54 protein-coding genes (2 of these 54 running past the window's edge) are annotated in these 56,076 nt (G+C 66.1%); 25 read left to right on the forward strand and 29 right to left on the reverse strand.

From position 1 onward, the window contains the following. Positions 1 to 34: the 3' end of an Hsp20 family protein gene (locus tag B2585_RS14645; protein ID WP_292024599.1), read on the forward strand. The gene continues 422 nt to the left of window position 1, outside the view; the window shows 34 of its 456 coding nt (coding positions 423–456); its start codon lies beyond the left edge, outside the window; the stop codon is at positions 32 to 34. 157 nt (positions 35 to 191) lie between these two features. Further along, positions 192 to 713, forward strand: coding sequence for a globin domain-containing protein (locus B2585_RS14650; protein WP_292024601.1), 522 nt, complete (start codon positions 192 to 194; stop codon positions 711 to 713). 101 nt (positions 714 to 814) lie between these two features. On the opposite strand, the gene B2585_RS14655 is transcribed toward B2585_RS14650, so the two are convergent. The 19 genes from B2585_RS14655 to B2585_RS14745 all read right to left on the reverse strand — a co-directional run bounded on the left by B2585_RS14655 (position 815) and on the right by B2585_RS14745 (position 20,291). Continuing rightward, entirely contained in the window at positions 815 to 2,293 is a 1,479-nt protein-coding gene (locus tag B2585_RS14655; protein WP_292024602.1) for an NAD-dependent succinate-semialdehyde dehydrogenase, read from the reverse strand. An 88-nt stretch (positions 2,294 to 2,381) separates the two neighbouring features. After that, positions 2,382 to 2,936, reverse strand: coding sequence for a hypothetical protein (locus B2585_RS14660; RefSeq protein WP_292024604.1), 555 nt, complete (start codon positions 2,934 to 2,936; stop codon positions 2,382 to 2,384). A gap of 59 nt (positions 2,937 to 2,995) precedes the next feature. Continuing rightward, a complete protein-coding gene (locus B2585_RS14665; protein ID WP_292024606.1) occupies positions 2,996 to 3,988 on the reverse strand; it encodes a P1 family peptidase in 993 nt (330 codons plus the stop codon). Positions 3,989 to 4,055: 67 nt separating this feature from the next. Beyond that, positions 4,056 to 4,796 (reverse strand): glucose 1-dehydrogenase, encoded by a 741-nt coding sequence (locus B2585_RS14670; protein ID WP_292024608.1) that lies wholly within the window; start codon positions 4,794 to 4,796, stop codon positions 4,056 to 4,058. A 67-nt stretch (positions 4,797 to 4,863) separates the two neighbouring features. Then, entirely contained in the window at positions 4,864 to 6,030 is a 1,167-nt protein-coding gene (locus B2585_RS14675) for a winged helix-turn-helix domain-containing protein (RefSeq protein ID WP_292024610.1), read from the reverse strand. 114 nt (positions 6,031 to 6,144) lie between these two features. After that, entirely contained in the window at positions 6,145 to 7,596 is a 1,452-nt protein-coding gene (locus tag B2585_RS14680) for an aldehyde dehydrogenase family protein (RefSeq protein ID WP_292024612.1), read from the reverse strand. Continuing rightward, positions 7,589 to 9,175: an ABC transporter ATP-binding protein gene (locus B2585_RS14685; protein WP_292024614.1), complete on the reverse strand. Its 1,587-nt coding sequence runs from the start codon at positions 9,173 to 9,175 to the stop codon at positions 7,589 to 7,591. The genes B2585_RS14680 and B2585_RS14685 overlap by 8 nt, the downstream gene beginning before the upstream one ends. Further along, positions 9,172 to 9,993: an ABC transporter permease gene (locus B2585_RS14690; protein ID WP_414674059.1), complete on the reverse strand. Its 822-nt coding sequence runs from the start codon at positions 9,991 to 9,993 to the stop codon at positions 9,172 to 9,174. The genes B2585_RS14685 and B2585_RS14690 overlap by 4 nt, the downstream gene beginning before the upstream one ends. Beyond that, positions 9,990 to 10,937, reverse strand: coding sequence for an ABC transporter permease (locus B2585_RS14695; protein ID WP_292024616.1), 948 nt, complete (start codon positions 10,935 to 10,937; stop codon positions 9,990 to 9,992). The genes B2585_RS14690 and B2585_RS14695 overlap by 4 nt, the downstream gene beginning before the upstream one ends. 274 nt (positions 10,938 to 11,211) lie before the next feature. Beyond that, positions 11,212 to 12,681: an ABC transporter substrate-binding protein gene (locus B2585_RS14700; RefSeq protein ID WP_292024618.1), complete on the reverse strand. Its 1,470-nt coding sequence runs from the start codon at positions 12,679 to 12,681 to the stop codon at positions 11,212 to 11,214. A 121-nt stretch (positions 12,682 to 12,802) separates the two neighbouring features. Continuing rightward, complete coding sequence (locus B2585_RS14705; protein WP_292024620.1) at positions 12,803 to 13,480, reverse strand: DUF1523 family protein; 678 nt, start codon at positions 13,478 to 13,480, stop codon at positions 12,803 to 12,805. A gap of 7 nt (positions 13,481 to 13,487) precedes the next feature. Beyond that, positions 13,488 to 13,763, reverse strand: a complete 276-nt coding sequence (locus tag B2585_RS14710; RefSeq protein ID WP_292024622.1) for a hypothetical protein — start codon at positions 13,761 to 13,763, stop codon at positions 13,488 to 13,490. A gap of 2 nt (positions 13,764 to 13,765) precedes the next feature. Beyond that, positions 13,766 to 15,115, reverse strand: a complete 1,350-nt coding sequence (locus B2585_RS14715; protein WP_292024623.1) for a DUF6638 family protein — start codon at positions 15,113 to 15,115, stop codon at positions 13,766 to 13,768. 139 nt (positions 15,116 to 15,254) lie between these two features. Continuing rightward, entirely contained in the window at positions 15,255 to 15,590 is a 336-nt protein-coding gene (locus tag B2585_RS14720; protein WP_292024625.1) for a hypothetical protein, read from the reverse strand. Beyond that, positions 15,587 to 17,521, reverse strand: coding sequence for an AAA family ATPase (locus B2585_RS14725; RefSeq protein WP_292024627.1), 1,935 nt, complete (start codon positions 17,519 to 17,521; stop codon positions 15,587 to 15,589). The genes B2585_RS14720 and B2585_RS14725 overlap by 4 nt, the downstream gene beginning before the upstream one ends. Before the next feature lie 111 nt (positions 17,522 to 17,632). Next, positions 17,633 to 18,775, reverse strand: a complete 1,143-nt coding sequence (locus B2585_RS14730; protein ID WP_292024629.1) for a hypothetical protein — start codon at positions 18,773 to 18,775, stop codon at positions 17,633 to 17,635. Beyond that, entirely contained in the window at positions 18,768 to 19,001 is a 234-nt protein-coding gene (locus B2585_RS14735; RefSeq protein ID WP_292024630.1) for a hypothetical protein, read from the reverse strand. The genes B2585_RS14730 and B2585_RS14735 overlap by 8 nt, the downstream gene beginning before the upstream one ends. Next, positions 18,994 to 19,209, reverse strand: coding sequence for a hypothetical protein (locus tag B2585_RS14740; RefSeq protein WP_292024632.1), 216 nt, complete (start codon positions 19,207 to 19,209; stop codon positions 18,994 to 18,996). Before B2585_RS14740 ends, B2585_RS14735 begins: the two co-directional genes overlap by 8 nt. A 2-nt stretch (positions 19,210 to 19,211) precedes the next feature. After that, complete coding sequence (locus B2585_RS14745; RefSeq protein ID WP_292024634.1) at positions 19,212 to 20,291, reverse strand: hypothetical protein; 1,080 nt, start codon at positions 20,289 to 20,291, stop codon at positions 19,212 to 19,214. Between the two features lie 156 nt (positions 20,292 to 20,447). Between B2585_RS14745 and B2585_RS14750 the strand changes: the two genes are divergently transcribed. Then, positions 20,448 to 21,728, forward strand: coding sequence for an acetylornithine deacetylase/succinyl-diaminopimelate desuccinylase family protein (locus B2585_RS14750; RefSeq protein WP_292024636.1), 1,281 nt, complete (start codon positions 20,448 to 20,450; stop codon positions 21,726 to 21,728). Between the two features lie 91 nt (positions 21,729 to 21,819). On the opposite strand, the gene B2585_RS14755 is transcribed toward B2585_RS14750, so the two are convergent. From B2585_RS14755 to B2585_RS14770, 4 genes are all read right to left on the reverse strand, one after another. After that, on the reverse strand, positions 21,820 to 23,298 hold the full coding sequence (locus B2585_RS14755) for an inorganic phosphate transporter (protein ID WP_292024638.1): 1,479 nt from the start codon (positions 23,296 to 23,298) through the stop codon (positions 21,820 to 21,822). Positions 23,299 to 23,381: 83 nt separating this feature from the next. After that, positions 23,382 to 23,840: an NUDIX hydrolase gene (locus B2585_RS14760; RefSeq protein ID WP_292024640.1), complete on the reverse strand. Its 459-nt coding sequence runs from the start codon at positions 23,838 to 23,840 to the stop codon at positions 23,382 to 23,384. A gap of 104 nt (positions 23,841 to 23,944) precedes the next feature. Further along, positions 23,945 to 26,359, reverse strand: coding sequence for an ATP-dependent helicase HrpB (hrpB, locus tag B2585_RS14765; RefSeq protein ID WP_292024642.1), 2,415 nt, complete (start codon positions 26,357 to 26,359; stop codon positions 23,945 to 23,947). 40 nt (positions 26,360 to 26,399) lie between these two features. Beyond that, complete coding sequence (locus tag B2585_RS14770) at positions 26,400 to 27,029, reverse strand: DUF3108 domain-containing protein (protein ID WP_292024644.1); 630 nt, start codon at positions 27,027 to 27,029, stop codon at positions 26,400 to 26,402. Between the two features lie 153 nt (positions 27,030 to 27,182). On the opposite strand from B2585_RS14770, the gene meaB reads away from it, so the two are divergent. The 3 genes from meaB (at position 27,183) to B2585_RS14785 (ending at position 32,199) form a co-directional block, all read left to right on the forward strand. Beyond that, positions 27,183 to 28,160 carry a methylmalonyl Co-A mutase-associated GTPase MeaB gene (gene meaB / locus B2585_RS14775; protein WP_292024646.1) on the forward strand — a complete coding sequence of 326 codons (978 nt, stop codon included), beginning with the start codon at positions 27,183 to 27,185 and terminating at the stop codon, positions 28,158 to 28,160. Positions 28,161 to 28,492: 332 nt separating this feature from the next. Continuing rightward, positions 28,493 to 30,319, forward strand: coding sequence for an ABC transporter ATP-binding protein (locus tag B2585_RS14780; protein WP_292024648.1), 1,827 nt, complete (start codon positions 28,493 to 28,495; stop codon positions 30,317 to 30,319). Positions 30,320 to 30,366: 47 nt separating this feature from the next. After that, on the forward strand, positions 30,367 to 32,199 hold the full coding sequence (locus B2585_RS14785; RefSeq protein WP_292024650.1) for an ABC transporter ATP-binding protein: 1,833 nt from the start codon (positions 30,367 to 30,369) through the stop codon (positions 32,197 to 32,199). A gap of 1 nt (position 32,200) precedes the next feature. Here the strand turns inward: B2585_RS14785 and B2585_RS14790 are convergent, their stop codons facing one another. Beyond that, complete coding sequence (locus B2585_RS14790; protein ID WP_292024651.1) at positions 32,201 to 33,421, reverse strand: MFS transporter; 1,221 nt, start codon at positions 33,419 to 33,421, stop codon at positions 32,201 to 32,203. A gap of 283 nt (positions 33,422 to 33,704) precedes the next feature. Between B2585_RS14790 and B2585_RS14795 the strand changes: the two genes are divergently transcribed. From B2585_RS14795 to B2585_RS14805, 3 genes are all read left to right on the forward strand, one after another. Next, complete coding sequence (locus tag B2585_RS14795) at positions 33,705 to 34,352, forward strand: DUF1236 domain-containing protein (protein ID WP_292024653.1); 648 nt, start codon at positions 33,705 to 33,707, stop codon at positions 34,350 to 34,352. Between the two features lie 143 nt (positions 34,353 to 34,495). Further along, positions 34,496 to 35,248 (forward strand): hypothetical protein, encoded by a 753-nt coding sequence (locus tag B2585_RS14800; protein ID WP_292024655.1) that lies wholly within the window; start codon positions 34,496 to 34,498, stop codon positions 35,246 to 35,248. 54 nt (positions 35,249 to 35,302) lie between these two features. Further along, positions 35,303 to 35,515, forward strand: coding sequence for a DUF2945 domain-containing protein (locus tag B2585_RS14805; protein ID WP_292024656.1), 213 nt, complete (start codon positions 35,303 to 35,305; stop codon positions 35,513 to 35,515). 34 nt (positions 35,516 to 35,549) lie between these two features. On the opposite strand, the gene B2585_RS14810 is transcribed toward B2585_RS14805, so the two are convergent. Beyond that, the gene (locus B2585_RS14810; protein ID WP_292024658.1) at positions 35,550 to 37,220 is read right to left on the reverse strand and encodes a B12-binding domain-containing radical SAM protein; all 1,671 of its coding nucleotides are present in this window, start codon (positions 37,218 to 37,220) and stop codon (positions 35,550 to 35,552) included. Between the two features lie 385 nt (positions 37,221 to 37,605). On the opposite strand from B2585_RS14810, the gene rpmB reads away from it, so the two are divergent. Beyond that, on the forward strand, positions 37,606 to 37,893 hold the full coding sequence (gene rpmB, locus B2585_RS14815; protein WP_292024659.1) for a 50S ribosomal protein L28: 288 nt from the start codon (positions 37,606 to 37,608) through the stop codon (positions 37,891 to 37,893). Between the two features lie 193 nt (positions 37,894 to 38,086). On the opposite strand, the gene B2585_RS14820 is transcribed toward rpmB, so the two are convergent. Next, positions 38,087 to 39,100 (reverse strand): methyltransferase, encoded by a 1,014-nt coding sequence (locus B2585_RS14820; protein WP_292024662.1) that lies wholly within the window; start codon positions 39,098 to 39,100, stop codon positions 38,087 to 38,089. 117 nt (positions 39,101 to 39,217) lie between these two features. On the opposite strand from B2585_RS14820, the gene B2585_RS14825 reads away from it, so the two are divergent. Together B2585_RS14825 and B2585_RS14830 are read left to right on the forward strand one after the other, a co-directional pair. Further along, a complete protein-coding gene (locus tag B2585_RS14825) occupies positions 39,218 to 39,556 on the forward strand; it encodes a hypothetical protein (protein ID WP_292024665.1) in 339 nt (112 codons plus the stop codon). A 34-nt stretch (positions 39,557 to 39,590) separates the two neighbouring features. Further along, positions 39,591 to 40,079 (forward strand): copper chaperone PCu(A)C, encoded by a 489-nt coding sequence (locus tag B2585_RS14830; RefSeq protein WP_292024667.1) that lies wholly within the window; start codon positions 39,591 to 39,593, stop codon positions 40,077 to 40,079. Positions 40,080 to 40,092: 13 nt separating this feature from the next. Here the strand turns inward: B2585_RS14830 and B2585_RS14835 are convergent, their stop codons facing one another. Continuing rightward, positions 40,093 to 40,782, reverse strand: a complete 690-nt coding sequence (locus B2585_RS14835) for an NAD-dependent deacylase (protein WP_292024668.1) — start codon at positions 40,780 to 40,782, stop codon at positions 40,093 to 40,095. A 72-nt stretch (positions 40,783 to 40,854) separates the two neighbouring features. Between B2585_RS14835 and B2585_RS14840 the strand changes: the two genes are divergently transcribed. The 5 genes from B2585_RS14840 (at position 40,855) to ggpS (ending at position 46,380) form a co-directional block, all read left to right on the forward strand. Further along, positions 40,855 to 41,280 carry a hypothetical protein gene (locus B2585_RS14840; RefSeq protein WP_292024670.1) on the forward strand — a complete coding sequence of 142 codons (426 nt, stop codon included), beginning with the start codon at positions 40,855 to 40,857 and terminating at the stop codon, positions 41,278 to 41,280. 240 nt (positions 41,281 to 41,520) lie between these two features. Next, positions 41,521 to 42,684: a polysaccharide biosynthesis/export family protein gene (locus tag B2585_RS14845; RefSeq protein ID WP_292024672.1), complete on the forward strand. Its 1,164-nt coding sequence runs from the start codon at positions 41,521 to 41,523 to the stop codon at positions 42,682 to 42,684. 282 nt (positions 42,685 to 42,966) lie between these two features. Beyond that, positions 42,967 to 44,088, forward strand: coding sequence for an NAD(P)H-dependent glycerol-3-phosphate dehydrogenase (locus tag B2585_RS14850; protein ID WP_292024675.1), 1,122 nt, complete (start codon positions 42,967 to 42,969; stop codon positions 44,086 to 44,088). Beyond that, positions 44,085 to 44,867, forward strand: coding sequence for an HAD-IIB family hydrolase (locus B2585_RS14855; protein ID WP_292024676.1), 783 nt, complete (start codon positions 44,085 to 44,087; stop codon positions 44,865 to 44,867). Before B2585_RS14850 ends, B2585_RS14855 begins: the two co-directional genes overlap by 4 nt. Position 44,868: 1 nt before the next feature. Next, positions 44,869 to 46,380, forward strand: coding sequence for a glucosylglycerol-phosphate synthase (gene ggpS / locus B2585_RS14860; RefSeq protein WP_292024678.1), 1,512 nt, complete (start codon positions 44,869 to 44,871; stop codon positions 46,378 to 46,380). Positions 46,381 to 46,392: 12 nt separating this feature from the next. Here ggpS and B2585_RS14865 read toward each other — a convergent pair whose 3' ends face one another. Then, positions 46,393 to 46,992 carry a LuxR C-terminal-related transcriptional regulator gene (locus tag B2585_RS14865; protein ID WP_292024679.1) on the reverse strand — a complete coding sequence of 200 codons (600 nt, stop codon included), beginning with the start codon at positions 46,990 to 46,992 and terminating at the stop codon, positions 46,393 to 46,395. Between the two features lie 93 nt (positions 46,993 to 47,085). On the opposite strand from B2585_RS14865, the gene B2585_RS14870 reads away from it, so the two are divergent. The 7 genes from B2585_RS14870 (at position 47,086) to B2585_RS14900 (ending at position 53,489) form a co-directional block, all read left to right on the forward strand. Next, on the forward strand, positions 47,086 to 48,288 hold the full coding sequence (locus tag B2585_RS14870) for a substrate-binding domain-containing protein (protein ID WP_414674060.1): 1,203 nt from the start codon (positions 47,086 to 47,088) through the stop codon (positions 48,286 to 48,288). 55 nt (positions 48,289 to 48,343) lie between these two features. Next, positions 48,344 to 49,108, forward strand: coding sequence for an ABC transporter ATP-binding protein (locus B2585_RS14875; protein ID WP_292024682.1), 765 nt, complete (start codon positions 48,344 to 48,346; stop codon positions 49,106 to 49,108). Beyond that, positions 49,105 to 49,818, forward strand: coding sequence for an ABC transporter ATP-binding protein (locus B2585_RS14880; protein ID WP_292024684.1), 714 nt, complete (start codon positions 49,105 to 49,107; stop codon positions 49,816 to 49,818). The genes B2585_RS14875 and B2585_RS14880 overlap by 4 nt, the downstream gene beginning before the upstream one ends. Before the next feature lie 85 nt (positions 49,819 to 49,903). Then, positions 49,904 to 50,878 carry a branched-chain amino acid ABC transporter permease gene (locus tag B2585_RS14885; protein WP_414674064.1) on the forward strand — a complete coding sequence of 325 codons (975 nt, stop codon included), beginning with the start codon at positions 49,904 to 49,906 and terminating at the stop codon, positions 50,876 to 50,878. Positions 50,879 to 50,888: 10 nt separating this feature from the next. After that, positions 50,889 to 51,947, forward strand: coding sequence for a branched-chain amino acid ABC transporter permease (locus B2585_RS14890; protein ID WP_292024687.1), 1,059 nt, complete (start codon positions 50,889 to 50,891; stop codon positions 51,945 to 51,947). Next, positions 51,944 to 52,807 (forward strand): alpha/beta fold hydrolase, encoded by an 864-nt coding sequence (locus B2585_RS14895; protein WP_292024689.1) that lies wholly within the window; start codon positions 51,944 to 51,946, stop codon positions 52,805 to 52,807. Before B2585_RS14890 ends, B2585_RS14895 begins: the two co-directional genes overlap by 4 nt. A 64-nt stretch (positions 52,808 to 52,871) precedes the next feature. After that, complete coding sequence (locus tag B2585_RS14900) at positions 52,872 to 53,489, forward strand: AAA family ATPase (RefSeq protein WP_292024691.1); 618 nt, start codon at positions 52,872 to 52,874, stop codon at positions 53,487 to 53,489. Here B2585_RS14900 and B2585_RS14905 read toward each other — a convergent pair. Next, entirely contained in the window at positions 53,479 to 53,949 is a 471-nt protein-coding gene (locus tag B2585_RS14905) for an Lrp/AsnC family transcriptional regulator (RefSeq protein WP_292024694.1), read from the reverse strand. The two genes, B2585_RS14900 and B2585_RS14905, sit on opposite strands and share 11 nt — an antisense overlap. 96 nt (positions 53,950 to 54,045) lie before the next feature. Here B2585_RS14905 and putA point away from each other — a divergent pair, with 96 nt between their 5' ends. Then, positions 54,046 to 56,076, forward strand: partial view of a bifunctional proline dehydrogenase/L-glutamate gamma-semialdehyde dehydrogenase PutA gene (gene putA / locus B2585_RS14910; protein ID WP_292024697.1) — the 5' portion only. 1,386 nt of this gene lie beyond the right edge of the window; the window shows 2,031 of its 3,417 coding nt (coding positions 1–2,031); it begins with the start codon at positions 54,046 to 54,048; its stop codon lies beyond the right edge, outside the window.

Below are 56,076 nucleotides of genomic sequence, written 5' to 3' on the forward strand. Positions count from 1 at the left end.
GGACGACATCGACGGAAAGGCCATCGAGGCCTGATCGACGCCGATTTGAAAGTACGACGCGCGGGTTTCGGCCCGCGCGTTTTTGTTTCCGCTTGAATCAAATGCGCGGAAACTGCCCGGCGCGGCTTACCCACTCTTAACGAGAAGCGTGAAACATCGGCCCCAGTCCGAGTGTAGAGAGGAATGGGGATATGACATCGCAGAACGCGGGCCTGATACGGGCCAGCCTGACCGAGTTGTTTCCGCGGCGTGAAGAGTTTGCAGAGCGTTTTTATGAACGGTTTTTCGAGCAGGCCCCGCAGGTGCGCCGCATGTTCGTGCATGACAGCGAAAAGCAGAAACTCATGCTTTACGCGGCCATCGCCATGACCATGCGCGGCCTCGAATCCGAGCGGGTGCTGCATTCCGAACTCATGGCCTTCGGCAGCCGCCACGCGCGCCTTGGGGTCAGGGAGGAGCATTTCCCGATTTTCGGCTCGGCCTTCCTTGAAACCCTGATCCATTTCCTGCCGCAATGGGATCACCCTGATCTCGCACGCGCCTGGTGGGGCGCGTTCACCGATATGTCCACGCCGATCATTGCGGGCCTGAAGGCGGAAATCGCTGTCATGACGGCTGAGCGGAAACTGTTCACGGGCGAAGGGGTGGAGTCTCCGGTCATTGTCCTCGGGCGCCGCCTCGAAGACCACTACGCGCACAACAGGCTGCACTGACACCACGCAAGGGCGGTGTCCGCTCTTGATGCGTCGCCCTGTCCGCCACGACGGGTGCCCCCAGCATTGGGCCTGCGCGCTCCGTCGAATTGATGCGGTGCTCAGACGGCCATGCAGATGTACTTCATCTCAAGGTAATCCTCGATCCCATGGCGCGACCCTTCGCGGCCCAGCCCGGATTGCTTTACACCGCCAAACGGCGCCACCTCGGTCGAGATGATCCCTGTGTTCACGCCGACGATCCCGTATTCCAGCGCCTCGGCCACCTTGTAGACCCGGCTCAGATCCCGCGCATAGAAATAGCTGGCCAGGCCGAAGATCGTGTCGTTGGCTTTCTGGATCACGTCCTCTTCGTCGGTAAAGCGGAAAAGAGGGGCGAAGGGGCCGAAGGTCTCCTCGGTTGCGCAGGCCATCTCCTGCGTCGCGCCCTTGACGATGGTCGGCTGATAGAACAGCCCGCCAAGATCATGCGGCGCACCGCCAAGGATCACCTCGCCACCCTTGGCCGTCGCATCCTTCTGATGCGCCTCCACCTTCTCCATCGCCTTTTCGGTGATGAGCGGTCCCAGGTCGGTCTCTTCCGACAGCCCGTCACCCACGGTGAGCTTGCCCACCGCCGTGGCGAATTTCTCGGCGAAGGCGTCGTAGACGCCGTCCTGCACATAGATCCGGTTGGCACAGACACAGGTCTGCCCGTTGTTGCGGAACTTACAGGCGATGGCGCCCTGCACGGCCGCGTCGAGGTCGGCGTCGTCAAAGACGATAAAGGGCGCATTGCCACCCAGCTCCATCGAGCATTTCATCACCTGGTCGGCGGCCTGTCCCAGAAGGATGCGCCCCACTTCGGTCGACCCGGTGAAGGTGAGCTTGCGCACCGCCGGGTTCTCGCAGAACTCCTTGCCGATCTCGGAGGAACGTGACGACGTTACGACGTTGAACAGGCCCGCAGGCAGCCCCGCGCGCTCGGCCAGAACCGCGATGGCGAGCGCGGAGAGCGGCGTTTCCCCGGCAGGCTTGGACACAAAGCCGCACCCCGCGGCGAGCGCCGGGCCGCATTTGCGGGTAATCATCGCGTTCGGAAAATTCCACGGCGTGATCGCCCCGACCACGCCCACGGGCTGCCGGATCACCATGAGCCGCTTGTCGGGTTGGTGGCCGGGTATCGTCTCGCCGTAGACCCGCTTGCCCTCCTCCGCGAACCATTCGACGAATGAAGCGCCATAAGCGATCTCGCCCTTGGCTTCGGTCAGCGCCTTGCCCATCTCGGCAGACAGAATCGTGCCGAGGTCATCCTGGTTCTCCATCATAAGGTCGAACCATCTGCGCAGGATGTTCGCGCGCTCCTTGGCGGTCCTGGCCTGCCATCCCTTCTGTGTTTCGGCCGCCGCAGCGATGGCGCGGGCGGTTTCGTCACGCCCCAGATCAGGCACCGTGCAGATCACGTCACCACGCGACGGGTTCGTCACCTCGTAGGTCGCCCCGTCGTCGGCGTCGATCCAGTCGCCAGCCACAAAGGCTTTGGTCACGAGAAGGGACGGGTCTTTCAGAAGCCCGGCAAGGTCTGTGGTGTCGCGCGGCATGGCGTCCTCCATTTTTGGACAAGTCTACGGGTTACGCTGTGCGGCGTAGTCCTGCCCTCGTCAACGCCAGTGCCGCGCCGGTCGTTCCTCAGCCGCCGAAATCCGAAAGCGCCTTGAAGTCCATCGTCTTGAGCGCCTCCATCACGATGGCAGAGTCACCGCCTTCGGCCCGCACCAGGATGCGACCGTCGATCAGGCCCGTGATCTCGTCGTCATCCACGATGAACTTTTCGCGCCCCACGCGCTCGACCTTCATGCCGAGCATGGCGGCGTTGGCCAGCATCCCGCCGAAAGCGGTGACCATCGGATTGTCGACCATGATCGAGATCGAGAACCGATCGGACCCGTTGGAATAGGTCCCTTCGGTCCCGACGCCGCCGCCCATCATCGCCATGCCGGTGCCCATGTCGGTGTCCACCTCGAGCTCATAGCCTGCGGGTGGCTCCGGCAGGAACTGCTCGAGCGCGGTGGTCTTCATCGCGCGCATCAGCGACTTGGCGTAATCGAGCTCCTCGATGGCATAGCTGATGTCGCCCTCTTCATAAGCCTGAAGAGCAGAGGACAGCGTATCGGTTACCTCGTCGGCAAGTGCGGGCGCGGTTGCGAGGGCGAAGATTGCGGTCAGGGTCGAAAGGCGGGTCATGATGGGCTCCCAATGGCTGCTGAAATTCGGTCAAGTGTCGGGCGAGTCTGCCCTTCGGGTCAATCTCCGCCGTACCGCGCCCGCCATGTGGGGAGGAGGTCGCCCTGCGCCGGGGACGCGTGGTAGACGCCTCGCGCGATGGCACGGGCGAGGCAGGTTGCCGCCGCATGTCCCAAAAGCATCGGGTCGATGGCCGGGTCCGTGAGCGCTTGGGCACCGGTCGCGACCCCGAACACGAGGTCACCGTCATGCGGCGTGTGGCTCGGGTGGATCGCGCGGGCCATACCGTCATGGGCGGCCACGGCAAGCCGCGTGGCCTGCGCCTGCGTCAGTGCTGCATCCGTGGCGACGATGGCGATGGTGGTGGCGGTGCGCAGCGTGAGCTTGGTCACGGGCAGGGCGCCGGGATCGAACCCGGTCACACCGCCGCGCCCCCCGAACTCACCATCGAATTCCCACGGACCCGCCCAGAATTGCCCGTCCGGGCCGGTGACGCCCCCGACCGGGTTCACGGCGACCAGCGCCCCAACGGTCACACCATTGTCCAGAACGAGCGAGGCCGAACCGAGCCCGCCCTTGATCTCCGCCGTCAGCGCCCCGGTGCCCGCGCCGACGCTGCCGAGGTCGAACGCCTCGGCCGCTACGTCCAACGCCGCGCGCCCGAGGGCCTTGTAAGGGTTGTCGGCCCAGTCCTTGTCGCCGCCGTTGATGAGGTCAAACAGGATCGCTCCCGGCACGATCGGCACACGCTGATCCCCGACGGCGAACCCCCGACCCGCCGCGCGCAGCGCATCCGCGACGCCCGATGCCGCGTCGAGGCCAAAGGCCGACCCGCCCGACAACACCAGCGCATCTACCTCCTGCACGGTCTTGTCCGGTGCCAGAAGGTCCGTCTCCCGCGTCCCCGGTGCCCCGCCCATGACATGCACCCCCGCGACGAACGGTGCATCGCCGACCAGAACGGTCGCGCCTGTCTTGATCGCGGCGTTCGATGCGTTGCCCACCTTGAGGCCCGCAACATCGGTGATCAGGTTTCGCGGTCCGGGTCGCATCGTCGTCCTCTTCTCTGTTTCAAAAAACCTCACGGGGGTCCGGGGGTGTGAAACCCCCGGTCCGCCCTCAGATGCAGCGCCCGCCGTCGACTTCCATCGCGACGCCCGTGACCATGCTCGCCTCGTCCGAGCACAGGAAACAGGCGGCGTTGCCCATATCCTCGGGCGTCGAGAACCGGCCCAGCGGGATCGACGAGATGAACTTCGTGCGTATCTCCGGTGTGTCCTCGCCCATGAAGGACTTTAGGAGCGGTGTTTCCCCCGCAACCGGGGCCAGTGCGTTCACCCGGATGCCGAAGGGGGCAAGCTCGACCGCCATCGTCTTGGTCGCCGTGATCATCCAGCCCTTCGAGGCATTGTACCAGTTGAGGTTCGGGCGCGGGCTGAGCCCGGCGGTGGAGGCCACGTTCAGGATCGCGCCTTTGCCCGCGGCCTTCATGCCCGGCACGAAGGCGCGGGCCATGAGATAGACCGATTTGCCGTTCACCGCGAAGACCCGGTCGAACTCGTCCTCGTCCACCTCTTCCATCGGCTTGGGCAGGTGGGTGATGCCCGCGTTGTTGACGATGATGTCGATGTCACCAAGCGCATTACGGGCGGCGTCGGCAAAGGCGTTGACGGACCCGGCCTTCGACACGTCCACGGTCAGCGCGACGCCACCGACTTCGGCGGCCATGGCTTCGGCAGCCTCGGCGTTGATGTCCGCGACGCAGACCTTCGCGCCCTCGGCTGCGAATTTCCGCACGATCCCGGCGCCGAAGCCGGAGCCACCGCCGGTGACGATGGCTGTCTTTCCCTCTAGCCGCATCTGGCCCTCCCGATTTTTGGGCGAGCGTGGCCCGGATCGGGGGCGGGGGCAAGAGGCGCCGCAGCCCTCAGCGTGCGCCCGGCCCTTCGCAGCGCCACGTCACAGCGGAAAGGCCACCAAAGCGCGCGAACCGGTCGAGCTCGGCGTCCAGCCGCCCGCGCCGCCCGGCCCCCCAGCGCACACCGGGTTCCGGCCAGAACCCGGACACGGCCAGTATCCCCGCCGCCTTGTCCGCCTTCGCCTCCAGCCGCCCGACGAAACGATCGCCTTCCAGAAGGGGATAGACGTAGTAGCCATGAATGCGCTTGGCCTGCGGCACGAACATCTCGTTGCGGTAATGAAACCCGAAAAGACGCTCGGTGCGCGCCCGGTCCCGGAACGCCGGGTCGAACGGGTTGATGATGCGGATGCGGCTGGAGGGCTCCGGCAGGTGCGGCAGGCGCTCCAGGTGGCCGGGATCGGCGACGCAGGACACCACGCCCGCGTCCGCACAGGCCATGTCGACCGGCACCACGTCATGGCGGGCGATCCAGTCACGCGCCTCAGCGGGGCTGGTCGCCCCCCAGAAACGGTAGATCTCGCCTGGCGAGGCGATCCCGATCCTTGCGAGCGCCGCGGCATGCAGGGCGTCGGCCTGTGCCGCCTCGCTGCGCCCGTGGTCGATCCGACCCAGCACCCGCTCGCCCAGATCGTAGAATTTCACGAACCCCTCTCGGTGCGACGTGGCGAGCGTGCCCGCGTACCACATCTGATCCAAAGCCTTCTTGTGCGGCGGGCGTGCCCACATCTCGCGGCTCTCCACCTTTGTGTCGAAGGCGTGGGTAGAGAGCGGCCCCTCCTGTTCAATACGGTTTCGAATGGCCGCGATCTCTGCTTGCGCCAACCCGGATTGATACCACTCTCCGCGCGCCGCCCGCGCACCCAGCCGCACGAACTGCCTGTGCCAGTCCGGCAGCACCTCGCGCGGGATGAGCGAGGCGTCGTGGGTGAAGTGTTCGAACAGGTCACGGTTGGCCAGATGCCGCCAGACCCGGTCCTCGCGATAGGTTTGCGAGCGGGACCACAGGATATGGTCCTGCGCGCGCACCACATTGCGGATCGTGTCGATCTGGAGAAACCCGAGGTCGCGGATGATGCGCATGACATCGGGTTTTCGTGTCGGCGGGGTGAGCAGGCCGTGGGCGGCCAGCCACAACCGACGAGCGTCGCGGTTTGTGAGGCGCGTCGGGGTCACTGGTGTTTCGCCCACTGCCCGGCCCGACCCGCCGGGGGAGGCGCTGCCTCCCCCGGACCCCCTCCGAGGTATTTTCGGACCGAAGAAGGGGGCAGCGCGCGCGCCCGGCGCGGATCAACCATGTTTCGCGGCAACCGTTTTCAGTGTCGAGAATCCGTAAAGCGCCTCGAACCCCTTTTCGCGTCCGTGGCCGGACTTGCCGACCCCGCCAAAGGGAAGCTCGACCCCGCCGCCGGCGCCGTAGTTGTTGATGAAGACCTGTCCGGCCTTGATCGCCTTCGCCATGCGCATCTGGCGCGCGCCATTTTCCGTCCAGACGGAGGCGACGAGGCCGTAGTCGGTGCCGTTCGCGATGGCGATGGCCTCCTCTTCCGTGTCGAAGGGGATCGCGACCTGCATCGGGCCGAAGATTTCCTCCTGCGCGAGCGGGTGGTCCGGGGGCACGTCCGCGAAGAGCGTGGCGGGCACGTAATGCCCACCCTCAGGTGCGCCCTCGGCGATGGCGCCCATCCCGGCCACGCGCAGGTCGCGCCCCTTATCGAGGTAAGTTGTCACGATCTCTTTCTGCTTGGCCGAGATGAGCGGGCCGAGGTTGGCGTCGGTGCGCGCCGGGGCCGAGACCATCGCGTCGTAGCGCGCCCCCATGCGTTCCACCAGGTCCTCATAGACCGGGCGCTGGATCAGGACGCGGGAGGAGGCCGAGCAGGTCTGGCCCGCGTTCTGGATGCAGGCACCCACGAGGAAGGGAAGCGCCGCGTCGAGGTCGGCATCCGCGAAGACGATCTGGGGCGACTTGCCGCCGAGTTCCAGCGTGACCTGCACCACGTTCTTCGCCGCGGCCGCCTGCACCAGCGCGCCCACGCCCACCGAACCGGTGAAGCTGATGTGATGCACGCCCGGATGGGCGGTGAGCGCGGCGCCCGCCTCCTCGCCGAGCCCCGGCACCACGTTCAGCGCGCCGGGCGGCAGTCCCGCCTCTTCCGCCAGTGCCACGAAGGCCAGCGCGGTGAGGCAGGCCTCTTCTGCCGGTTTCAGCACGCAGGCATTGCCCATGGCGAGCGCCGCGCCCACCGAGCGTCCGATAATCTGCATCGGATAGTTCCACGGCACGATATGCCCCGTCACCCCATGCGGCTCGCGTAAGGTGTAGACGGTGTAGCCGTCGAGATAGGGGATCGTCTCGCCATGCACCTTGTCGGCCGCGCCCCCGTAGAACTCCATGTACCGCGCCAGCGCCACCGCGTCGTTGCGCGCCTGGGTGAGCGGCTTGCCCACGTCCGTCGCCTCGATGATCGCGAGGTCGTCGAGCCGGGTTTCCACGAGTTGACCGATCCGGGTCAGGATGCGCCCGCGCTCCAGCGCGCTCATGTGCCCCCACACGCCGTCGAGCGCGGCTTGCGCAGCTGTCACCGCCGCGTCGATATCCTCGGCCGTGCCGCGCGCGATGGAGCCGATCACCTCGCCCGTCGAGGGGTTTTCAAGGTCGATCTGACCGCCCCCCGCAGGCGCGCGCCACTCGCCGCCTATGTGAACCTGTGTCGCGTCATACCAGAGATGGTCACGCATGCTTGGCCTCCTGCCAGTCTTCGGGGATGCGCGGCGTGGCCGCGATGAGTTGCCGGGTATAGGGGTGCTGCGGCGCGTCGAACACCGTCTGGGTCACGCCGGCTTCCACGATTTCGCCCGCCTTCATCACCATGACCCGGTCCGTGACCGCCCGCACCACGGACAGGTCGTGCGAGATGAAGATGTAGCTCAGCTTATGTTCCGCCTGCAAATCCGAGATCAGGTCGAGGATCTGCGCCCGGATCGATACGTCCAGCGCGGACACAGCCTCGTCCAGCACGATCAGGTCGGGCCGTGTGATCAGCGCGCGCGCGATGGCGATGCGCTGGCGCTGGCCGCCGGAAAACTCGTGGATGTAACGGTCCATCGCGTCCGGGTTCAGCCCGACATCCTCAAGCACCTGCGCCACCCTTTCACGCCGGTCCGCCGGTGGTGCGGGCATGAGGTGGAAGGGTTCGGCCACCAGCCGCTCCACCCGCCAGCGCGGGTTGAACGAGGCATAGGGATCCTGGAACACGACCTGAATGCCGGACCTGAGCGCATTGGGGAAGTCGGGGCCAACACGGTGATCGAAGGCCCGGATCTCGCCGCCCTGCACCGGGTCGAGGCCGAGGATCGCGCGCGTCAGCGTGGATTTGCCACAGCCGGATTCACCCACGAGGCCAAGGCTTTCGCCTGCGTGAAGCTGAAAGCTGACCGCGTTCACGGCGCGGAACGGATCGCCGCGTCCGAACACGCCCTTGCGCGGGCCCGGATACTCCCGCACCACGTCCGTGAGGTCGAGGATCGGGTCCTCGGGCGGGAGAGGGCGGCGTTCGGGCTGGTGCGCTGTCGCGGCGAACAGCCGCTTGGTATAGGGATGCTCCATCGCGCGAAACAGCGGCTCCGTCGCCCCCGCCTCGACGATTTCGCCCTCCTTCATGACCGCCACATGGTCCGCCATCCCTGCCACCACGGCGAGGTCGTGGGTGATGAGGAGGAGGGACATGCCCAGCTCGTCCACCAGCTCGTTCAACAGGTCGAGGATCTGCGCCTGTGTCGTCACGTCGAGCGCCGTGGTCGGCTCGTCCGCGATCAGCAGTTCGGGCGAAAGCGCGATGGCCGTGGCGATGGCCACGCGCTGCCGCTGCCCGCCCGAAAGTTCATGGGGGAAGCGCGAAAGCGGGAAGCGGTCGGGCGGCAGGCCGACGCGGGTGAGCTTCTCCGCCGCGATCTCCCGCGCCTCGGCGCGTGACGCCTTGCCATGTACGATGAGCGTCTCAGCCACCTGGTCGCCGATCGTCTTGACCGGGTTGAGCGCGGTCATCGGCTCCTGAAAGATCATGCCGATCCGGTTGCCGCGAATGTCGCACATGCGCCGCTCGGGCGTGTCGAGCAGGTTTTCATCCCCCATCATGACGCGCCCCGACACCTCGGCCCCGCGTGGCAGCAGACCCATGATCGCCAGCGCGCTCATCGACTTGCCCGACCCGCTTTCGCCCACCAGTCCCGTTACCTTGCCCGGCGCGATGTCGATCGAGACCTCGCGCAGGATCGCCTCGCCGTGGATCGAGACCGACAGATCCTCGCACCGGATCATCCGCGCTCCCTCCTCAGTCGGGGATCGGTGAGGTCGCGTAGCCCGTCACCCATGAGGTTGAGACCCAGCACCATCGCGACGATGGCGAGGCCGGGCCACATGGCGAGGCGCGGGGCGGAATAGATCATCGTCTGTGCCTCCGACAGCATCCGCCCCCAGCTTGGCGTGGGCGGCTGTGCCCCAAGGCCGATGTAGGAAAGCGCCGCCTCGGCAAGGATGCCCAGCGAGAACTGAATGGTCCCCTGCACGATCAGCAGGTTCAGGATGTTTGGCAGGACGTGCTCGATGCTGATGCGCGCCTTGCCCTTGCCCGCGACACGCGCCGCGAGGATATAGTCCAGCGTCCAGAGGCTTAGCGCGCCCCCGCGTGTCACGCGGGCGAAAACGGGGATGTTGAAGATGCCGATGGCGAGGATCGCGTTCACTGCCGAGGGGCCGAAGACGGCGGTGATGAGGATCGCGATGACGAGGGACGGAAAGGCGAAGACAAGGTCGTTGCCCCGCATGATGATCTCGTCCAGCAGGCTCCCGCGCGTCGCCGCGGCGACGAGGCCAAGCGGCACGCCGATGACGATTCCGATCCCCACGGCAACGATGGCGACGGCGAGAGAGGTGCGCGCGCCGACCATGAGCATGGACAGGGTATCGCGCCCGAAGTGATCGGTGCCCAGCCAGTAGGTTGCCGAAGGCGCCTGAAGCTTGTCCGAGATATTGAGCGCGGCCACGTCATGTGGCGTCCAGATGAAGGACGCGAGCGCCACGACAAGGAAAAAGGTCGACAGGATCGCCCCGGCGATGAGCGTCGCGGGCACCCTCATCGCTTACGCCTCAGCCGCGGGTCGGCGGCAGCATATGCGATGTCGACGAGGAACGTGACGAGGATCACCGCGAAGACGAGCAGCATCACGAGGCTCTCGACCACGATCAGGTCGCGTTGCGTGATGCCCTGAAAGATCAGCCGCCCGAGGCCGGGCAGGTAGAACACGTTCTCGATGATGATCGCGCCTGCCAGCAGGAAAGAGAACTGAAGACCGATGATGGTCAGCACAGGGATCAGCGCATTGCGCAGCGCGTGTCGCACCGTGGCCTGCCGCCGGGTCAGCCCCTTGGCGCGCGCCGTGCGGATGTAATCCTGACCCAGAGTCTCGATCAGAGCCGAGCGCATCACCCGCGCAAGGATCGACGCCTGCGGGAGCGCCAGCGCCACGGCGGGCAGCGTGAGCGCCTTCATCCCGACCCACAGCCCCGCGTCCCAGCCCGGAAAGCCGCCGGCCGAAAACCAGCGCAGCGTCACGGCGAAGACCAGGACCAGAAGCATGGCGAACCAGAAATTCGGAACGGCAATGCCAAGCTGCGTCGCCCCCATGATCCCGTAATCCCCGACCGAGCCGCGCGTCGCCGCGGCAATGACACCGACCGGAATCGCGATGACCGTGGACAGCACCAGCGCATAAAGGGCGAGCGGCACGGACACCTGCAGACGCTGGGCCACCAGCTCTGCCACCGGCACCTTGTAGGTATAGGACACGCCGAAATCTCCGGTCAGCATCCCGCCGAACCACGCGAGGTACCGGGTGAAAAGCGTGCCATCGAGCCCCATCTGCTCCCGCAGCGCCGCCACCGCCTCGGGACTCGCGTTCAGGCCCAGCATGAACGCCGCCGGGTCGCCGGGAATGACCTCGATCACGGCGAAAATCACGACCGACGCCACCAGAAGCGACAGCGCGAGGGACAGGGCACGGGTGAGGGCGAACCGCAGCATGGGGGGAGCCTAAGCCGCCTCAGTTCGGGGCGAAAGAGGGATTGCGCCCCTTCATCGCGACCCCGGGTCCGTCTTCTCTGTTCCCCAAATACTTTGGGGGTAGACCGGACTTGCCCCGCAAGTCCGGTCGAGGGGGCCAGCCCCCTCACCGCGGCGACCCGCCGAAGGCGGGGCGGCGCAAGACCTGCGCGCGCGCCAGCGCGCTCCGTTTGGGAACCTCCCACGAAAAAGGGCACCGGATTGCCCCGGTGCCCCCACGTTCATAACAGCCGGATCACTCGGTCCAGCGCACGTCCGTCAGGTCGTTGGCCTGCGTGGGCGCATTCTCCCACAGACCCTCGATCTTCGCGTTTTTCACGCCCGCCTTTGCGAGCTGGAAGAGATAGGCGTTGACGTAATCCTCCGAGATCATCCGCTGCGCGGCCTGGTTCAACTCGGTCCGCTTCGCCGGGTCCGACGTCACCGAAAGCTCCTGGATCAGCGCCTGGAATTCGGCATTGTCGTACTGGAAGTAGTACTCGGGCCGGGCGTAGATATTGATGTCGGCAGGCTCCGTGTGGCTGACGATGGTCAGGTCGAAGTCCTTGTTGCCGAACACCTGCTCAAGCCATTGCGCCCATTCCAGGTTGGTGATCTCCGTCTCGATCCCCACCTCGCGAAGCTGGCTCGCGATGATCTCGCCCCCGTTGCGGGCATAGCCCGGGGGCGGCAGCATCAGCCGCAGGGTAAGGTCGGTCGCCCCGGCCTCTTCCAGCAGGGCCTTGGTCTTTTCCGGATCGTAATCCGACATGCCGGTCAGATCGACGTAGTCCGGGTTATGCGGCGCGAAATGCGTGCCGATGGGTGTGCCGTAGCCGAACATGGCCCCGTCGATGATGTCCTGCCGATTGATCGCGTGGCTGATCGCTTCGCGCACCTTCACGTTGTCGAGCGGCGGCTGCTGGTTGTTCATGGCGAGGATCGTCTCGCCTTCGGTCGATCCTACGACCACCTCGAACCGCGGATCGTTCTCGAACTGGGACAGAAGCTCGACCGCCGGGAAGTTCGGGAAGGCGTCCACGTCGCCCGCCATCATTGCGGCGAAGGCGGCGTTGCCGTCCGAGATGAACTTGAACGTCGCGGTCGACAGCGCGACCGGATCGCCCCAGTAGCTGTCGCTGCGCACGAGGGTGACATGGTCGCCCTGCACCCACTCGCTGAACTCGAACGGGCCGGTGCCGATCGGGGTGGTTGCCAGTTGCTCGACGGTTTCCGGCGCCACGATCACCGCATCGCCCCAGGCCATGTTGAACGGGAAATTGCCGTTGGGCTCCGCCAGCGTGATCTTCACGGTCAGCGGGTCCACCGCCTCGACGCTCTCGATCCCCTCGAACAGTGCCTTCTGCGCATTGGTGGAATCCCCGGCCCGCGCGCGGTCGAGGCTGAACACCACGTCCTCGGCGGTCATGTCCGAGCCGTCGTGGAACGTCACGCCCTCATTGAGCATGAAGGTATAAACGGTGCCGTCCTCGCTCACCTCCCAGCCCGAGGCGAGCGCGGGCTGGACCGAGCCGTCCGGGCCGAAGCGCGTGAGGCCTTCGAACACATTGGCATAGACCACTTCGTCTATGGCCGCGGCGGCCCCGCCGGTCGGGTCGAGGTTGGGCGGCTCGAGCACCATTCCAACGGTGATCGTATCCTGTTGCGCCAGCGCCGGGCCGGCCAGCAATGCCAGGGCGGCGGCGCTCATTTGCAGGTGTCTCATGATGTCTCCCTCTTGGTTCGCTTTGCGCGTTGTCCCCATAGAAGGGGACGCGCAGAGTCGTGACAAGGCACATTCGGCCAGAGGGTGACGCAACGTCAACAGGTTGCGGAGGTGGAAGCCGTTACTTTCCGGTCCAGCTTCTCCACCAACGGCTCACCCGCCCGCGCCGTTCGTCGGCGTATGCGTCGACCTTGTCCCAGGCATCGCGCCCGTCCTGCATCCGCGGATCTATGGCGCGTTCCCGGAACTGCCGCCACATCGCCCGGATGAACAGGGCGGCGGCAGCGAGGAAGATGAAGAAGAAGATGTTGAACCACGGAACCACCGTGACGTTCGGACCCTCCACGGGTTTGATCGCGATCATGTTGGGATAGATCGTGAAGAACCGGTTGCGCCAGCCATAGCGGGTGATGACCACCCATTGCTCGTTGCCGGGCGCCGATACATTGGCCAGCGCCTCGGCCTGAAGGTCCGAGGAATCGAACTTGAAATAGGGCGGCCAGATCCACCCCGTATCCTCGTTGCGATAGACGAACACCCGCTCGCTGTCGCGCCGGATGAACCCCAGCAGCATCGTGCGCTTCTTCACCGTGTTGATCAGCCGGACGTCACGCGTCGGCATCTCGGTATTGGCGCTGTCGGACTGGGCATAGAACGGGCGGTTGAGCGAGGAGAAATCCATGCGGATGATCTCGGTCCCCGTGATCCGGGCCACGTCGTGACGCGGCAGCACATAGTGCAGGAGCAGCGCGAAGGCGACGACGAGGATGGTCAGGATCGTATTGCGGACATAGCGCATGAGGGCCTCAATTCGCGTTTGTAATGTAGAGCACGACGCCGACGAACAGCGCGGGCACGACGTATATGAGCAGGAGCAGCTTCGGCCGGATCGAGTCGTTGTAGTCGATCATGCCCTGCGTGATGAAGGTCTGGCGCTCGGTCTTGGACCCGCCGTCCGGATGATCGGCGTCCCATTCCTTCTCCAGCTTCTCGTGCCGGACCGAGCGGGAGTACCACGCGACGGCGAGGTAGACCACGCTGCACAACAGAAACAGCAGGACGATCAGTCTGAGCAAAGCCATTTTTACCTCCTGACGGCGCCCCAGGGGCCCACGAGATCGATTATATCGTCTTTGGGGGCCTGTGAAACCGGTTTGGCCGGCGGCTCCTCACCCCCGAAAAGCGCTTCGCGTGCACCGGCCTTGTTGGCGGCGTAGTCACGGTAGAGGAATTCGGCCACGTATTCTTTCTTCGCGTCGGGCCAGTCGGCGTAAGCCGCGTAGAACGCCTGCTTGTGGCAGATGAACAACTGCCGGATGTCGAGAGGGGCCAGCTCCGACAGCATCATGTTGATGAGGTCGCGGTCCGGGTGATCGGGCCGGGCGCGCAGGGTGTAGAAATAGCTATCGTCATCGCTCGCGATCCGGGGCCACTTGCCACCGTTCAGCGCCCAGCGGACAAGCTGGTTCAGCTTGAGGAACTCCTCTGGCAGGTCCGACCCCATGCGTTGCGCCAGCCGGTGCAGCGCCCGGTGGTCCATCCCGTCGATCTCGACGCCCTTCGTGGTCGCCGCGTCGACGAGGATGAAATCCATCTTCTGTCTCAGGATCGCCGCGCCATCCACGCCGCGCGCCTTGATGATCGGCTCGACCAGCTCGTTCACCTCGAGAAACGCCGCGATCCCGTTGCGGTCGGCAAAATCCAGCGTCGTCTCGATCGGCAGCACACCAAGCGGGTCTTTGTCCCCGACCGCGATCACGGCCGGCTCGGCCACGTCGCGAAAGACGTAGAGACCACCGAACAACGCGGTCCAGAAGTTGTCCTGCTGATAGGTGGGCCGTTCAATGTCGATGGGTTGGCGCGTCACGTCGCCGGTCTGCTTGGCCAGCCCGATCATCTCGGCGATGAGCACGTCGTCGAACCAGGCGTCCTCGGCGCTTTGAAACCGTTCGATCTTGTCGGCCAGCGCACGGGCGTTCTTCACATGGCTCTGCGTGGTATCCGCGTTCACGGTAATCGTGCGGATGTCGAGCAGCCGCGCGGCCTCGGACGCCTCGAACACCGAATTGTCCAACTCCCCCGCCACCGCGTCATGGGCGGTCAGCGCAAAGAGCTTGGCCTCGTTCTCCTCGATGAACTGGCGCAGGATACCCCGTGAGGTGGAGAACTTGGCATTGAGCAGCGGCGCCGAATTCTGCTCGGTGGTCAAGATGATGAACAGCCGGTTCACGCCGTTGGGGTTGAGGTAGAGGTGATCCCCCAACGCCTCGCCCACCTCGTAGGAATAGCCAGAGATGTCGATATGAAACTCGTCAAGCTCGGTGCGCTTGCCGGTCAGACCATGAAGCGCCCGGTTATACCGCTCGATGAGCGCCGGGCTGTCCACCCGGATCAGGTTCCCGAACATCAGGCCGCGTTGGATGAGGCGTTTCATATGACGCGCTCCCATATCCTTTGACACCCGCCGGGCCGCTTGCGGCCCGGTGAGCGCCCGAACCGCCCCCTCGGGGCGGGCGCTTCCCGCCCACCCCAGCGGTCCGGGCGCGCACCTATGTTGCCAAGGACCCCCACCATCACCGCCCCTTCCGAGCCCGCATGAAGCTCACGAAGAACGACCCGACATAGGCGGCGATCACGGCCAGCGTCCCGGCATAGGTCACCATCTGCAACTGCCCGCCACAGACCGAAAGCGGGTCGAGCCCGGCCCAGGCGTAGATCCACAGCGACACCACGGCGAAGCGCGCGCCGAGTTGCAGCACGACGAGCGACACGACGATCACGCCGAGGATGATCCATGCGTTCGGCTCGCCCATCCGTGCCGTCATCCGGCCCAGAAACCATGCGGCCACCGCCACCACGATGGCGAGCACGACGCCCAGCCCGACGGCATATCCGCAATCCATCATCATCCCTTGCTCTCCACATAGCGCCGCTTGGCTTCTTCCGTGATCCCGAACTCGCGCACCATCTTTTCGATGGCAACCTCGTCGGACTTGTCGGCATACCGGAATTCGCTGTCGGCGTAGCGGTTGATCTCCTGAATGACCATCTCGATCGTGATCGGCTGGCGCAGTTCCTCGATCATCCCCTTCTTTTCGTCATAGGATTTGAACAGGAACAGATCGGGCTCCTCCATCCATTCGTCGGGGAGTTCAAAGTCCATCGCGCGGACCTTCACCGCGTCGGTGATGTTCTTGATCGCCCGCCCCGTGAAACGCGGATCGGCCTCCTGGATACCCTTAAGGTATGTCCCCAGCTTGGCGATGGTGTCGAGCGTGCCAATGTCCCCGGACACCCGCTCATACACCGTGAGCAACCCGTCCTCATGCGGCTTGGAATGGCTCTCGAACGACGCCGCGACCGCCTTCTTGATCTCCTGCGCCTCGTAAAGCGCGTGATCGCCCAGCGGGATGTCGTGGTTCTTGCCCATCAGCAGGGCGAGGATGTCGATGTAATCATCCCGCGTCTTGGGCCCGTCCACGAGGAACCGCGCCCCCGCCCTCTGGCGCAAGGCGTCGTCCACATTCTCGGGGTAGTTCGAGAACATGCCGAAGGTGCAGTTGCCGCGCACGACCGTATTGGCCCCCGCGAAGCTCTCCATCAGCACGGCGGTGATCTCAAGCTGCCCCGCCGACGACTGCCGGTCGCCACGCTTACCGGCCAGTTGGTCGATATCGTCGATGGTGCCGAAGCCGATCACGTTCGGGTCCACCACGTTGTTGATGAACGCCTTGGCGTTCTGCGCCGACTTGCCCTGATAGCTGTCGATGCTTTCCGTCGACAGGTTCTGATAACGGAACGGATAGCCCGCCACCTCGCAATAGCCGTGGATCAGCCCGGCCATCATCTGAATCAGGGTGGTCTTGCCCGTGCCCGGCATCCCGTCACCCATGAAGGTGAAGATGAAACCGCCAAGCTCGGCAAAGGGGTTCAGCTTGCGCTCGAAGTCATAGGCCATGAGCATCTTGGCCAGCTTCATCGCCTGATACTTGGCGATGTGGTTGCCGACCACCTGATGCGGCTTCTTGAACTGCATGGTCAGGGTCGATCCACGGGCGCGGCGCGAGGCTGTAAAACCCGCAATCGTGAAATCGTCCGCCTCGACGCGGTAGTTCGCGCCTGTGAACGGGGCCAGCCGCGGCGCAGTCTGGGCGCGCAGGCTCACCCGCTCCATCAACGCCTCGGCATGGGCCAGAACGGTCGCAACCAGCCGCCCCTCGTCCTCGGCATGGGTGGCGATGGACTGATCCAATTCCCACAGCGCCCCGTGCAGCGCGAGGAGTGCGTTGTCCGTCAGCACCTCTTCGACCCCGCCGACCTCGACCGACACCTCGCCCGCCTGACCGGCAAGCAGGAAGGCGGTCGCGTTGGCGAAGACCGACAGGACGATCAGGCTCTCGGCCGCCAGAAGCTCGGAAAAGGCCACCGACTTGTCGCGCGGCAGGCTCCCGGCAAGGTTTTCCTTCTTGAGCTCGGCCAGTTCCGTCTGCTGGGCATAGCCCTCGCCCATGGCGAGCGCGATGGCCAGCGCCCGGCGCAGCCCGTGCAGCACGCTTGCCTCGACGGGCGAGACCAGCGGATCGTCTCCGCCCACCGCCTCGATCCGGTCGACAAGCCGCACGCCCTCGGGCCGCGCCGTTGACCGTGTCACCAGCCCCGGCGTGGTCGACCGGAACCGCCGCCCGCGCGCCACGCCCGGCGAGCGTTCCACGGGCGCCTCGGCCCGCGCCTTGCCGATCCGGGGCGCGTGGTCGAAGCCTTCGAGCATCCCGCCCGCCGCGTCATAGTGGGCGCGGATCTCCTCCTCGGTGAGTTCCATCTGGTCAGCGGGCAGAGACATCCCAAATCCTCTTCTTCGGTCTACAAATACATCGGGGGTCCGGGCTGGTCATGTTCGGTTTCAAACATGACCCTGGCAGCGCCCACCCAACGGATCGGCGCGGCGAAACCCCTATGAATAAGACAAAACCTGCCCCCCCGGGCTTACAACGAATTTCCGCACGTCCCGGAACCCCGGTGGGTTCTTCTCGGCCAGCACCTGAAACGGGCGCTGCGGCAGGATCACAGCGCGGCTCATCCGGGTCGCGCCGGTGTCGGCGCCGCGCCCCGAGAACGGGTCCAGCGCGAAAATCTCGCGCTCCACGGTGCCGAACCAGCCGGATTTCTCCCGCTCCACGCGCTCGCTCTCAAGCTCTTCCAGTGTCCAGGCCAGCGCCCAGTCCTCGCCCTCCGGCGCGCGCGCCTCGGCCAGAACGTCGCGCAGCGGGCCGACCTGCCGGGTGTAGGCGTGGGAATACATCGGGCCGACGTGAATGCGACGCAGCCGCTTGGGGTGCAGATCGTCGAAATCCCGGTCGAAGCCGCTGGCGATGGTGACAAGCTTCAGCCCGCCCATGCTCTGCGCCATCAAATGACTCTGCACCTGCGGCCAGCGTGTCTCATCCTTGGGCAGCGCCGTGCGCCCGGTATCCTCGACTTCCATGAGGTAGATCGTCGGCAGGTTCTGCCCGCTGTCATAGACCGCCCAGTGGACCAAGTATTTGCGCCGCGGATCGCGCCCCTCCGCGACGTTCCCGAGCCAGACGGTGTCCGGGTCCATCTGCGGCCAGAACAGGTCGCCCTTGGCAAGTTCTTCGTAATAGAGCCGCTGGGACATCGCGTATTGCAGGCGGGTGGGGATGGTGAGCTTGCCCACGATCTCTTCGATCATCTCGTCCTTGAGCCGCGCGACGCTCGGCATGTTCTTGAGGTGCTTGATCGCCTGCGCCGCATCCGCCGACATCTGGAGCAGTTCGGCATGGATCGGAAACCCGCTCTCCTCGCGGTCGAAGGTGAGTTGCCCCGGCCCGGCGCCCTCGACCCGGCCCGACATGTGGTACTTGTTGGCCAGCGCCCGAAAGGTGAAGCCAAGGCTCACGACATAGCGCGCGATCACGGCGACCTCATCGCGCCCAAGGCTGCCCTCGGCCTCCATCTGCCCCGCGACCCGCGCCAGATGCCCGGTGATCGCCCGCCACTTGGCGAAGTAGCGGCGCGTCACCCGCGTGTCGGCGAGGTCGAGGTGATCCGAGGTGAGGTCGCTGGTTTCAGGCATTCCGGTTCCCGTCTTCGCGCCAGCGCCCGAGCCGCAACAGGCGCATGAGGCCCAGCGTCAGCGCCCCCAGCATCACGGCAAAGGCGATCCGGGCGAACCCGCCGTCGAGCAGGGGCGTCTCGCCGGTGACCACGGCAAGCGCGAATGTGCCGCCAAAGACCACGGCGACGATCAGCGCCCATTTCGCAAGGGTCACGGCGCGCCCGGATGCGGGTCTGTCACTCATCCGAGCCGGACCCCTGTCCGCGCGGACCGAGCGCGAGCCAGCGCATCATCAAAACAAAGGTCACACCTGCCACGACACCGCGCAGCACGCTCCCGCCGAGGCTCTGACCAAAGGGCAGGGCGTCCGCATAGAAGGCCAGCAACCCGCTGACCACGAAGGTCAAGACAATCGCGAGGCCCCAGCGGACGGATTTCGGCCATTGCCGCATCCTCAGGCTCCGTAAAGGTTCTTGTCGTGTTTCTCGATGATCTCGGCAAAGCGGCGGGCGAAGCGTTCGTCGGCCTTGGCCTTGGCTTCCAGCACGTCACGGGCGAACACCATGTGCTCCTCATGCGCCTCCATCATGTCGGCCATTTTCTGATTGGTCGCCGTGCCGATCGAGGCCATCGCCGCCTGCGCTTCCTGATCCGTCTTGACCCCGATCTCGTTGATCCGGTGCGCCACGTCCTGCTGCTGGGCCGTTTTGAGCGACTTCGACAGCGCATCATAAAGCACGACGCGCTGTTTGGTGTCCGTCTGGAGTTTGTTGATGAGCACCATCTGCGTCGCGGCCTGGTTCTGCAAGCTGTCGACCCAGGTCTTGCCCTTTTCGATATAGCGTTCGAGGGTCTGGGAGCGGGCCAGCTTCACCTGCTCCTGCTGCACCATCTCGTTGTACTTCGCGTTGAGGTCAGCGAGCTCGCTTTCCAGCTTCGTGCGCGCCGCCGCGTCCTGCTCCATCGAGATCTTGTTCTCGAGTTCGATGATCTTCGGGTCCAGCGCCTGAATCTCGGCTTTGAGGCTTTCAAGCTCGCCCACGACCATCTCGCGCTCGTCGAGCGTCTCGGTCAGGTTCGTCTCCACCCGGCTCTTTTGCTCGTTGAGCATGTCGAGCTGACCCTGCAGAAGCTGGACGATCACGTCGGACTTGGAAATCAGGTCCTGCAACTTGTCGTCGATGGAGGCGGTGCGCATCCGCTCCTGCCGCAGGCTTTCCGAACGGTGCTTTGAGAAGACGCCGACGAACGTCTCCCACCCGGTCTTTGACCGCATCTCGTCAAAATCCTTCGAAAACCCGGCGGTCACGTCGTCGAGCCCCATGATGAGTTCCGCGATATTCGCGTTCATCACCTGCGTATGGGCGTGGACGTCGTCCAACGTCGCGTTCTCGATGTCGATGGACACATCGGCGCCCGTGTTCATCTTGTCGCGGGCGGTTTCGATGCGGCCGGTCAACTCGGCGATCTTCGACTGCGCTTCCTGAACCTGCGCCTGGCTTTCCTTGATCTGGGCGTCGAGATTTCCGGCCATGATGTCCCCAAAGTTAATGACTGTAACATTATCCGATATGGTGAGCCTAGCGCGAATGTCAAACCAGCGTCACCCCGCAAATGGGGCGGGTCCGCAAAATTCGGCTTTGGTTTGTTTGCGATTGCCCCCCGAGCCGGGCGCCCATACCCTGACCGCATGGTCAAAACAGCTTCACACCTGATGAACGAAGTCGAGGCGCGACGCGACGCCCTCGTCACCCTTTGCCGCGATCTGATCCGTATTCCCACACTGAATCCGCCGGGGCGCAACTACCTTGAAATCTGCGAGATGCTGGGCGCGCGCCTGCGCGAGAGCGGCTGGCAGGTGGAGTTGATCCGCGCCGAAGGCTCGCCCGGTGACAGCGACCGCTGGCCGCGCTGGAACATGGTCGCGCGGTATGAGGGCGGGCGGCCCGGTGACTGCGTCCATTTCAACTCCCACCACGACGTGGTCGAGGTCGGACACGGCTGGACCGTCGATCCGTTCGAGGGCGTGGAGAGGGATGGCCGCGTCTATGGCCGCGGGGCCTGCGACATGAAGGGCGGTCTGGCCGCGAGCGTCATCGCCGCCGAAGCCTTCATCGCCGCGCATCCGGAGTTTTCCGGCGCCATCGAGATTTCGGCCACGGCGGACGAGGAGACCGGTGGCTATGGCGGTGTCGCCTACCTCGCCGAGCGCGGGTATTTCGATCCGGCGAAGGTACAGCACGTCATCATCCCGGAGCCGCTCAACAAGGACCGCATCTGCCTTGGCCATCGCGGCGTCTGGTGGGCCGAGATCGAGACCAAGGGGCGCATCGCCCACGGCTCCATGCCCTTCCTCGGCGACAGCGCGATCCGGCACATGGGCGCGGTGCTCGAAGAGATCGAAGCGACGCTCTATCCGGCGCTCGCCTCCAAGCATACCGCCATGCCCGTCGTGCCCGAAGGCGCGCGGCAGTCGACCATGAACATCAACTCGATCCACGGCGGCGAACGGGAACCGGAAGAGGGCTCCACCGGCCTCCCCGCGCCCTGCGTCGCCGACCGCTGCCGCATCGTGATCGACCGACGTTTCCTGATCGAGGAGAAGATCGAGGACGTGAAGGCCGAGGTCGGCGCGCTCCTGGAACGGGTGAAGGCCGACCGCCCCGGGTTCGACTACGAGCTGAGGGAGCTTTTCGAAGTGATCCCCTCCATGACCGACGAGGACGCGCCCGTCGTGCGCTCCACCGCCGCCGCCATCGAGAAGGTCCTGGGCCGGATGCCCGATTACGTCGTCAGCCCCGGCACCTATGACCAGAAGCACATCGACCGGATCGGGCGGTTGAAGAACTGCATCGCCTATGGCCCCGGTATCCTCGACCTGGCCCACCAGCCCGACGAATGGGTGGGGGTGCAGGACATGGTGGACAGCGCGGGCGTGATGGCGCTGGTGCTCGAGGAACTGCTGGCCTGATGTCGCGGCAGCAAGCTGTCACGACCCGTTGGGGGGAGGCCAGCCTCCCCCCAAGCCCCCCTCCGAAGTATTTTCGGAACGAAGAAGGGGATCAGGGGTTCAGCAGGTTGAGCATCGTGAAGATGAGGGCCGACAGCGTCGCGGCGGCAGGGACGGTGATGACCCAGGCGGCGACGATGGTCATGAAGTGCGAGCGGCGCACGAGCTTGCGGCGGCGCCGTTCCTCGGGCGCGAGGCGGCGCTCGACCCCTTGGCGCTGCGCGCTTTTGCGGTAACGGCGTTCCGCGTGATATTCGCGGTAGAAGCCGACGCCAAAGACACCACCGACGGCGATATGGGTGGACGAGACCGGCAGGCCCAGCCACGAGGCCACGATGACCGTGATCGCCGCCGAGAGCGCCACGCAATAGGCGCGCATCGGATTGAGCTTGGTAATCTGGCTCCCCACCATGCGGATCAGCTTGGGCCCGAAAAAGACGAGGCCGAAGGAAATGCCGAAAGCGCCGATGATCATCACCCATGTCGGGATCGACACCTTGCCCGCGAACTCCCCCACCTGCTCGGCATGGACGATTGCAGCGAGCGGGCCGACCGCGTTGGCCACGTCATTCGCGCCGTGGGCGAAGGACAGAAGTGCCGCCGAGATCACGAGCGGCAGGCCGAACAGGATCTTGAGCGACTTGTTGCGGTTCTCGAGCCCCTCGGACTTGCGCCGGATATAGGGCCGGGACAGGAGCGCGGTGCCCGCCGCCACGGCGAAGCCGATGATGATGGCGGTGATAAGGTCCACCGACACGATCTTCTTCAGGCCTTTCACCGCGAGGTATGTTGCGAAGGTGCCCGCCATGATCCCGATCAGGATCGGCACCCACTTGCGTGCCGCGGCGAGCTTGTCGTCGACATAGATGATGTTGGTCTTGATGAAGGCGAGGAAGGCCGCCGCGATCACGCCGCCCAGCACCGGCGAGATCACCCAGCTCGCTGCAATCGCGCCCATCGAGGACCAGTCGACCGCCGCGAAGCCCGCCGCCGCGATGCCCGCGCCCATGACCCCGCCCACGACCGAGTGCGTGGTGGACACCGGCGCGCCGACCCATGTGGCGAGGTTCACCCAAAGCGCGGATGAGATCAGCGCGGCCATCATCGCCCAAATGAAAACCCGAAGGTCGGCCACCGCGTTCGGGTCGATGATCCCTTTGGAGATGGTGGACACGACGTCACCGCCCGCAAGCAGCGCCCCCGCGCTCTCGCAGACCGCCGCGATCACGATTGCGCCCCCCATGGTGAGCGCATTGGCCCCCACGGCCGGCCCCATGTTGTTGGCGACGTCGTTGGCCCCGATGTTGAGCGCCATGTACGCCCCGAAGCTGGCGGCAGCGATCACCACCATCGTTCCGGGCTGAAACCCGAAGAACAGCCCCGCACCCAGACCCGCGATCACGATGAAAGCCAGCGAGACGCCAAGCCCCACCATCGGGCGCGAAACATACTGGGTCGCACGTTCGAGCTGGCCGATCCGGTCGAGATCCCTGTCCAGCGTCTTCCACTGGTTGCCGCTCTTTTCCGTCATCGCGCCCGTTACCGTTCCGTTACATGGTCGTTACAATCGGGGAGCGGCTAGCGCAGGCGGGGCCGAATTGCAACGTGAAGCCGTCAGAACTGGCGAAGGATTTCCTTCAGGCCCTGCTCTTCCACAAGTTCGGCGGCTTGGGCGGCTGGCATCCAGCGCCGCTCCCGCTCGCCCGCTTCCGGGTAGTCGTCGGACACGTCCGCCACTTCGACCGGATAGACCTCGGTGTCACAGGGGGTCGGCAGGCCCTCGTCCCGGTCCTTGATATAGTCGAACCGGCCCAGCGGCTTGCGCGCGACGGTGCGCGCGGTCACGCCGGCCTCTTCCCAGGCTTCCTCCCGCGCGGCCTCGGAGGCACTCTTGCCCTCCATCGGCCAGCCCTTCGGCAGGATCCAGCGCCCCGTGCCACGCGACGTGATCAGCAGCACGTCCTTGCCGCCATCGGTCTTGCGGTAGCACAGCGCTGCCACTTGAAACTTGTTGGGTCGCTTGATGAGAGGTTTCAGAACCTCATCCCAAGCTTTCGAGAAAAGCGTTGTCATTCGAAACCGCCCGTATCGTTACTTTTTTGGTTGTCAGACGTATCTATAGAAAAAAGTGTTAAGTTTCAACTTTGTTCCACTTGCCTGCTCGCAAATGTGACATTTCACCCGCCGCGCGGTTTGGCGCGCAGGGTGGGTGCGGCCTCTGCCGGGTTCTCGGGCCAGGGATGTTTCGGATAGCGCCCGCGCATGTCCTTGCGCACATCGTCATAGGACGTGGCCCAGAAGGCGGGAAGGTCCGTGGTGGTCTGCACCGGCTTGTGCCCCGGCGACAAAAGCGTGATGCGCAGCGGGGTTCGGCCCACGCGCGGATGCTCGGTCACGCCGAACATCTCCTGCAACCGCACCTCGATCTCCGGCACTTCGCCCGCGTAGTCGATGGGCACCTTGCGATCCATCGGGGTCACGAAATGCGCCGGCGCCGCCCGGTCGAGTCGGCGCATCTGGTCCCAGTCCAGCGTGGCGCGCAGCGCGTCGAGAATGTTGAAATTCTTCCAGTCGCCGCGCGAGCGGACGCCGCCCAGATGCGGCAGGAGCCACTCCTCCAGCCCCGCCATCAGCGCCGCGTCCGACAGGTCCGGCAAGTCCGGGTCGCTCTCACGCACCAGCGCCACGCGGGCGCGAAATCTCTGGGCAGCGGGCGAGGGGGCAAGGCCCAGTTGGCGCACACCCTCCAGCATCGCGCGCGCCACCGCCTCCGGGTCGGCATCGCGCCACACCCGGTCGTCGAGCACCACGGCCCCGAACCGCTCCCGCTCGCGCGCAACCACGCGCCCCTCGCGCCGGGACCATTCGCAGACCCGGTGCCAGCCGATCCGGTCGCCGTGGATCGCGCGCAGCTCGCTCTCGGTGATTTCGACGGCCTGCCGGATGCGCGCCTCGCGCGGGTTGCCGTCGGTGTCGGTCACCACGATCAGCCGCGCCCCGGCCAGCGGATCGGCCTCGTCCAGCACCGCGCCCTTGCCGCCCGACAGGACAAAGCGCGGCTCGCTCCCCTTGCGGCGCAGGCCCACGCGGTCGGGATAGGCAAGCGATGCCATCTCCGCAGGGCTCATCGGCGGCCTGGCCTCGGTCAGTCGCGCCAGCCGCTTGCCTTCTGCCCGGATACGCTCGACGCCCGCGCGGTTGGCATCGTGGCGCGCGGGATCGCGCAGCGCGGCGAGCCGCAGGGTCAGGTCCACCCCCCGGCCACGGGGCAGGGGGTCACGGTCGGCCAGCAGCGCGGCAAGGTCGGCGGCCCCGCGCCCCGCGATGGTCAGCATATGGCCCAGACGGGGATGCAGCGGCAGGCGCGCCAGCGCCTTGCCGTGCGGCGTGATAAGACCGTTCTCAAGCGCGCCAAGGTCGGTGAGCAGACTGCGCGCCTCGGCCAGAACACCCGGATTGGGCGGTGTCAGGAACGCCAGTCCCTCACCGTCCCCCGCACCCCAGAGCGCCAGCTCCAGCGCCAGCGGGGCAAGGTCGGCCACCTCGATTTCCGGCGGCGCGAAGGCGGGGAGCGCCCCTTCCTCCCCCTTGGTCCACATCCGGTAGCAGGTGCCGGGGGCGACACGTCCCGCGCGGCCCCGCCGCTGTTCGGCCTCGGCCTTCGACACCCGCTCGGTCACAAGTCGCGACATGCCCGAGCCGGGATCGAACCGCGCGCGCCGTGCGCGGCCCGCATCGACCACCACCCGCACGTCCTCGATGGTGAGCGACGTTTCGGCGATGGCCGTGGCGAGCACGACCTTGCGCCCGGTGGTGGCGGGCCGGATCGCGGCGCGCTGGGCCTTCATTTCGAGTGCGCCGAACAGCATGTGAACCTGACATTCGGCAGGCAGGGACAGCGCCCCGGCCACGCGCCGGATCTCGCCCTCGCCGGGAAGAAAGACGAGCACACCGCCCTCGGTCTCGGCCACCGCCGCCTCCACCTGTCGGGCCACGGCCGTCTCGAACCGGGTCTCCTTGCGCAGCGGCGTGTCGAGCCACCTTGTCTCGACCGGAAAAGCCCGCCCCTCCGAGCGCACGACGGGGGCCTTGTCGAGAAGCGCCGCGACAGGGTCTGCGTCTAGCGTGGCGGACATGACGACCAGCACGAGGTCTTCGCGCAGCGCCCCCCGCGCTTCCCAGGCGAGCGCTAGGCCGAAGTCGGCGTTGAGGGAGCGTTCGTGGAATTCGTCGAAGATCAACGCGCCTACCCCGGTCAATTCAGGGTCGGATTGCAACATTCGTGTCAGGATGCCCTCGGTCACGACTTCGATCCGCGTGGCCTTGGACACCTTCGCCTCACCCCGGATGCGGTAGCCGACCGTCTGCCCGACGGGGTCCCCCAGCGTTTCGGCTATCCGCTCGGCAGCAGCGCGCGCGGCGAGGCGGCGGGGTTCCAGCATGACGATCCGGCCCGCGATCCGGTCGAGCAGCGCGAGCGGCACCCGCGTCGTCTTGCCCGCGCCCGGCGGGGCCATCAGCACCGCACGCCCCTCGGCCTCGATCGCGGCCAGAAGGTCGGGCAGGGCGTCGTCTATCGGAAGCGGCGTCATGGCGCCGTTATCGGGCCTCGCAGCCGTCGCGGCAAGCGGGCTAGCGCGGGGTGATCGTCACGCTGCCATAGTCGGTCTGCACCCGCGCGCCGGTGAAACGATAGGTGTCGCCCGCCAGAACGTAGTCGACCGACAGGTTGTGGTGCGGGCGTTTGGCCATCTGCTCGGCGGTGTAACCCGCCACACGGGTCATGGACCCGGCACAGCTCAAGGCCGCGCCAGAGCGCCTCACCTCGGCCAGTGACAGATCGTTGGTGCGCTCCCCGTCATAGAGCGTGCGCTTGATCGTGCAGCCCGCCGCACGGGGCCGGTCGGAAAAGGCGAAGACCAGCGCCGTGTTCGGGTCCCACCTCCCGTCGTCGGCGGAGAACTTGATCGACGCCGCGCTCTCTCGCGCGCCGGTGTTCATCTGCTCGCCATAGGCGCGCGGCACCGGCAGATGCCCGGCCATCGCGCCGAGCGAGCGCATCACGAAGCGCACGTTGCGCACCGCGCCCGCCACGCCCGTTGTGCGGAACCGGGTCTCATAGTCGAAGCCCGACCCGCCCGCGCGCGCCTTGACCGAAAGCGTGCCCACCGTGATCCCGCGCAACTTGATGAGGTAGTCGGCCGCCTGCGCCTGCACCGGAGCCATCACGAGGGCTGCGAGGGCGAGGGCTCTCAGGACCATGAAACGGGGCTCCAGAATACGGAATCGACAAGGGGCGGCAAAATCAATTGCGGCCATATTCGGGGGCCGTTTCCCCTGAGGCAAGCCTTGATCTCGCCCGCGCTGGACATCGCATCGCAAGCGTTGCAAGAGGGACCAAACCGGGGGAGCGATATGGATATCGACGAACTTGCAGAGCGCGTCATGGCCGGGGACCGCAGGGCGCTGAGCCGGGCGATCACGCTGGTCGAAAGCGGCCGCGCCGATCACCGCGCGCAGGCGGTCGACCTGCTCGAGGCGCTGAAGGGGGCGGGCCGGACCGCGCTGCGCATCGGGCTCTCCGGCACGCCGGGCGTGGGAAAATCCACCTTCATCGAGGCCTTCGGCATGTTCCTGATCGCCAAGGGTCTGCGCGTTGCCGTTCTCGCCGTCGACCCAAGCTCGACCCGTTCCGGCGGCTCGATCCTGGGCGACAAGACCCGCATGGAACAGCTGTCGCGCAAACGCGAGGCTTTTATCCGGCCCTCCCCGAGCCAGAGCCAGCTTGGCGGCGTCGCCCGCCGCACGCGCGAAGCGGTGGCGATCTGCGAGGCGGCGGGCTTCGACGTGGTGCTGATCGAAACGGTGGGCGTGGGCCAGTCGGAGACGATGGTGGCCGACATGTCCGACCTGTTCCTCCTGCTCCTCGCACCCGCCGGGGGCGACGAGCTTCAGGGCGTGAAGCGCGGGATCATGGAGATCGCCGACATCATCCTCGTCAACAAGGCCGACGGGGATCTGAAGTCCACCGCGACGCGCACCTGCGCGGACTATGCGGGCGCGCTCAAGCTCCTGCGCAAACGCCCGCAGGACCCGGCGGGCTTTCCCAAGGCGATGACCGTATCGGCGGTGACGGAAGCGGGTCTGCCCGACGCGTGGGAGGCGATGACGGAACTGGCCGAAGGCAGGCGCGCCTCGGGTCATTGGGAGCGCAACCGCGCCGAACAGGCGCGCCACTGGTTCCTCGAAGACCTGCGTGCGGGCCTCCTCGCCCGCCTCCACACCGACCCCGACATCCGCGCCGAGGTCGACCGGCTGGGCCGCGACGTGGCCGAAGGCCGGATATCGGCCACCGCCGCCGCCGACGAGATGCTCGCCACGATGCGCCGCTGACGCGACCGTATGGAGCGCCTGCGGCGCACAGGTCTTGCGCCGCCCCGCCTTTGGCGGGTCAGCGCGGTGGGGGGAGGCCAGCCTCCCCCGTCGCGCTTGCAGCGCGCCGCCCCCTCCGAGGTATTTCGGGACCAGAGAAGGGCGCGTGAAGGGTGACAAACGCGCCTTCGCCCGCTATGACATCCGCATCCATGACGGAGGTTTCGATGCGAACAGACAGGGTCTTCTTTACCGGCTGAGGGCCCGAACCTGTCGGGCTCTGCATAGCCCTTCCGCATCTTCCCAGCACATTTTCAACTTCGCTGGCCCTTTTCAGACCAGGACTTCCCGTCATGTTCCGATTTTTCGAAAACCTCGTCGATCCCTTCACCCGCTTCCGCGCGCGCACCCCGCCGGGGCGCATCTGGCCTTATGTGCGCTCGCATCTCGTCAATTTCCGGGGGCAGCTTCTGTGGCTCGCCCTGACCGGGATGCTGGTCGCGGTCATCGAGACCGGGGTCATCGCCTATACCGGCCGGGTCGTGGACCTGATGGAGGCCGCCGGGCCCGAGGGCATCCTGCGCAGCCACGGCTGGGAACTGGCGCTCGCCGCTTTCGTGGTGATGGCGGTCCGTCCCGTCGCGATCCTCGTCTCGCGGCTGTTTCTGGAGCAGACCCTCGTCGGCAACATGCAGGATCAGGTGCGCTGGCGGGCGCACAAGCACCTGCTGGGCCAGAGCATGGGGTTCTTTCAGAACGACTTTGCCGGGCGGCTGTCCAACCGGGTGATGCAGCTTGGCCCGGCGGTGGAGGATTCCACCTACATGGCGTTCGAGGCGATCTGGTATTCCGTCACCTACATCCTGTCGGCTCTCATCATCCTTGGCGGCATGGACCCGGTGCTGGCCCTGCCGCTTGCGCTCTGGGTCGGGGCCTTCGTCTGGTACACCCGCAACATCTCGCTGCGCGTCGAAAGCGCGAGCGAGAAGTGGTCGGACGCCCGCTCGCTCGTCACCGGGCGGATCGTGGATGCCTATGCCAATATCGAGACGGTCAAGCTTTTCGGCCAGGGCACGGCGGAGGAGGCCTATGTCCTGTCCGCGATGCGCCGCCACCGCGCACGGCTTCAACGGTTCCTGCGGCTGATGACCGAGATGGCCTTCGGCCAGAACGTGCTGAACGGCCTGCTGATCGTCGGGATGCTGGGCCCGGCGATCTGGCTGTGGTCCGCGGGCCGGGTGACGATCGGGGACGTGGCGGCGGCTTCGGCGCTCACGCTGCGGCTCAACGGCATGTCCGGCTGGATCATGTGGGTCGCCATCCGGATGTTCGAACATGCGGGCGTCATGCGCGAAGGCCTGCGCTCCATCGCCGTGCCGCACGCGGTGACCGATGTACCGGACGCGCCTGCCTTGACCGTCGAAGCCGGTGCGATCCGGTTCGAGGATGTCTCGCACCACTACGGCAAGGGCTCGGGCGGGCTCGACCACGTGACGCTCGACATCCCGGCGGGGCAGAAGGTGGGGCTGGTCGGGCGCTCCGGCGCAGGCAAGTCGTCGCTCGTCAATCTGCTCCTGCGGTTTCGCGACGCCGAGGCGGGACGCATCCTGATCGACGGGCAGGAGGTCGCGCAGGTCCGGCAGGACAGCCTGCGCCGGTCCATCGGCATGGTGACGCAGGACAGCTCGCTCCTCCACCGCTCGGTGCGGGCCAACATCCTCTATGGCCGGCCCGACGCGAGCGACGCCGACATGGTGGCCGCCGCCCGGCGCGCCGAGGCGCATGACTTCATCGCCACGCTCGCCGATCAGGGCGGGCGCACCGGCTATGACGCGCATGTGGGCGAACGGGGCGTAAAGCTGTCCGGCGGGCAGCGCCAGCGCATCGCCATCGCCCGCGTGATGCTCAAGGACGCGCCGATCCTCGTGCTGGATGAGGCGACCTCGGCCCTCGACAGCGAGGTCGAGGCGGCGATTCAGGAGACGCTCTACGGCATGATGGAGGGCAAGACGGTGATCGCTATCGCGCACCGGCTTTCCACCATCGCCGCGATGGACCGGATCGTGGTCATGGACGAAGGCCGCATCGCCGAGGACGGCACGCATGAGGAACTGCTCGCGGCGGGCGGCACATACGCGAGCCTCTGGGCGCGGCAGTCGGGCGGCTTTCTGGGTGGGTAACGCGGCGGTGACTTGGCCCCCGCGTGCCCCGCGCTTAGGTAGATGACGTGAAGATCGCGAACCTCATCGACCCGTTCCGCCCGGCGGACGGCCCCCCTCCGGGCACGCTCATGGCCTTCGTGCGGTGGACGTTGAAAGGGGCGTGGCCGGTGCTGATCGTCGCGGCCGCGGTTTCGGTGCTGGCCGGTCTGTCGGAAACCGGGACGGCCTTCGTGCTGGGCCGGGTGATCGACGGGGTGGTCGAGACCGGGCGCGAGGATGTCTTTTCGCGCACCAATCTGGGCCTGTTCATCCTCGCGCTGGGTTTTTTCATGGTGCTCAGGCCCCTGATCTTCGCGGCGTCCAACCTGATGACACAGGTGGTGGTGACGCCAGCGATCTCGCCGCTGGTCATCATGCGCCTGCACCGCTGGATGCTGGGCCAGTCGGTCGACTTCTTCGACAGCGACTTCGCCGGGCGCCTTGCGCAGAAGCAGGCGCAGACCTCGAACGCGATGACGAACCTCGTGGTGGAATCGATCAACGTGGTGGCTTTCGCGCTGGCCTCGCTGGTGGGGGCCTTCGCCCTCGTCACCTCGATCGACCTCTGGCTCGCGCCGCTGTTTCTGGTCTGGCTCGCGGGCTATGTCGCGGTGATCCGTTATTTCATCCCGAAGGTGCGCAAGCGGGCCAAGAACCGGGCGGCGGCGCGCGCGGTCGTGACGGGCAAGGTCGTCGACACGATCTCCAACATCCGCACGGTCAAGCTCTTCGCCAATGCCGGGCATGAGGACGGGGCCGCGCTCGACGCGGTCAAGGACTTCCGCCAGACGGTGATCCACTTCGGCCGCCTCTCGGCCAGCTTCCGGCTGGTGCTCATGACGCTCGCCGGGACGCTGCCGGTCCTGCTGGTGGGCGGCACGCTGCTTGCGTGGCAGTCGGGCAGCGCGACCGAGGGCGATATCGTCGCCGCCGGCACCATCTCGGTCCGGCTGGCGCAGATGACCGGCTGGGTGAGCTTCGCGCTCATGGGGCTCTACCGCGACATCGGCGAGATCGAGGACGGGATGCGCACGCTCACCCCGGACCGGCAGCTGCGCGATGCGCCCGGGGCCACGCCGCTGGACCTCACCGAGGGTGAGATCCGGTTCGAACATGTGGACTTCGCCTATGGCCGGATGAAGGGCGGGGTGCAGGACATCGACCTGACGATCCGGGCGGGCGAAAAGCTTGCCATCGTCGGGCCGTCGGGGGCAGGCAAGTCGACGCTCGTGTCGCTGCTCCTTCGCCTTTACGACCCCGAGGCGGGGCGCATCACCGTAGACGGGCAGGACATCCGGCACGTCACGCAGGACAGTCTGCGCCGCGCCATCGGCATGGTCACGCAGGACACCGCCATGTTCAACCGCTCGGCGTGGGAGAACATCCAGTATGGCGACCCCGAGGCCGACGAACAGGCCGTGATCCGCGCCACCGAACGCGCCGAGGCGCAGGATTTCGTGGCGGATCTTGAGGATGCCGACGGGCGCGAAGGCTATGACGCGCACCTGGGCGAACGTGGCGTGAAGCTCTCGGGCGGGCAGCGTCAGCGCATCGCCATCGCTCGCGCGATCCTCAAGGACGCGCCGATCCTTGTGCTGGACGAGGCGACATCGGCCCTCGACAGCGCGGTCGAGGCGGCGATCCAGCAGACGCTGTATGATGTCATGGCCGACAAGACGGTCATCGCCATCGCCCACCGCCTGTCCACCATTGCCCACATGGACCGCATCGTCGTGCTGGACCGGGGTCATGTGGCCGAGGAGGGGACGCATAAGGAACTGCTCGCCAAGGGCGGGATCTACGCCGACCTCTGGACGCGCCAGTCCGGCGGGTTTCTGGGCGAGGAAGCGGCGGAGTAGCTCAGTCCCCGACCGGGCGTATCCAGATCGCGACGGTCGCCACGGCGCAGACGATCACGAACAGCGTGGTGGCCAGCGGCATTCCCGTCCATTCCGTCACCGTCGAGATCGCGAAGGCGAGGAACGCGGTCGATGCCGTGTTGGCCAGCATCCAGATCGACATGACCCGCCCCCGCAGTTCGTCCTCCAGCCGCGCCTGCACCCCGATCTGAAGCGACACCCCGACATAGGTCGAGGCGAAGCCGACAAAAGCCGCCGGGACCAGCGCACTCTCGAAACTCGGGGCATGGACAAGGCCGAGCGCGCCCGCGAACCCCACGAACATGACCCCGAACCGAAGTGCCCTGTGCCGCACGAGCTGGTTGCCCGCGACCACCTGGAAAATGGCCGCGACCAGCGCGCCGCCCCCGACCGCCGAGGTGAGCAGGCCAAGGCCCGAAGCGCCCCGCTCGAATATCCCGTCCGCGACGAGTGCGAGGATCTCCGACACCCCGCGCGTCAGGCCCAGGGCCGCCACGGCGAGCATGATGGACCGGCGGATCGGCCAGCGCGTCCAGACGACCATGAACCCCTGCTTGAGATCGTCGAGCATCCGGCCGTGCTGGCTGTGATCGTCCTCCCGCGGGTTCAGCGTCGGCGCGATCAGCGCGTTCGGGATGGCCAGTGCGATGCCGAGGAAAGACGTGACCAGCGTGCCGTATTGCGCGATCAGAAGACCGCCGATAGCCGGGGCCAGCAGTCGCCCGATATTGAAGTTGAGCGCGGCGAGCGCGACGACCGACCCGATGGCGGGCCGCGCGACGAGGCGCGGGCCGAGCGACTGGCGCACCGGGTGATAGGCCGACATTACCGTCCCGAAAGCCAGCGCCAGGAAAAAGAGCGGCACCGGCGTTAGCACGTCGAGCGCGAGCAGCGCGGTCAGCACGATCGGGATTGCGAGCAGGAACAGCGAGACGCGCTGAAACCCGGTCCGCGCCGACATCCGGTCGGCCAGCGTGCCGAAGAACGGGCCGAAGACCGCCACGGGCAGCAGGCTCGTCGCCGCGATGACACCCACGAAGCTCGGCGATCCGGTCAGATCCCATGCGAGCCACGACAGAAGGATGCGCGTCACCCAGCCGCCGTTCGTCCCGCAGACCGCGCCGAGGTAGTAGCGGCGGAAATCGGGATAGGACAGGGCGCGCGCGCTCGCTTCCTGCGGGGTGTCCGGGATGTCGGTCATGCTTCGTGATTATGCCGGTGAGCCGGGAAGGAAAACCGGCTTTTGGTGCAGAACCGCACAAGTTGACCGACCTTGTGCGAAATCCCGCAGACCAAGGCGCAGCTGCCGTCGGCCTGCAATTGCGCCCGTGAGCTATTGAATACTAACGTCTTACCCTGCCGCGACGGCATGCGCGCACTCCCGCTCAATCGGACAGGCCGTCAGGAACCCAAAACGATCACGGCTCGTTGATGGACCATCCAGACGGGCCGGAAACGGCCGTCACAGAAAACAGGAGACGACCATGTTTAAGAAATCGTTGCTGCTTGGGTCCGCTGCGGCCCTTTCCCTGAGCGCCGGCGCGGCCTTCGCGCAGACCGGCACGGCTTCGGCCTCCACCGATCTGAACCTGCGCATGGGCCCCGGCCCGAACTACAAGATCGCCAGCGTGATCCCCGCGCAGGGCACGGTCGATCTCAACGGGTGCCAGCCGCAGGCCGGCTGGTGCGAAGTCACTTACGAAGGCACGACCGGCTGGGCCTATTCGCCCTACCTGACCGTGGAAGAGACCCCGGTCGCCGAGATGGAAAACGTCGCCGTCGTTGAATACGACGAAGCCGACGCAGGCGAAGCGGCCTTTGTCACCGGCGCGACCGGCGCAGCCATCGGCGCGGCGCTCGGCGGACCCGTCGGCGCGGCCATCGGCGGCGCAGTCGGCGCGATCGGCGGCGGCACGGCAGCCTCGCTCGACCAGGAAGTCATCACCTACGTTCAGGCCAATCCGGTCGAGCCGGTGTTCCTGCAAGGTGAGCCCGTTGTCGGCGTGACCGTTCCGGAAAACGTCGAGATGTATTCGGTGCCCGATGTGGACGGCTATGCCTACTCCAACATCAACGGCGACACCGTCATCATCGAAGGCGAAAGCCGCCAGATCGTGCGCGTCGTGCGGTAACACCGCAGACCGTCGTGACCCGAACGACCAAGCGGCCCATCGCGAAAGCGGTGGGCCGTTGTCACATCAATATGATGTGTGCGTTTACGGTACGGGAACAAAATGAGCTTACATGTGTTGGGAATTAACGAAAGGACAGTGATATGACCGCCAGCATTCATTACCTGCGCCCGTACCATGAGGCCCGCCTCGACGATATTCCCCTGATCTGGACCCTGCCGGACGAGCCCCCCACCGGGATCGTCATCCACGTCCCCGATTTCGGACAGCGCAAGGAAGACACGGTCAAGCTGCTCGAACTTTACAATCGCCAGGGCCGCATCGCCGTGTCCCTCGACCTGCAACGCCACGGCGCTCGCCACGACGATGCCGACCTTTCCGCCGAAGTCGCGCTGGACTACACCCGCGTGCTCTGGACCCTGCTGGGTGAAACCATCCTCGATATTCCCACCGTCTCGACCTGGGCACGGCTGCGCTTCGGCGATCTGCCCCTGTCGCTCACGGGCCTTGGCCTCGGCGGCGACGTGGCGCTGGCCGCTACGCGCATGGTGAGCCGGGTGGAGGACGTGACGGTCATCGGCGCCTCGCCCGACTGGACCTGTCCGCTGGGCACGTTCGACGAGCTGACGGGCCGGGCCGATACCCGCGCGGCACTGTTTCGCCAGATGTTGGAGCCCATGACCCACGCTGCCGATTACGTCGGCCAGCGCATCCATTTCCTGCGCGCCCGCGACACCGACCGGGCCGCCGCCATCGACCTGTTCAAGTCGCAGATCCTCGATCTGTCGACCGGAGAGGGTGGTGAAATCGTCACCACGACGCTCGCCGCCCGCGCAGGTGTCGATTTCGCCGACCCCACGGTCTGGTGGCCCCATATCGGCCCGCTCGCGGCCTGACGGGAACCGCCGCCCTCCGCGCCGCGTTGCGACAGACGATCACAGGAGGCGCGCATGAATATCGACGTCGGAGATACCGTATCGTGGAAATGGGGCGTGGGCCGGGCCTCTGGCACCGTCCGCAAACGCTACACGCACAAGGTGACCCGCAAGCTCAAGGGTACCCGGATCACGCGGGGCGGATCGGACGACAACCCCGCGCTTTTCATTGAACAACAGGACGGCGACGGTGTGTTGAAACTCGCCTCCGAGGTGAAAGCTCACTGAAAGCCGGACGGCGGCGGCCCGAAGGCCGCCGGTGTCACTCGGCGGCCGCGATGGCGGCTTCTTCCGGCGCATCGACCACGGCCGCGGCCGGAAGGTCCATCTTGCGGAAGTAGGCCTCGCGCTGCGACGCGTCCGGGTTTTCCCGACAGAAGGCGATCTGGTCGCGCATTTCCACCTTCACGATCTCGCTGAACTTGCCCAGATGGGCATAGAGCGATGCGCAGTAAAGCGCATGTTTGATCGCCCGCGGCTTGTGCCGCAGGACATAGGCCAGAAGTTTCCAGTAATGCCCCCGCAGGTCGGGCCGCGTGACCGTCGCGTTCCAGAAGAACGTGATGAGGTGCTTGGCGTCCTTCAGGAGCATCTTGCGGCTCAGGTCGCCCGACGGCCCCGACACATCGAGGTGCCCGACCATGTTGCGCACGCGCTTGAAGAAGGAGTCGGGCGACATGATCGTGTCGACCACCTTGTAATACTCCGACAGGATATCCGCACGCGGACGCAGCGTTTCGAAGTTGAGACCCGACAGGCACTGGTCGCCATCGTCGTCTTTTTCCAACATGCCGTAAAGCGGGTCGAGACGCCCCTCCTTCTCCAGCCGCCGCTGAAGCTGCGTGTTGGGCAGCGCGGTCAGAAGCCCGACCATCGCGACCGGGATCGAGGCTTCCTCGATCAGCTCAATCATGCCCTGCGCGGCATATTCGCTCTCGTTGTCGAAGCCCACGATGAAGCCCGCGATCACGAAGATGCCGTAGCTCTGTATCGTGTGAACACTCTCGGCGATGTCGCGCTTGATGTTCTGCTTTTTCTTCATCGCGATGAGGACATCCGGATCCGGGCTCTCGATCCCCACGAAGCAGGTGAAGAACCCGGCGTCGCGCATCATGCCCAGAAACTCGGGGTCGTCGGCGAGGTTGAGCGAGGCTTCGGTCGAAAACTCGAACGGGAAGCCGTTTTTCTTCTGCCACTCGATCAGCTTGGGCAGAAACGCCTTCACGGATTTCTTGTTGCCGATAAGGTTGTCGTCCACGAAATCGACATGGCCGCGGTAGCCCAGCTCATACAGCCGGTCGAGTTCGCCCAGGATCTGCGTCTCCATCTTGGTGCGCGGCTTGCGCCCGAACAGCTCGATGATGTCGCAGAATTCGCACAGGAACGGACAGCCCCGGCTGAGCTGCACGTTGATCATCAGGTAATCGTCCAGCTTGAGCAGGTCATAGCGCGGCACCGGCGTGGTCGTGACGTCCACGGTGTGCAGCGGCGCGCGGAACTCGCCCTCACGCATGCCACCCTTCCAGGCTTCGATCACCTCGTCCAGAACACCCTCGGCCTCGCCGATGACGCGGATATCGAGGTCAGCATAGACCTCGGGGTGAGAGCTCACGTCCGGTCCGCCGACGACCGTGACCTTGCCCCGTTCCTTGCAGCGTGCGGCTTCCTTCAGAAGGTGGGGCTGCTGCGAGATCATGCCGGAGAACATCACCATGTCCGCCCAGTCGATGTCTTCGTCGTTCAGCTCCTGCGTGTTCATGTCAATCAGCCGCACCGGCCAGTCCCCCGGCAGCATGGCGGCGACCGTGATGAGGCCCAGCGGCGGCGCGGGATATTTCGCACCGGCGAGGTCACATGTCTCGAGGAAATTCCAGAACGACGTGTTCGAAAACTTGGGATAGACCAGAAGGACGTTCGGCGTGGTTCCCGGCATGGATAGCTCCTGACGCGGAATAAGAATTAAAATGCGTAGTGCAGACGCAGAAAAGCCTATCGAAAAAGCCACCTGCTTACGATGTTTTTTTTTAGAAAACCGCGAAAACGTGTGCCGGTTGGCCCGAAGCTGCCTGTGCATGTGCAACCCGAACGGGCGCCCGCGCCCGATCCGTTGGCAGGACGCGGGCCGGACGCTGCGCGAAAAGGGGCCGCAAACCCCTTCTTTCAGGGGGGCGACTCACTTGACGCACCGCGGAAAAGCGCATATTGCCCCCGAACGGAATTCAGGGCGCTGCGCGTGCGGCGTCCCTTTGTATTGACTGGCAAGTCCGGAGACGGCGCGAAAACGCCGCTGGAAACTGCCCGAAGATGAGGATGAACCCATGTCGCGTGTCTGCGAACTGACCGGCAAAGGCCCCGCCGTTGGAAACAACGTCAGCCACGCCAACAACAGGACCCGGCGTCGCTTCCTGCCGAACCTGAACGACGTTTCGCTCGTGTCCGAGACCCTCGGTCGGCCGATCAAGCTGCGCATCTCGGCCTCGGCCCTGCGCACGGTCGATCACCGCGGCGGGCTCGACAAGTTCCTGGCGAAGGCCAAGGACGCCGAGCTTTCGGCCAAGGCGCTGAAGGTCAAGAAAGAGATCGCGAAGGCCCAGGCTTCCGCCTGATCCTCACCGCGTTCGTGATGAATGGCCTCGCCCCAGGGCGGGGCCTTTGTCGTTCCCGGGCGCTGTCGAAAGGAGCGCGCTGACGCGCGCGCAGGTTTTGCGCCGCCCCGGCTGCGCCGGGACGTCGCGGCGGGGGGAGGCCAGCCTCCCCCGGACGCGTCTCCCCTTTCGAACTATTTGGGCGCAGGGAAGATCAGGGGCGGTGGCCCGTGGCGAGCTTGGTCATGCCCGGAATGAGCGGGCCGACCGTGACATCCGCGAAGCCCGCCTTCGTCATGGCCTCGGCCAGCCATCCATCGTCGAGCGACCGGGCCTCGGGCGTGAAGGCCGTGTGCTGGAGCTGCCAGAGCGCCGTGTTCTTGGGCCCGGTCAGGTCCGCATCCACCACGAAGTCATGGATAAGAAGCCGCCCGCCCGGTGCGAGGTGGTCGAAGGCGCGGGCGATCAGCCCCTCGTGCGTATGGTCCGGCACGCCCGAGAACAGGTAGGACATGAGGATCGCATCCTGTTCGTCGGGCCAGTCGCCCTCCAGCGCATTGGCGTGGCGATAGGTGATACGGTCGCTCAGCCCCGCCTCGGCGACATACCCTTCGCCCAGCGCGGCGACATTGGGAAAGTCGATGACGGTCGCCGTGAGCTTCGGGTTCGCCTTGCAAAGGGTGATGGCGAAGGCCCCCGTGCCGCCACCGACATCCAGAAGGCGGCGCACGTCCGACAGGTCCACCCGTTTCGCAAGCCCCCGCGCCGGGCCGAGTGAGCCCGCGTGCTGGCTTTCGGAGTAGAGCCGCGCCTGTTCGGGGTCGGAAAACCAGGTGTCGTAGGAATCGGTCGCGTCCTCGGCAAGATCGCCGGTCAACGCCGCGTCGATCTGGTCCATCAGCGGATACATCTGCTGCCCGACCTGCCGTTCGAGGTAGTCCGAAAAGTCGTATTTCGCGCCTTTCACGAGGAAGGCGTCGGCCGCGGCCGAATTGGCGAAACGCCCCGCGCCATCCACCGTCGTCAGGCCCAGCCCGGTGAGCGCGGTCATCAGCGTCCGGCAGCGTTCCACCGGCAATCCGGCTTTCTCCGCCAGCACTGCGGCCTGCAACGGGCCGTCCGCCAGCGCCGTGAAGATGTCGAACCGGATCGCGGCGAAGAGCGCGCGCGAGCCCATGTAGGCGAAAGCGATATCGGAAATGTCCTCGGCTTCGGTCAGGCCGGTCATGGTCGTCCCCTCTGTTGGTGTGAGCCTACCCTAACCGCCCCCGCGCCGGATGGCCACGCGCCAGCCGCGACAAACGGCGCCTTGCCCGGTCCCCGCGCCGGATATAGGTGTCATGCGATGCACCGGATCACGTCCATAATCATGGCGCTCGCGCTCGTCCTGTCGGGGGTTGTCCTCGCCGGGGCCAAGGGTGTGCCGATGCCCGTGGGCACGGATATCGTGATCTGTTCCGGGGTTGGCGTGACGACCATCACGATCGGCCCGGACGGGGAACCCGTGGAGAACGTGGACGTCTGCCCTGAGGGTCATTCGATCTTCGCCGCGGCGTTCTCGGCGCCCCCCCTGCCGGCGCCCGAACTGCGGCGCGTGGCCCTGCCTGCGCCCTCGGCACGCGCCATTCCCGCCTCGCGTGAGGAGGTGACGCCGGCGGCGCGGGGGCCGCCCCTGACGATCTGACCCCACCTTTCAGATCACATCAGGAGACACGACAATGAAACGCACCATCATCGCGGCCATCGCCGCCACCCTCGCCATGCCCGCCATCGCCGGGAGCGAGATCGAAATCCACGACGCTTATGCACGGTCCGCGGGCGCGAATGCCCTCGCCGGGGCCGCCTTCTTCATGCTCGCAAACACCGGCGACGAGGACGACACGCTTATCGGCGTGCGCTCGGACGCCGCGAAGAAAGTCGAACTGCACACCCATATCGCCAACGACGAAGGCGTGATGCGCATGGTTCAGATCGAAGGCGGCATCCCGGTCGCCGCCGGTAGCGAGCACATGCTCAAACGCGGCGGAGACCATGTCATGTTCATGGGCCTGACCGACGGCTTCGAGAACGGCGAGACGCTCGACGTCACGCTGGTTTTTGAGAAGGCAGGCGAGGTCGCGGTCGAGATCACCGTCGACAACGACCGCAAGCCGGGCGAGGCCGGGATGGGTGCCATGAACCACGGCAACATGGGCGCCTCCAACTGAGCCGACGTCCGGGTCAGCGGGCGCCCAGCACCTCGTCGACCCAGAGCGGCACGATCTCAGACGCGGGTCCGTAACGGCCCGCGTCGAACTGTCCGCCCACATCGCTGGGTTCGAGGTTGAGCTCCAGCGTCTCCACCCGGTTGGCCCGCGCCTCGCCCACGAATCCGGCGGCGGGATAGACGCTGCCGGACGTGCCGATCGCGACGAAAAGCGTGGCCCGTTCCAGCGCGTCGAAGATCCGCTCCATGTGATAGGGCATCTCGCCGAACCACACGACATCGGGCCGGGTCGCGGGTGCGCCGCAGGCGGGGCAGGGGGCGCTCACCGACATCTCCTCAGGCGCATCCCAGCGGTGATCGCAGGCCGCGCAGAGCGCTCGGAACAGCTCCCCATGCATGTGGATCACGTCCGTCACCCCGCCGCGTTCGTGCAGGTCATCCACGTTCTGCGTCACGACAACCGTATCGGGCCGCGCCGCGACCAGACGGCCGAGCGCGTGATGCGCCGCGTTGGGAGAGGCACCCCGGCAATTGGCGCGCCGGGCGTTGTAGAAGTCCTGCACCAGCGCCGGATTGCGCGCGAACCCCTCGGGCGTGGCCACTTCGTTCAGATCGTATTTCGTCCAAAGCCCGTCCTCATCGCGAAACGTGCCCAAACCGCTTTCCGCCGAAATCCCGGCGCCTGTCAGAATGACGATGCTCATGGCCGGACCCTAGGACGCTTGACCGGCGCGGGTCCAGCGGCAAGGATCGTCGGATAATAGGGGGAGGGGACGATGAAGACACCTTGGCATCTGTGGGTCGTGGGCGTTCTGTCGCTCCTGTGGAACGCGGGCGGGGCCTATGACTGGGTCTTGGCCCATTTCAGCGCGGAAAGTTACCTCGGCGTGATGACCGAGGCGCAGCGCGAATGGTATTCGAGCTTCCCGCTTTGGGCCGAGGTGTTCTGGGCGCTGGGCGTCTGGGGGGCGATCATCGGGTCGGTCCTGCTGCTCCTGCGCTCGGGCTTCGCGCAGCTGGCCTTCGTGCTGTCGCTGATCGGTCTGATCGGCAACACGCTCCACTCCATTTCCAGCATGGGCACGACGCTTGTCGACATGATGGGGCCCGGCTCGCTCGCCTTCACCGCCGCCATCATCATCGTGGCGCTCGGGCTCTGGCTTTATGCACGCGCGATGACGCGGCGCGGGGTGCTGCGATAGGCGCGAACCCGCCCGCCACGGGCCGTCCTGACGGCGGCCTGTTGCGGGGATGAAACCCTTGGCCAAACGGCGGCGCGCGGCAATTGCCAACCCCGGAAAATCCTGTCACATAACCCCGGTGATATCCGGGGGGATGGTCATGAGCACCGACCAGAACGACACAACGAACACCCTGCTACGTCGCGATTTTCCGGCCCCCGGCCGCGATTCGCCCACGGCGTCGGCACTGCGGAAGACTGCATGACCCTGACACGCCTCCTGCCGCTCATCCTGTCGCTGTTTCTCGGCGCCTGCACCATCCTTCCGAACCAGGGCCCGACCACGGCCGCCTTCGACATGGAAGAGAACCGCACGCCCTCGGCCACCGCCGAAGGATTCATCGTGGCGGACCTCACCCCGCGCACCGTCAAGCTGCTCGAAGGGCGCGGCGCGCCCAGCTTCGGCAGCCTCGGGGGCGCCTACCGCGGCGCCGGACAGTACCGGATCGGCGTGGGCGACGCGGTGAGCGTGTCGATCTGGGAGGCCAACGGCGGCGGGCTCTTCGCCACCGGCGCACCGGGGGCCAGCGGCTCGCGCGCCACGGGTATCCCGGCACAGGTCGTCGAGCGGGACGGGGCGATCACCATTCCCTACGCGGGCCGGGTCACTGTGGCAGGGCTGATGCTGTCGGAAGCCGAGGCCAAGATCGTCGAGGCGCTTCAGGGCAAGGCGATCGAGCCGCAGGCCATCGTCTCGGTGAACCAGAACGTCTCCAACACCGTGACCGTGACCGGCGAAGTGGTGAACGGGCGGCGCATTCCCCTCACGCAGGCAGGCGACCGCATCCTCGATGTCATCGCCGCGGCCGGTGGCGCGCGCAGCCCTACCGATGAAACGGTCGTCACCCTGTCGCGCGGCGGCCACACGCTGTCCATCGCGATGGGCAAGCTCATCAAGAACCCGAGCGAGAACATCTATGCCCGCGCCGGCGACACCATCACCGTCGTGCGCGAGGTCAAGATTTTCACCGCGCTGGGCGCCACGGGCCGCAACACGCTCGTCGATTTTCCGACCTCCGGCATCACGCTTGAGAAAGCCGTGGCCAAGGCCGGCGGCCTCATCAACGTGCTGTCCGATCCGGGTGGCGTGTTCCTGCTGCGCCGCGAACATGCCTCGCTTGCCCGCAAGCTCGACCCGACCTTCCCGATCGCCAACCCGAACGGCTACGTCAACGTGGTCTACCGGGCGAACCTACGTGACCCGAACACCCTGTTCCTCGCCAAGCGGTTCGACGTGCTCGAGGACGACATCCTCTATGTCTCCGGCGCACCGTCGACCGAATTGCAGAAGTTCCTGACCCTCGTTGGCCTCGGAACGGACAGCGTGAACAACCTGTCGCTGGTCGCAAGCCGCCTGACACCCTGATCTGACGGCCTGCCCAATTTTCGGGCAGGCTGATTATTTCCCGTGCAGACACCGCGCCCCGTCCGATCACGACCGCGGGAACAATATTCTGCAAGGCAGCGTTGCCTTGCGGAGGGACGGGAAGACATTACCCTTATGTCCAGAAACGTCGCGCACCCCCGTGATCCGGGCGGATGAGGGGTAGAGGCGCGACATCTCGGTGAGCGGTCCCGCGCTCCCTGGGCCGATCCGCCCCCCGGTCGGCCGAGCAACGACAAATCAAAAGGGCTTTAGCCCGAGCAGATGAAAGACAGCACCAACACGCCGTCCTCCGCGCCCTATGCCCGCGTTGCCGTTATCGGTGCCGGGTCCTGGGGCACAGCCCTTGCAACCGTTCTGGCCCGCAACGGCCGCGACGTGGCCCTGTGGTCGCGCCGCCCCGAGCTGGCCGAAGCCATAAACGTGAGTGGCGAGAACCCCGATTACCTGCCGGGCATCCCCCTGCCACCCGGCATCCGCGCCACCGCCGTCATCGGTGAGGCGCTGTCGGGAGCCGACGCCGTGATCGTCGTCACGCCCTCCGCCACCCTTAGGGATGTCTGCACCGCCATGCGCCCGCAAATCCCGGCGGGCATCCCCATCGCGCTCGCCTGCAAGGGGATCGAGCGCGGTTCGGGGCTTCTGCTCTCCGAGGTGGTCTGCGAAATGCTGCCGGGCCACCCGGTCGGCGCGGTCTCCGGCCCGACTTTCGCGCGTGAAACCGCGCTGGACCATCCGACCGCCGCCACCGTCGCCTTCCCGTTTTCCTACCAGAACCGGCTCGCCCCGCATGACAGCCCCGCGGCCCGCCTCGCCGTGTCGCTCTCCGGCGCAGGCTTCCGCCCCTATGTCTCCGACGACCTCGTGGGCGTCGAGGTGGGCGGCGCGGTCAAGAACGTCATCGCCATCGCCTGCGGCATGATGTCAGGCGCGGGCTTTGCCGAGAACACGCGCGCCGCGCTCATCACCCGTGGCATCGACGAGATGAAGCGGATGGCCGAGGCGCTGGGCGGCTCGCGCGAAACCGTCACCGGTCTTGCGGGCGCGGGCGACCTGACGCTCACCTGCTCCTCGACCACCTCACGCAACATGTCGCTGGGCACGCAACTGGGGCAGGGCATCGCAAGGCCCGACTGTTTCGAGGGCAAGCCCGTCGTCGTCGAGGGCGAGGTGAACGCCGTCTCGGTCATCGACCTCGCCCGCCGCATCGGTGTGCCCATGCCGATCTGCGAAACCGTGAACGCGGTGTTGCACGAGGGCGCGGACCTGCAAGACAGCTTCAACGCCCTCTGGACCCGACCCATCGAGGCCGAGCCCCGCGCGCTCGACATCCTGCTCGACCACCCCGCGCCCACGGCCACGCTTGGATTCGGAGCCAGCGAATGAACATCCCCAAACTGCCCGCGACCCCGCTGGCCACCCGCCGCTTTACGCTCGCCACCGACCTCGACGGCACGTTTCTGGGCGGGAGCGAGGCGGACCGCCATCGGCTCTATGACTGGATCGAAACGAACCGCGATACCGTGGGCCTGATCTTCGTCACCGGGCGCGACCCGCAGTTCATCGGCGAGATGTGCAAGACCGGCGCGCTGCCCTGGCCCGAATATGTCGTGGGCGACGTCGGCACGACCATTGCCCAGGTGTCCGAGCAGGCGATCTCGCCCATCGCGGCGCTCGAGGAAGACATCGCCGCCCGCTGGGGCGACAAGGGCGACCGGGTGCGCGACAGGCTCGCGGGTGCGCCGGGCCTCACGCTTCAGCCGACTGACTTCCGTTACCGGGTAAGCTACGACCTCGACCCCGAGGCCTTCGACGAGGGCGCCAAGACCCGGGTGGAGGCGCTGGGCCTCGACTGGCTGATCTCCGACAACCGCTTCTTCGATGTGCTGCCCAAGGGCGTCTCCAAGGGCCCGTCGATCCGCCGTCTGGTGGAGCATCTCGGCATGGACGAAAACCGCGTCCTCGTTGCGGGCGACACGCTCAACGACCTGTCCATGCTCGAATGCGGCCTGCCCGCCGTCGCGGTCGGCAACTCAGAACCCGCGCTCGTCTCGCGCGTCGCGCATCTGCCGCAGGTCCACTACGCCACCGGCCACGGCGCCGCGGGCATCATGGAGGCGATCCACGCCTTCGACCTTCACCCCAAAGTTCCCCTAGGAGCCTGAAATGTCCTCGAATCTCGTGATCGTCTACCACCGCCAGCCCTACACGGAGGTCGAGGTGGACGGGAAAATCGAATACCACGAGAACAAGAGCCCGAACGGCATCGTGCCGACGCTCAAGAGCTTTTTCGGCCGCTTCGACAAGGGGTCATGGGTCGCATGGAAGGAAAGCGATACGCCCTCGGACCCCGACTTCGAGCGACGGATCGAGATCGACGACGATTTCGGCACCTACGCCGTTCTGCGTCTCCCGCTCACCCGTGAGCAGGTCAAGAGCTTCTACGAAGTCTCGTCGAAAGAAGCGTTCTGGCCGATCCTCCACGGGTTCAAGGAACGCTACAATTACGACCCCGTCGACTGGCCGACCTTTCGCGAGGTAAACTGGGCCTTCGCCGAGGCCGCCGCCGCCGAAGCCGCGCAGGGGGCAGTGGTCTGGGTCCATGACTACAACCTCTGGCTCGTGCCCGGCTACCTGCGCCAGTTGCGCCCGGACGTGAAGATCAGCTTCTTCCACCACACGCCGTTTCCCTCGGCCGACATGTTCAACGTGCTGCCGTGGCGCAAGGAAATCCTCGAAAGCCTGCTGGCTTGCGATGTCGTCGGCTTCCACATCCCGCGCTACGTCGCGAATTTCGTCTCCGCCGCCCGCTCCATGCTCGAGGTGGACGTGGTCAGCCGTCAGAAGGTGGACGAGGATTTCGCGACCGAGTTTTCCGCGCTGACCGAGGTGTCCGTGCCGGACGTGATCGCCCATGAGGGCCGCACCATCCGCGTGCAGGCTTCGCCGGTCGGGGTCGACGCGGACTATATCGAAGAGGTCGCACGGCGCTCCGAGACGGAGGACAAGACCGCCGAAATTCGCGCGGAACTGGGCGAACGCCGCCTGCTGCTGTCCGTGGGCCGGACCGACTACACCAAGGGCGGGATCGACCAGCTGGAAAGCTTCGAGCGGCTGCTGGAGGCGAACCCCGACATGCTGGGCAAGGTCAAGCTCATGCACGTCTCGGTCCCCGCAAACCAGAACATGACGGTCTATGAAAATATCCAGGCCGACCTCGAACAGATGGCGGGGCGGATCAACGGGCGCTTCGGCACGCTCGACTGGCAGCCCATCGCGCTTATCAGCCGGGCGATTCCCTTCACCGAACTCGTCTCCTACTACCGGGCCGCCGACGTGGCCTGGATCACGCCGCTGGCCGACGGCATGAACCTTGTCGCCAAGGAATTCTGCGCGGCGCGGATCGACGGGGACGGGGTGCTGGTACTGTCGGAATTCGCGGGCGCGGCGGTCGAAATGGGCTCGGCCCTTCTGACCAACCCGTTCTCCGCCCGCTCGATGCAAAGCGCCATCGAACAGGCGCTGAACATGGAGGCCCCCGAACGACAGGACCGGATGCGCGCGCTGCGCGAGACGGTCCACAAATACGACATCCGGTTCTGGGCCGATCACCAGATGCAGGCCCTCGGCGGAAACGTGGCAAAGATTGTGGACAGCCCGCAGGAAGAGCCTGTCTGATCCGGTGCGGCCTCAGCGGGCGACGATGCGCTCCGGCGGCACGCCCGACATGGCGTGAAGCAGCGAATTCGTGTTGGTCACGCCGAACTTCTTTTGCAGTTTCGCCCGGTGAACCTCGACCGTGCGCGGGCTGATCCCCAGCGCGCGGGCGATCTCTTTCGACGTCATCCCCTCGGCCACGAGGTTGACCACCTGCCGCTCGCGGGGTGTGAGCGGCTGGTAGGGGCGGTGGCCCGACAGGTCCGCGAAACTCCACACCGCGCGGTTTAGCGGATCGCCCTCGGGGGTCAGCGAATGGCCCCGCGTGCGGCACCAGAACAGCGACCCGTCCTTGCGTGCCATGACCCGTTCGTCCCAGTAGGTGTTCGTCTCGCGCAGCTGGTCCACACCGCGGTCCCGGATCTTCACGAACTCCTCCGGGCTCGGGTAAAGCACTTGAAATGACTGGTCATTCAGCTCGCCCGGCCCATAGCCGAACATGCGCTCGAACTCGGGATTGCAGCCCCGGATCACGCGGCTTTCGGTGATCACCAGACCGACCGGAGAGTACTCGAACGCAAGCGCCGAGAAGTCGCCGGTCTGGTAGGCTTGATCTATAAGTATTTTCCCCAACTTGCCCGGACCCTTCCAAAAAGCGAGGCTCTGTCCACACTTACACCGATCCCGCGGAGGGTGAAACCACCGCGGGGCAAGGGAGGACAATCCATGATTACCATGAAACGCGCAGTCGCCGCGTTCTCGTTTGCCGTGGGCCTCGCCGTACCTGCCGTCGCGCAGGATGGGGACCCGGTCAAGATCGCGCTCATCCACGGGATGTCGGGCAATGCTTTCGAGGTCTTCTCGAAGCAGACCCAGACCGGGTTCGAGATGGGCCTCGAATATGCCACCGACGGCACGATGGAGGTGAACGGTCACCCCATCGAGATCATCAAGAAGGACACGCAGTTCAAACCGGACGTGGCCCGTGCCGTGCTGGCCGAGGCCTATGCCGACGATGACGTCCTGATCGCGGTCGGCGCCACGTCGTCGGGCGTGACCACCGGGATGCTGCCGATCGCCGAGGAATACGAGCGGATCTTCATCGTCGAGCCGGCCGTGGCCGACAGCCTGACCGGCCCGGATTCCAACCGCTACGTCTTCAAGACCTCGCGCAACTCGTCGATGGACATGCAGGCACAGGCGCAGGCGCTTCAGCCGGACGAGAACCTGTATGTCGCCACGCTGGCCGAGGACTATGCTTTCGGTCGTGACGGGATCGCCGCGTTCAAGAACGCGCTCGAAGGCTCCGGGGCCACGGTGGTCGCGGAAGAATACGCGCCGCAGGGCACCGCCGACTTCACCGCCGTGGGTGAGCGCCTGTTCAACGCGCTGAAAGACAAGGAAGGCCGCAAGGTCATTCTGGTCTACTGGGCCGGTGGCGGCGACGCGCCGGGCAAGCTCCAGTCGATGGACCCGGGCCGGTTCGACATCGAACTGTCGATGGGCGGGCACATCCTTCCGGTTCTGCCGACCTACAAGCGGTTCCCCGGCCTCGAAGGTGCGGTCTACTACTACTACGAAGCCTTCGACAACGAGATCAACAACTGGCTCGTGGAAGAGCACATGGCGCGCTTCGACAGCCCGCCGGACTTCTTCACCGCTGGTGGCATGGCTTCGGCCCTGGCCGTGGTGAAGGCGCTGCGCGAGAGCCCGTCGCTCGACACCGAAGACCTGATCGCCACGATGGAAGGCATGACCTGGGACACGCCCAAGGGTGAGATGACCTTCCGTCCGGAAGATCACCAGGCGCTGCAATCCATGCTGCACTTCAAGATCCGCGTGGATGACGACGTGGAGTGGGCGATCCCGGAAAAGGTCCGGATCATCGAAGCCGACGAAATGGACATTCCGATCGGTCGCGAGAACTGATCGGTGTCGCCCCGGCCGGCGCGGTCGGCCGGGGCCCCAACCAATCCCCAAAGCCATGACACATCCATCACTCTCCACCCGTGATCTCACGATCCGGTTCGGCGGGCATACGGCCGTGAACGCCGTGTCCTGCGACTTTCGCCCCGGCGAATTGACCGTGATCGTCGGACCGAACGGGGCCGGCAAGACCACCTACTTCAACATGATTTCGGGCCAGCTCACGCCGAGCGCCGGGACGGTGACGAAGGACGGGGTGGACCTGACCCGGATGCCCGCATCGACACGCGCGCGCCACGGCGTTGGCCGGGCCTTTCAGCTCACCAACCTGTTCCCGCGTCTGAGCGTGATCGAGAACATCCGCCTCGCCGTGCAGGCGCAGGAAGGGGCGGGGTTCCGGTTCTTCACACCTGTTTCCCGGCTCACCGAGCTCACCTCGCGGGCCGAACGCTACCTCGCGGCCACCAAGCTCGAGGACAAGGCCGAGTTGCCCGCCGCCGCCCTGCCGCATGGCGATCAGCGCAAGCTCGAAGTCGCGCTCCTCATGGCGATGGAGCCCGACATCTACATGTTCGATGAACCGACGGCGGGCATGAGCCTCGACCATGCGCCCGACGTTCTCGACCTTATCGCCGAGATCAAGCACGACCACACCAAGACGGTGCTGCTCGTGGAACACAAGATGGACGTGGTGCGGCAGCTGGCCGACCGGATCATCGTGCTGCACAACGGCGAGCTGATCGCCGATGGCGACCCGGGCGAGGTCATGTCCAGCCAGGTCGTGCGCGACGTCTATCTCGGAAACGCAGGAGAAATGGCATGAGCCTTTTGTCCATCCGGAACATGGACGTCTCGATCGGGCAGTATTCCGTTCTGCATGGCGTAACCCTGGACGTGCCCGAGGGCGGCGTGTTCGTCCTGCTCGGCCGCAACGGCGCGGGCAAGACGACGACGCTGCGCTCGATCATCGGTCTGTTGGACCGGCCCGAGGGGTCGGTGACGTTTCGGGGCGAGGATATCTCGTCGCTCCACACCTCTGACATCGCGCGCAAGGGTATCGCCTTTGTCCCTGAAAACATGGGGATTTTTGGCGGTCTGACTGTGGCCGAGAACATGGTGCTCGCCACTGCATCGGGCAAGTTCGACCAGACCCGACTCGCCCGCGTTTATGAGCTGTTCCCGGCGTTGGAGCAGTTCTGGGACAAGCAGGCGTGGAGCCTGTCGGGCGGGCAGAAACAAATGCTTGCCGTTGCGCGCGCCATCATCGAGCCGCGCGACCTGATCCTGATCGACGAGCCGACCAAGGGGCTGGCCCCCTCGATCATCTCGGCGATGGGCGAGGCGTTCCGCGAGATTTCCGAGACGACCACCATCCTGCTCGTCGAGCAGAACTTCTCGTTCGCGAAAAGCCTTGGCCGCGACATGGCGGTGATCGACGACGGGCGGGTGGTTCACACCGGCACGATGGCCGATTTCGCCGCCGACACGGCATTGCAGGACCGGCTTCTCAGCCTGTCGATGGAGGCGAGCTGATGTCCGACATCCTGCGCCAGGGTTTCGCCGCGAAACCTATTCCTGTTTATTATCAGAACGTTAACGGAGGGTCCGTCGCGTGAATATCGTTGAACGTTTCGGGGGCGTCTTCCTCCTTCCGGTCGCGATCGCCATCATCGCCTTCGTCCTGATCGGCGCGCCGTCCTCGTGGCTGACGCTGACGGTCGCGGGCCTTGCGATGGGGATGATGCTGTTCCTCATGGCCTCGGGCCTGAGCCTCGTCTTCGGCCTGATGGACGTGCTGAACTTCGGCCACTCGGCCTTCGTGAGCTTCGGCGCCTTCGTGGCGGCGAGCGTCCTGGCCTATTTCGGTGGCTGGCTTGGCTCCGAGAGCATCTTCCTCAACATCATGGCGCTGGTTTTCGCCATCGCGGCGGCCATCGTCTTTGGCGCGGCGCTGGGCTGGTTTTTCGAGCGGGTGATCGTCAAGCCCGTCTATTCCGATCACCTGCGCCAGATCCTCATCACGATGGGCGCGCTCATCGTGGCCGAACAGCTGATCCTCGCCACGTGGGGCGGGACGCCGACCACCGTGCTTCGTCCGAACTTCCTCGAGGGCACAATCATCGTCGGTGGGTCGTCGCTCGAGATTTTTCGCCTGTTCGCCTTCATCGTGGGTGCCGTCGTCTATGCCGGTCTCTACCTGCTTCTCAACCGCACCCGGATGGGCCTGCTCATCCGCGCGGGCGTCGAGAACCGCGAGATGGTCGAGGCGCTGGGCTTCAAGATCGACCGGCTGTTCATCGGGGTCTTCATGCTCGGCTCGGCGCTCGCCGCGATGGGCGGGGCCATGTGGGCGGGATACGAGACGCTCATCACCCCGGCGCTCGGGGCCGAGATGATGGTGATCGTGTTCATCGTCGTCATCATCGGCGGCCTCGGGTCGATCCAGGGCACGCTTCTGGGCGCGATCATGGTGGCGCTGATGCAGAACTACGTTGGCTTCCTCGCCCCGAAACTGGCGTTGGCGTCCAACATGCTCCTGATGATGGCCATTCTGCTGTGGCGGCCCTATGGCCTCGCCCCGGCGGTGAAGTGAGGAGGGGACCATGAAAGGCAACACAACCGTCAAACTGATCGCCTTCGCGGTCTGGGCCGTCCTGCTCTTTGCCCCGTTCTTCTTTCAGGAAGTGCGGCAGGTCGAAGTCGCCGCGCGCATCGCCGTGTTCATCGTGCTGGTCGCCTCATACGACCTGCTCATCGGCTACACCGGCATCGTGAGCTTTGCGCATACCATGTTCTTCGGCTTCGGCGCCTACGGGGTGGCCATCGCGATGAAGCAGCTGGACAACACATGGGGCTACTGGATCATAGGCACGCTCGCGGGCGTTCTGGTGGCCGCCGTGGTCGCGGTGCTGATCGGGCTTCTGTCGCTCCGGGTGAAGGCGATCTTCTTTGCGATGATCACGCTCGCGGCGGCCTCGGTCGCGCTCGTCCTGGCGTCGCAGCTGTCGACCTTCACGGGCGGCGAGGACGGGATCACCTATTCCGTGCCGGACGTGTTCAAGCCCGCGACCAAGCTTCTGACCGATGACGAGGGCAAGGTGGCCAAGATCCTGGGCGTTCGCATGAACGGCAAGATCGCGGCCTATTACTTCGTCTTCTTCTCCTGTGCGCTCATGTTCTGGGTGTTGCTGCGGATCGTGGGCAGTCCGCTGGGCACCGTGCTCAAGGCCATCCGCGAGAACGAGGCGCGTGCCGAGGGCATCGGCTACCGCGTCGTGGCTTTCCGCACGGCCGTCTTCGTCATCGCTGCCGTGGCCGCCGCGCTGGCAGGGGCCATCTATGCCACATGGCTGAAATACACGGGGCCGGAAACCACGCTGAGTTTTGCGATCATGATCGACATTCTGCTGATGGTCGTGATCGGCGGGATGGGCACGATGTGGGGCGCGGTGATCGGGGCGACGCTCATGGTGCTCGCACAATACTACCTGCGTGATCTGATGGAGGTCGCCGCCAACGCGACTGAGGCGATCCCGTTCCTGCCAGAGCTTCTCAGCCCCGACCGGTGGCTGTTGTGGCTTGGCATCATCTTCATCCTGCTGGTCTATTTCTTCCCGGCGGGCATCGCGGGGACAATCATCCAGCGCAGGGCTGCGAAATGATGCCGCGCTCCGCCTACCTGCCGCTCATGGGCCACGAGCTTCACGTCATGGAGTGGGGGGAGCCCACGAACCCCGCGCTCGTCATGTGGCACGGGCTGGCGCGCAACGGGCGCGACTTCGACGAACTGGCCCGCGCGCTGTCCGAGACGCATTTCGTGCTGTGCCCGGACACGATCGGGCGGGGCTTTTCGTCGTGGTCGGACGCGCCCGAGGTCGATTACGTCCTGCCCAACTATGCGCGGATGGCGATGGCGATGCTCGACCATTACGGCATCGCGCGTGCGGCGTGGTTCGGCACGTCGATGGGCGGACAGATCGGGATCACGGTCGCGGGTGACGTGGCGCCGGAGCGGATCACCGCGCTCGTCATCAACGATATCGGTCCCGTGGTGCCGGACGCCGCGCTCGACCGGATCGTGACCTATTCCGCCGACCTGCCGACGTTCGAGCGGCTGACGGCGGCGGAAAGCTGGCTGCGCGAGGTCTATGTGCCGTTCGGCCCCGCCCATGACACGTTCTGGCGGCGCATGGCCGAGGCGTCGGTGCGTCGGCGCGCGGACGGGCGGCTCACGCTGCACTACGATCCGCGCATCATCGAGGTGCTGGACGCGGATCGGGGCGCGATGGACCTGTGGTCGATCTATGACCGGATCAGCGCCCCGACCCATGTGATCCGGGGCCTGACCTCGGACCTGCTGACCGAGGAGATCGCGACCGAGATGACCGGGCGCGGGCCGAAGCCCGAGGTCACCGTGTTCGACACCTGTGGTCACGCGCCGTCGCTGTCCTCGCCCGAGGACACGGCCTTTGTCGCCGGCGTGTTGCGCCAGCTTGCCGAAAAGGCGCCCGTCGCCGGGTGAGCCGTCGCGGGCTGCGGCATCGGAGCGGCTTGCGCCGCGGCCCGGCGCCCGGCACTCTGAGCCCATGACCGAGATCAGCGAAGCCGACCTTGCCACCCTTTTGTCGCGCGCCGCCGTGGGCCGGTCGCGTGTGCTCGTCGCCGTTGTCGGCGCGCCGGGCTCGGGCAAGTCCACGCTGGCCGAACGCCTCGCCGCCTCCCTGCCGGGGGCGCAGGCGATCCCGATGGACGGCTTCCACCTCGACAATCACACGCTGGCCGCGCGGGGCCTGCTGGAGCGCAAGGGCGCGCCGGAGACCTTCGATGCCGAGGGCTTCGCAGCCTTCGTCCGCGCGCTCGCCACCGGGGCGCAGGCGAGCTATCCCACCTTTGACCGGAGCGCGGATGCGGTGGTGCCCGATGGGGGCCGCATCGCGCCGGACACGCATATCTATGTGGTCGAGGGCAACTACCTGCTCCTCGATGAGGACCCGTGGCGCGGGCTGGACCGGCTTTGGGACATGACCGTGGCGCTCGACGTGGCGGAGGCGGAGTTGGAGCGGCGGCTGGTGCGGCGCTGGATGGATCACGGCCATGCGGAAGAGGACGCGTTGCGGCGTGCCCATTCGAACGATCTGGTGAACGCCCGCGCGATCCGCGACCGCTCACGCCCCGCGTCCTACACGATCCGCTTCACAGGGTGAGGTAGCTCTGCTCGACCACCGCTTCCATCGCGATGTAGGTAGAGGTGGCCGAGACATGGGGCAGGGACGAAATCGTCTCGCCCAGCACCCGCCGGTAGTCCGCGATGTCGCGCGAGCGGACCTTGACCAGGTAATCGAAGCCGCCCGCGATCATGTAACACTCTTCTATCTCGGGCACGGCCCGCGCGGCGTCGTTGAACTCGGATAACGCGGCCTGCCGGGTGTCCAGAAGCCGTACCTCGACATAGGCGACGTGGGACAGGCCGAGCTTTTCGGGGGCGAGGATGGCGCGGTAGCCCCGGATGATGCCGCGCTCCTCCAGCGCGCGCACGCGGGCGGCCACCGGCGTCTTGGACAGGCCGACACGGCGCGCGAGTTCCACGATGGGCAGGCGGGCGTTCTCGGTCAGAGCCGCGAGAATCTTCCTGTCGATCGGGTCGATGCTGTCTGTTTCGTCCATGAATGCGCCCAAGTTTGGTCAATCCGGCCAAAGGATCGGGAAACTCGGGCGATAAGTCCAGCGTTGTCTCTGTATCCTGCACCAAAGGAGACAGACATGCGCGACACCACCACCTCTCTCTTCGACGACACCGCCAAGTTCCGCCCGCAGGCGGAGGTGATCCCCGACCTGATCGCCGGAGCGGCGCTGACCAATGCCGACCGGGCCACGATCCACACCAATGCCGCGCGGCTGGTGCGTCAGATTCGTGAGGGCGAGGCGCCGGGGATCATGGAGCAGTTCCTTGGCGAATACGGGCTGTCGACCGAGGAGGGCGTCGCGCTCATGTGTCTGGCCGAGGCGCTGTTGCGCGTGCCGGACCACGAGACCATCGACGCGCTGATCGAGGACAAAATCGCGCCGTCCGACTGGGGCAAGCATATCGGTCAGGCGGCGTCACCGCTGGTCAATGCTTCGACATGGGCGCTGCTGCTCACCGGACGGGTGCTGGACGACGAACAGCGCGGCATGGCGGGCACTCTGCGAGGCATGGTGCGCCGGCTGGGCGAGCCGGTCATACGGGTCGCAGTCGGGCAGGCCATGCGCGAGATGGGGCGCCAGTTCGTGCTGGGCGAGACCATCGAGGGGGCGCTGAAGCGCGCGCGCAAACAGGAGGCGCGCGGCTACACCTATTCCTACGACATGCTGGGCGAGGCGGCGATGACCGCGCGCGATGCCGGGCGGTATGCCGACAGCTATGCCCATGCGATCAAGGCCATTGGCGCGGCGGCGGATCGCGACAGCGTGGCGGCGAACCCGGGCATCTCGGTCAAGCTCTCGGCGCTGCACCCCCGCTACGAAGTGGCGCAGGAGGCGCGGGTGCTGGAGGAAGTGGTGCCGCGCCTGCGCGACCTCGCGCGCATGGCGGCGCGGTCGAACATCGGGCTCAACATTGACGCCGAGGAACAGGACCGGCTGGTCCTGTCGCTTAAGGTGATCGGGGCGGTGCTGGCCGACCCGGAGCTTCACGGCTGGGACGGGTTCGGGGTCGTCGTGCAGGCCTATGGCAAGCGGGCGGGGGCGGTCATCGACTGGCTCCACGCCACCGCCGAGCGGCTGGACCGCCGCCTGATGGTGCGGCTGGTCAAGGGCGCCTATTGGGACACCGAGATGAAGCACAGCCAGGTCGAGGGGCATCCCGGCTTTCCGCTGTTCACGACGAAGCCCGCGACGGATGTGAGCTACCTCGCCAATGCGCGCAAGCTGATCGGTTATGCCGACCGGCTGTATCCGCAGTTCGCGACCCACAACGCCCATACCGTCGCCGCGATCCGCCACATGGCGCGCGGGATCGACTATGAGTTTCAGCGGCTGCACGGCATGGGCGAGTCACTGCACGACATTGTCATGCGCGAGGAAAAGACGCGTTGCCGGATTTACGCGCCGGTGGGGGCGCATCGCGACCTTCTGGCTTATCTCGTGCGGCGGCTGTTGGAGAACGGGGCGAATTCCAGCTTCGTGAACCAGATCGTGGATGAGAGCGTGAGCCCCGAGGTGATCGCGGCCGACCCGATTACGCAGGCGACCGAGGTGCGGCGGGCCGATGTTCTGGCCCATCCTTCTGCGATCTTCGGGCCGAAACGGCGCAACTCGGCGGGCTTCGACCTGACGGATGAGACGACGCTCGCCCGGATCGACGCGGCCCGGGACGTTGCGGTGCCGGATGCGGGGCCGCTGGTCGCCGGGGGCGACGGGACCGGGACCACGCGCGACGTGGTGAACCCGGCGACGGGGGAAAAGGTGGCGCAGGTCACGGAGGCCGATGAGGCGACGGTGGCCGGGGCACTGGACGCCGCAACGCCCTGGGCTGCGACTGCGACGGAGCGGGCACAGGTGATGCGCCGGGCCGCCGACCTTTACGAAGACCATTACGGCCCGCTCTTCGCCGCCCTTCACCGCGAGGCGGGCAAATCGCTCGCCGATGCCGTGGGCGAGCTGCGCGAGGCGGTGGATTTCCTGCGCTACTACGCGGGCGAGGGCGAAAAGCGTGACGCGCCGGCGCGGGGCATCATCACGGCGATCAGCCCGTGGAACTTCCCGCTCGCCATTTTCACAGGGCAGATTTCGGCGGCGCTCATGGCGGGTAAT

This window comes from Maritimibacter sp. UBA3975 (genome assembly GCF_002384975.1).
Classification (GTDB): domain Bacteria; phylum Pseudomonadota; class Alphaproteobacteria; order Rhodobacterales; family Rhodobacteraceae; genus Maritimibacter.

Excerpts from the sequence above, each read along its gene's own strand:
- B2585_RS14650 (WP_292024601.1), top strand. The coding sequence starts at position 192 with ATGACATCGCAGAACGCGGGCCTGATACGGGCCAGCCTGACCGAGTTG.
- B2585_RS14655 (WP_292024602.1), bottom strand. The coding sequence starts at position 2,293 with ATGCCGCGCGACACCACAGACCTTGCCGGGCTTCTGAAAGACCCGTCC.
- B2585_RS14660 (WP_292024604.1), bottom strand. The coding sequence starts at position 2,936 with ATGACCCGCCTTTCGACCCTGACCGCAATCTTCGCCCTCGCAACCGCG.
- B2585_RS14665 (WP_292024606.1), bottom strand. The coding sequence starts at position 3,988 with ATGCGACCCGGACCGCGAAACCTGATCACCGATGTTGCGGGCCTCAAG.
- B2585_RS14670 (WP_292024608.1), bottom strand. The coding sequence starts at position 4,796 with ATGCGGCTAGAGGGAAAGACAGCCATCGTCACCGGCGGTGGCTCCGGC.
- B2585_RS14680 (WP_292024612.1), bottom strand. The coding sequence starts at position 7,596 with ATGCGTGACCATCTCTGGTATGACGCGACACAGGTTCACATAGGCGGC.
- B2585_RS14685 (WP_292024614.1), bottom strand. The coding sequence starts at position 9,175 with ATGATCCGGTGCGAGGATCTGTCGGTCTCGATCCACGGCGAGGCGATC.
- B2585_RS14690 (WP_414674059.1), bottom strand. The coding sequence starts at position 9,993 with ATGAGGGTGCCCGCGACGCTCATCGCCGGGGCGATCCTGTCGACCTTT.
- B2585_RS14695 (WP_292024616.1), bottom strand. The coding sequence starts at position 10,937 with ATGCTGCGGTTCGCCCTCACCCGTGCCCTGTCCCTCGCGCTGTCGCTT.
- B2585_RS14700 (WP_292024618.1), bottom strand. The coding sequence starts at position 12,681 with ATGAGACACCTGCAAATGAGCGCCGCCGCCCTGGCATTGCTGGCCGGC.
- B2585_RS14705 (WP_292024620.1), bottom strand. The coding sequence starts at position 13,480 with ATGCGCTATGTCCGCAATACGATCCTGACCATCCTCGTCGTCGCCTTC.
- B2585_RS14710 (WP_292024622.1), bottom strand. The coding sequence starts at position 13,763 with ATGGCTTTGCTCAGACTGATCGTCCTGCTGTTTCTGTTGTGCAGCGTG.
- B2585_RS14715 (WP_292024623.1), bottom strand. The coding sequence starts at position 15,115 with ATGAAACGCCTCATCCAACGCGGCCTGATGTTCGGGAACCTGATCCGG.
- B2585_RS14720 (WP_292024625.1), bottom strand. The coding sequence starts at position 15,590 with ATGATGATGGATTGCGGATATGCCGTCGGGCTGGGCGTCGTGCTCGCC.
- B2585_RS14725 (WP_292024627.1), bottom strand. The coding sequence starts at position 17,521 with ATGTCTCTGCCCGCTGACCAGATGGAACTCACCGAGGAGGAGATCCGC.
- B2585_RS14730 (WP_292024629.1), bottom strand. The coding sequence starts at position 18,775 with ATGCCTGAAACCAGCGACCTCACCTCGGATCACCTCGACCTCGCCGAC.
- B2585_RS14735 (WP_292024630.1), bottom strand. The coding sequence starts at position 19,001 with ATGAGTGACAGACCCGCATCCGGGCGCGCCGTGACCCTTGCGAAATGG.
- B2585_RS14740 (WP_292024632.1), bottom strand. The coding sequence starts at position 19,209 with ATGCGGCAATGGCCGAAATCCGTCCGCTGGGGCCTCGCGATTGTCTTG.
- B2585_RS14745 (WP_292024634.1), bottom strand. The coding sequence starts at position 20,291 with ATGGCCGGAAATCTCGACGCCCAGATCAAGGAAAGCCAGGCGCAGGTT.
- B2585_RS14750 (WP_292024636.1), top strand. The coding sequence starts at position 20,448 with ATGGTCAAAACAGCTTCACACCTGATGAACGAAGTCGAGGCGCGACGC.
- B2585_RS14755 (WP_292024638.1), bottom strand. The coding sequence starts at position 23,298 with ATGACGGAAAAGAGCGGCAACCAGTGGAAGACGCTGGACAGGGATCTC.
- B2585_RS14760 (WP_292024640.1), bottom strand. The coding sequence starts at position 23,840 with ATGACAACGCTTTTCTCGAAAGCTTGGGATGAGGTTCTGAAACCTCTC.
- hrpB (WP_292024642.1), bottom strand. The coding sequence starts at position 26,359 with ATGACGCCGCTTCCGATAGACGACGCCCTGCCCGACCTTCTGGCCGCG.
- B2585_RS14770 (WP_292024644.1), bottom strand. The coding sequence starts at position 27,029 with ATGGTCCTGAGAGCCCTCGCCCTCGCAGCCCTCGTGATGGCTCCGGTG.
- meaB (WP_292024646.1), top strand. The coding sequence starts at position 27,183 with ATGGATATCGACGAACTTGCAGAGCGCGTCATGGCCGGGGACCGCAGG.
- B2585_RS14780 (WP_292024648.1), top strand. The coding sequence starts at position 28,493 with ATGTTCCGATTTTTCGAAAACCTCGTCGATCCCTTCACCCGCTTCCGC.
- B2585_RS14790 (WP_292024651.1), bottom strand. The coding sequence starts at position 33,421 with ATGACCGACATCCCGGACACCCCGCAGGAAGCGAGCGCGCGCGCCCTG.
- B2585_RS14795 (WP_292024653.1), top strand. The coding sequence starts at position 33,705 with ATGTTTAAGAAATCGTTGCTGCTTGGGTCCGCTGCGGCCCTTTCCCTG.
- B2585_RS14800 (WP_292024655.1), top strand. The coding sequence starts at position 34,496 with ATGACCGCCAGCATTCATTACCTGCGCCCGTACCATGAGGCCCGCCTC.
- B2585_RS14805 (WP_292024656.1), top strand. The coding sequence starts at position 35,303 with ATGAATATCGACGTCGGAGATACCGTATCGTGGAAATGGGGCGTGGGC.
- B2585_RS14810 (WP_292024658.1), bottom strand. The coding sequence starts at position 37,220 with ATGCCGGGAACCACGCCGAACGTCCTTCTGGTCTATCCCAAGTTTTCG.
- rpmB (WP_292024659.1), top strand. The coding sequence starts at position 37,606 with ATGTCGCGTGTCTGCGAACTGACCGGCAAAGGCCCCGCCGTTGGAAAC.
- B2585_RS14820 (WP_292024662.1), bottom strand. The coding sequence starts at position 39,100 with ATGACCGGCCTGACCGAAGCCGAGGACATTTCCGATATCGCTTTCGCC.
- B2585_RS14825 (WP_292024665.1), top strand. The coding sequence starts at position 39,218 with ATGCACCGGATCACGTCCATAATCATGGCGCTCGCGCTCGTCCTGTCG.
- B2585_RS14830 (WP_292024667.1), top strand. The coding sequence starts at position 39,591 with ATGAAACGCACCATCATCGCGGCCATCGCCGCCACCCTCGCCATGCCC.
- B2585_RS14835 (WP_292024668.1), bottom strand. The coding sequence starts at position 40,782 with ATGAGCATCGTCATTCTGACAGGCGCCGGGATTTCGGCGGAAAGCGGT.
- B2585_RS14840 (WP_292024670.1), top strand. The coding sequence starts at position 40,855 with ATGAAGACACCTTGGCATCTGTGGGTCGTGGGCGTTCTGTCGCTCCTG.
- B2585_RS14845 (WP_292024672.1), top strand. The coding sequence starts at position 41,521 with ATGACCCTGACACGCCTCCTGCCGCTCATCCTGTCGCTGTTTCTCGGC.
- B2585_RS14850 (WP_292024675.1), top strand. The coding sequence starts at position 42,967 with ATGAAAGACAGCACCAACACGCCGTCCTCCGCGCCCTATGCCCGCGTT.
- B2585_RS14855 (WP_292024676.1), top strand. The coding sequence starts at position 44,085 with ATGAACATCCCCAAACTGCCCGCGACCCCGCTGGCCACCCGCCGCTTT.
- ggpS (WP_292024678.1), top strand. The coding sequence starts at position 44,869 with ATGTCCTCGAATCTCGTGATCGTCTACCACCGCCAGCCCTACACGGAG.
- B2585_RS14870 (WP_414674060.1), top strand. The coding sequence starts at position 47,086 with ATGATTACCATGAAACGCGCAGTCGCCGCGTTCTCGTTTGCCGTGGGC.
- B2585_RS14875 (WP_292024682.1), top strand. The coding sequence starts at position 48,344 with ATGACACATCCATCACTCTCCACCCGTGATCTCACGATCCGGTTCGGC.
- B2585_RS14880 (WP_292024684.1), top strand. The coding sequence starts at position 49,105 with ATGAGCCTTTTGTCCATCCGGAACATGGACGTCTCGATCGGGCAGTAT.
- B2585_RS14890 (WP_292024687.1), top strand. The coding sequence starts at position 50,889 with ATGAAAGGCAACACAACCGTCAAACTGATCGCCTTCGCGGTCTGGGCC.
- B2585_RS14895 (WP_292024689.1), top strand. The coding sequence starts at position 51,944 with ATGATGCCGCGCTCCGCCTACCTGCCGCTCATGGGCCACGAGCTTCAC.
- B2585_RS14900 (WP_292024691.1), top strand. The coding sequence starts at position 52,872 with ATGACCGAGATCAGCGAAGCCGACCTTGCCACCCTTTTGTCGCGCGCC.
- B2585_RS14905 (WP_292024694.1), bottom strand. The coding sequence starts at position 53,949 with ATGGACGAAACAGACAGCATCGACCCGATCGACAGGAAGATTCTCGCG.